Raw genomic sequence first — 54,273 nt, 5'->3', positions numbered from 1 at the left:
TCACGCCCTTCATGCTGGCGACTTCGACCGGGCCGACGAAATCGGCCAAGCGCTGCTAGAAGTTCAAGCCGCCGGCGAACGCCTACGGAAGTTGCAGGCATGACTAGCTACGCCGCCGCCGTTGAACGCCAAGCCCTTGCCGATGGCCTGCTAAAGTGCGGGCCGTGGCACTGCCACGATGATGACGAAGCGCTGACCGACCACGCCAACGCCCAAGCGCGGGCGGTGGCGTTAGACGCTGCTGAGTTAGATCACGCCAAGGCGCTCGCACTGGCGATACACCGCGCCCAAGCGCACCACCTGGAAGCCCCAGACGAAAACGAAACGGGTCAGCTTAAACGGCTGGCCTGTCCTGTTTGGTGGCGTCGCCAGCTTCGCCGCCTGACCAGCCGCCGCCGTGAGCAGCGGCAGCGGGTGTTAGGCCGTGTGCATGATCGGGCCGGGATATACGTTAGCCATGAAGGCATGGCCCGCCGTAGCCGCCAGAAGCTACGCAACGCGGCGATGCTGGAAGCGGTGTTAGCCATCAATGAGCTAGACCAGAGCTATACCCTTGCCGAGCTGGCAGAGCTTGGGCTGGCAAACCCGGAAAACCGCCGCGCTGAGCTAATGCTGCGCATTGCCGACACCGAGCGCGAAGCGGTACGCCTGGGGCATGTGGGCCTATTCCTGACCATCACCACGCCTAGCCGCTTTCATGCCGTCCACCGTGGCACGGCGCGGGTCAACCGCAAATGGGAGCAAGGGGGCCATGCTGACCCCCGCGAGGCGCAAGCCTACCTCCAAAACCTGTGGAGCAAGGCGCGGGCCTTCCTGGGCCGTCGCGGCCTGGGCGTGTATGGCATCCGGGTAGTAGAGCCACACCACGATGGGTGCCCGCACTGGCATTTGCTGCTGTGGTGTGAGCCGCAAAACGTAGCTGCAGTATTGGGCGCAATTCGCAGCTATGCGCTAGAAGACTCCCCCGGCGAAGTCGCCAACGATGAAAGCGTAAGGTTCGACGCCAAGCTGATCGACCCCGCCAAGGGCAGTGCCGCCGGGTACGTGTTGAAGTACGTCACCAAAAACATCAACGGCGCGCAGAGCGTCCGGGGCCACGTCACGGGCGACCACCTGGACACCTACGGCCACGATTTAAAGACCAGCGCGCCACGCATTGAAGCATGGGCCGCGTGTTGGGGTATCCGACAGTTTCAGTTCTACGGGCTGCCTAGCGTCACGGTATGGCGGCAAACGCGCAAGATACGCGAAGCCACCGACCTTCTGGAGTGGATGGAGAGCTATGACCCTGACCCGGCCACTGTGGAGCTTATGGGCAAGCTGTGGCGCGCCTGCGATGCGGGCGAGTGGGCCGAGTTCCTGCGCATCATGGGCGGGCCGATGACCCGACGCGATGACCAGCCAGTAAAGCCGTGGACTATCGAGCGCCTGCGTTCTGCTGACGAATTGCAGGTGGGCGCTTATGGCGACGTTAAGCAAAGCATTATCGGCGTGGTGGTCAACGGTACTGAGTGCATGACCCAGCAGCATTTCTGGCATGTGGAACAGACGCCGAAGGATGCCGCTTTTGACCTGGAGTCTTTGACCTTCGACGGCTCCGCCGTCGCTTGGACTCGTGTAAATAACTGTACGCAGGGTGCACGAAACCCTGACCAGTTGGAGCGGTTGAAGCGCTGGAACGACAACATGACCGCCATTTTCCGCCACACCTACCCAGCAGCCGACCCGGCCACCGTGGCCGCGCTGCGTGAGCAAGTACGCATCGACGTATCGAAGGCCGAAACCAGCCGCGTGATGCGTGAAGAAAACGAGCGTGAAGAAGCCGAACGAAAAGCCCGGATTGAAGAAGGGCAACACCTACTTATAGCGATGCTTGCCAAGGGCGAGCTATCACCCAACGACATAGACCCAAGGGCACTAACCGCATGACCAACGAAGAACTAGCGCAACGACGCGCACAGCTAAACCAAAAGGCCTACCGGGTGGCGGGCCTGCATCCGATGGTAGCCGCCGGGGAGATCAAAGCCGCCGCGCTGTTGGCCGCTGAGATCACCAGCGAGCTAGCACGCCGGGAGATTGAGCGATCAGAGAAAGGGTGCGAACACCCCTGGATAGAAATCCTACAAAAGGGGCTAACCGATGAAGCTAGGGAGCGCATAAAAAGGGAGAACGAGGAAGATAAAACAAATAATCCGTTGCATGAATTATATGAAAGAAACGGAAAGCCAAAAGATGAGTAACCCAACACTAGGCACGGTGCAGTGCCCAACCTGCAACACCGAAGGGGCCGAAGTACGCCAGACCAAGCGGCGCGGGGCGCGGCTTTACTGGCAGTGCAGCGAATGCGGTCTAAACCAACCGACCGGGGCCAAGATTCAGGAAAAGCTGTGGCGCGACACCGCTTGGAATACCGGGGCCGAACCGACCCGACCGGGCAACGTGGCAAGCGAGCTAGAGCGCTCGACCCCTGCCGAGTTTGACCCAACGGAAGCGGAACCCGAAGCGACACCGCAACCGACCAAACCGACACACCAACCAAGCACGGGCCGTGGCCTGGGCGTTTTGCTCCTGGGCGCGTTGGGCCTGGGCGTATTCTTATCGACAAAGTAAGAGGATTTATGACCGTTGACGCAGTAGCGCAAACCCAAGACGCCGCCGAACTGGTGGAAGCGATGGCCGAAGAAGCCCAACGCGAGGAGGGCTACGAGCAGCAAGAGCAGGCCGCAGAAGGTGACTGGTCAAGCGCTGAACAGGATGAACAGCAGGTTCAAGCGCTGGCAAAAATGGCCGTGCAAGGCGTTGAAATGGCCGCCGAGCTAATCAAGCCAGGTCACAAGCTGGACGCCGAAAGCCGTGCGCAAGGTGAAGCGGCCATGATGCCCGTAGCGCAAGACTTCGCCGGGGAGTTGCCAGAGTGGCTAAAGCCCTACGTGCATTACTTAGCCGCGGGCTTGTGGATGGGTGGCGTGATGGTGGGCGCGTACAAGGCGAAACGGGAAGAAGAAGCCGAGCAGGAAAAACAAGCGAAGGCAAAGCAGAAAGAGAGCGAAGGGGGCGCGGATGGCCTGCAACCCTGATACCAGCCTGAAAAACCGCCATAGGCTAGTTTTGGGGGCCACCGGGGCCGGTAAATCGCAGCTTATCCGGGCGCTGATACCAGACAAGGGCATCAGGCTATTAGGCTGGGATACCGACGAAGATCACCCCGGCCACCACTTTGAAACGCGGGCGGCATACGCCGGGGCGGTGGCAAAGGCGCTCAAATCAGGGCGACCGTTTCGCCTTATGTGGGCCGGGGCCAACGACATTAAAACCTTTGAATGGTGGTGTTCACTGGTGTTTGTCGCCTTGGATGGCCGAACGCCAACCGAAATCTTAATAGAGGAGTTGGCCGACGTGTCGCCTAGTTCGGGCAAAGCGTCGCCTAAATTTGGCGAGCTAATCCGCAGGGCGCGCAAGTACAACGGCGGGCTAACGATGGCGTCACAACGGGGCACCGAGATTAGCAAAACGGTCTACACGCAGGCCGCAGAGTTTTGGATAGGCCGACAGGAAGCCACCGACCTACCGCGTATGGCACGGCTAGCGGCAGTGAGCGAGGCACGGCTAGGCGCGGTGCAGAACCTCGACTATATCCGCAAGCAAGGCGCGGAGATCGCCTTTCACCGCCTGCAATTCAAGGGAAACCGCCGCGTTTTAACCGAACTGAGCGAAAACCGCTAGACGTTTGAGCGAAGCGGCCACCACCGTTAGACCCGGCACTTACGCCGGGTTTTTACGTTTAAAGGATAAAGAAATGCGAATTTGGCGCGACATCGAACGCAACATTGATTGGTCAATCGTGGTTAGCGGCATCGCTACCGCCGTGATCGTGGGCGGCAGCGTGTACGCGATGCGAAAAGTGGGCCTGACCACGCCCGCTAAAATCATCAGCGCTGGCAAGTAAGGGGAGTAGACCATGCGAATGACTGTCCGTATGCCGTCACTGTCCAACGTGGCCGCTGGTGGTACTGCCACGCTGAACATGCCCGTTGGCCGTACTTACGACAAGCTGACGCTCGACTATTCAGGCATTGAACGCTCACAGATGCAGAACATTAAGCTCTTAATCGACGGCAAACCCGTGATGGAGTTTAGCGACGGTGCCGAGCTGGCAAGCCTAAATAAATACTATGGCCGACACGACCAAGCCGGGTTTTTAACCCTGTGGTTCGTGCGCCCCGAAATGCAGAGCTTAGAGCATCAGCGCGTAACCGCGTTGGGCACGGGTAACGCAGCGGGTGAAGGCCGTATTCAGACGCTACAGCTTGAAATCGACATTCACCCCGACGCGGCAGACCCCAAGATCAAGGCCAAGGCGGTGCAGTCTGACCCCAAACGCCTGGGGCAAATGACCAAGGTGAAGCGCTTTAGCTACTCAAGTGCCACCAGCGGCGCGTATGAGATCGACAACATACCGAAGGGCCCACGTATTCAGGCTATCCATTTTATTAAGGAAGCTGACGATATTAACCACGTGGAAGTAGAGCAGAACAGCCGCAAAGTGGTAGAGGGCGAAGCGACATTATTGCGCTACATGCAGAAGGAGTCGGGCCGCACACCGCAAAGCAAAATCTTGTCGGTCGACTTCACCCAAGAGGGTGACATTTTCCAAACGCTGACCACCAACCCCAACCGGGTACAAGATCAGCGTTTCCGCCTGGACTTGGCAACCGCCGGGGCCGTCACTGTTCTGGTGGAGTACATCGACACCTTTGCAGGTATCTAAGGGGGCCAAATGGCAGCAGTTGACACCAGTTTTTTGGATGCCTGGAACCCCCTGAACAGCACGCAAGGGGGCACGGGTGGAGGCCAAACAGTGAACGGATTTTTCGACATTCTCGACAACGGGCTTGGCGCGTGGGTAGAGCTAGAAAAGGTCAAGGCAGGCGCGGCGAACGGTGCCTATGGGCAAAGCGCTACCCGCGATGCCGTGACCAGCAACGGCCAACCCATTGTTGATACAAGCTACTTGCCCCAATTCACGGCGGGGCTAAATCAGGGCAAGCCTAGTGCATGGCTGATCGTGGGCGGCTTAGCCGTTGCGGCCTACCTGATTCTGAAATAAGGGGGCCGGGATGGTAGCTCAACCACTATCGCGCATGATGCCCATGCCCATCAGCGGGGGCCATGCAGGGCCAAGCACAAGCGGGGAAGGCGGCTCGTCCGATGGCATGGGGTCGCTGACCGTTGGCGACTACTACGCCAGCGGTTCCCGTGTGCGCAAAAGCGAAGGCATCAGCGCCTTTCACCTAGCCGCTATTGTCGGCGCGGTGGCCCTGGTGGTGTACCTATGGCGGAAATGACCCCAGAAGATGCCGCCATTTTGGCGGCAGCTATGGGCGACGACGCCGAGGAGATCAAGGCGCAAGTCGCCAGCGGCGCGGCTTCGCTACTGCGCTATGCCGATGGTTCCCGCATCGTGCTACGCCTGGAAGCCAGCGCAGTAGGGCAAGAGCTGGTGATCGTGGCCGGGGCCGGGGCCGGGGCACGCGAAAAAGTGGCCGAGCTGTGCGACATGGCAACCGGGCGCGGGTGGTCGGTACGCTTCCACACCAAGCGGCCAGCCTTGGGCCGCATGTTAGAGGGGCTGGGCTTCACCGAAAAAGAGAGGGTTTTTATTTATGGGGGGTAGCTCATCAAGTAGCACGTCTCGCAACTACAACACCAGCAACACCAGCCAGCAGGGCGAGGCGGTCGCCTACGGCACAAATAACGTTATCAACGTAGAGCAGGCCGACGCGGTAGCGCTGGATAACATCGCGCAAACGCTAGGACGTGGCATTGAAGAAATATCACGGTCCAGCGCTGACCAGTCGCGAGACAACAGCAACGCGCTACGCGACCTCATGCGAGAAACCAGCTTCATTAACGCCGATAGCCTGGACTTTGCCGAGGGGGCCAACCGCGACAGCCTGGACTTTGCCGAAGGGGCCAACCGCGACAGTTTGGACTTTGCCGAAGGGGCCAACCGCGACGCGCTCGGTTTCGGCTGGGACATGGCAAAAGAGGCGTTCTACAGCGTAGACGGTGCAACCCGCGAAGCGCTACGCGGTATGCAGGACACGCAGCGGGATACCCTGGACTGGGCAGACGGCATTAACAGCGATTCGCTGCGCATCGTGGAAGATACCAACCGCGACAGCCTGGACTTTGCCGAGGACGTAATAGGCGACGCGCTAAAGGCCAGTGATGACGCGCTTTATTTTGCACAAGACACCAACCGCGACAGCCTGGACTTTGCCGACCGGGTAAACCGGGACAGCATGACGCTGGCCGAGCAGGTCACGCAGAGCTTAACCACCGCCAACCGTGACAGCATGGACTTTGCCGACCGTATGAACGCGGAGTCATTAGCGATGGCTGACGGCGTGGCGGCGACCTTGGCAGAGAGCAACCGCGATAGCCTGGAATTTACCGACCGAGCCAACCGCGACAGCCTGGACTTTGCAGGCGACGCACTGGCGGGCGTGGTAGGGCTGGCACGGGAAGCGCAAGCCGCTGGCGAAACGGGCACACAGCAGGCAATGGATTTTGTCAGCGGGTACACCGAGCGCGCACAGATCGGCAGCGAAGGCGAAGGGCTGCGCACACTGGCTTGGGTATCGGGTGCCGTGGCGTTGGGCTTAATCGGCATGGCATGGGCCGCAAGGGGATAGCATGAACGGAGCTTTAAGAGATCATCGGTTGACGCTGGCAGGCGGCGAACAGATCGACGTAAACACGGTAGGCAATTACTTTCGCGTGATCGACGCCGAAGGCGGCACCGTAAAAGTAAATACCGACGCGGGCGACGCCTTCACAGTGCGCGAAGGTGAAGGGGCGCGGGTGCGCTCGTTTCAAGTGCTACGGGTGCAGAATACCGACGATGTAACGCGCCGGGTAACGATGATTATCGGCAGCGGTGAGTTTGAGAGTAGCCGCACCGTGGGGGCCGTGACGCTCAACCCAGCGGGCACCATTCAGGAAGTGGGCGAGATCGCCGCAGGCGACACGGTGCCCGCCAACGCAGCGCGGCAAGAGCTGGTAATGCGGGCCGGGGCCAATAACGGCCAAGCCGTCACGGTGGCGGGAATCCCGCTACAACCGGGCGACGTGTTCAGTCTGGGGGTAACCGGGCCTGTGGCGGTGGGCGGCGAAGCGGGCGACGTGCTACACGTCGCGGAGGTGGTTTAAATGGCTAGCATCGTACCAGCAGGGGCCAGCGTGCCAGCCGGGGCACTGGTCTATATGCCCTTTGAAGCCAAAAGGGGCTATGTAAGAGCAAGCGGCCAAAAGTTAGACGCGAATGAGGCACCCGGTCTAAGGGGGGTTTTTGCTAAAAGAGGCTCCAAAATTGGCGACAGCCAGGTATTAAAAACGTTTAGCTTTGGTAATGGCAGCGTGCTTGCAGTCTCGAAAAGCGGCCAATACGCCGCGTTAGGTGGGCGCACAACGGGAGCCTTAGAGCTAATCGACTTAAACACGGGAAGCATTGACGAATTAACAAGCGTACCGCTTGGAGATTTTGAATCAGCTAGAGCGTTGGCGTTTAGTGATGATGAAACGTTGTTAGCCGTGTCGGGTGATAACGGGGTTCATATTGTCAATGTTGAAACCAGAGCCTTAGAGCAAGAGATAACGCTAACGCAGGGGGACGCCTGCGCATTTAACAAAACCGGGGATAAGCTCGCTGTTTCGTATGGGGTAGGGATTGAAATTTACGAAACAGCTACATGGGCAAAAATCCATGACATGCCTTTGCAACAGGCGATAGCGCTTACCTTTTCAAATAATGGCGAATACGTCGCCATAGTTCACAAACGGGACACCGTGCCCGATACGCCTAACAATATGCTGACCGTGGCAAAAATGGTCGGGGGTAGCGTAGAGCTATCAAACGTATTTGAAGGCTTAGAGCATGAAGAGCATACAGCAGGCGGCTTTGTCAGTTTTGATAGCAATGACCAACAAGTAATTGCCGGGGTTTATAGAACAAGCCTAAACGACCCTGCAACGGGTAAGAGCGTCAAGGTAGACGTTGGCGAATGGTCGGAGGTGGAAATAACGGGCGAAAAGCTGGCTTATGCCGAGTTTTTAAGCGTGGCCGGGCAAGAGTTCGTTTTAACCTCGAATGTAAACGGCAAGCTCGAAATGCGAGATAGTCAGGGGTTCACCGTTTTCGATGAGCAGCAAGTGTTAGACGGGCTGATAAAGCCGTCTCATGGCAAAGAGGCGAGGTTTTATTATGTGGATGGCTCCAAAATTCAGGCCGTCAGCATTGAGGCAGCAGACTATTATGCGTTGCCTAACGTGCCTTCAAATGAGTTTGGCGGCCTAGAGTTCAACGCCTTTATCAAGGTGTAACGATGAATCAGCGCGGCTTACTACTACTCGCCACGCTGGCGGGCCTGGGCTACCTCGCCAGCCAAAAAAAGGGCGGCATTGCCCCCGATATGCAGCTAGGCAAGTACCTGGGGCAAGCCGCCGATACCGTAGCCGACACCGTTAAGGGGCTGGGCATTCCCTATAAACCGGGCGCGGTGGGAGAGGGCAGCGGCCTAGAGTTGGGGTGGCTCAAAGATTGGGCCATGCCGGACACCACACCAATTTGGGAATCTTGGGATATGACGACACGGCAGCCGCGAGGCATCCGCAACAACAACCCCGGCAACATTGAATACACGGGCACGCAGTGGCAAGGGCTGGACGACCCGCCGACCGATGGCCGCTTTATGCGCTTTGTGTCGCCTGCGTATGGCATCCGGGCGCTAACGCGGGTACTCAACACGTACCAGAGCCGCCACGGGCTGAATACCATCCGGGGCATTATCGACCGCTGGGCACCGAGCTTTGAAAACAACACCAGCGCATACGTCAACAGCGTAGCCGCACAAACGGGCATTGGTGCCGATGCACCGCTTAACACGTTCGACCCCGGCACGGCGGTAGCGCTGGCAGCGGCGATTATTAAGCACGAGAACGGCCAACAGCCGTACAGCGTGGCGCAACTGCGGCAAGGGGTATCAATGGCATGAACGTAGACCGTTTAGCGCTGCTGGCCCTGGTGGGCGGCGGTGCGTATGTGGTCTGGCAGATCGGGCAGCGCGGCCAGAAAGCCTACGATGGGTACATACAGACCGCAGGCCGACCCGTGACGCCAGACGTTCTAAAACTCTTCCCGCGTACCAGCATTGGCCAACTGGTCAACATGATAGCGGGGCAATTCACCACCGACTTAGTGACGGAAGGCATGAGCGCAGAGCAAACCGAGCTATTAGCACTGAAAGCCGTCAAGGACTTTCAAGCCTACGAGAATCGGCAGCGCATGTTAGAACAAATCGGAACATCAGGGGCATTTTAATGAAGCTATCACCAAAGCAGACACGCGGCGCGGCCTTCGCCATTACGGGCCTATTGGGTTTTTTCACGGGCAGCTTTTTGCCGCCTGAGATCGTAGCGGAGATTATTGGGGCTTTTTAAATGGAAGGTACACAACTAATTGAAGCCATCAACGCGGGTGGCAATCTAGGCTTACTAATGATGGGCCTTTATATGATGCGGCTAACAAGCCGGGTAAACCGCCTGGAAATTATGGGAGAGCTACAGCGGAAACAGTACGGCCACTAGCACGCCGCCATGATCGACGGCGCGCAATACTAGACGTTAAAAGGCACCGCTAACCGGATGAAAACGCCTAAGATCATCAGGCACCCAGCGACGGCCATCCGGGGCCACCATCGCCGCATAGCGGGCTTTATTGGGCTTTGGCCCTTCCTGAATGATGAACCTGAAACCTTCCCAGCGTGGGAAAGGCACCACCTGACCCGATAGGATAGCGAGCAGCTTGGCCCGTTCTGGGCTGATACGCTGCTGACCCGTGGCCCAACGGTACGCGGTTTTAGGATGCACCCCTAAAAGCTCCACCGCCTGCGCTTGCGTCACGTAAGCCCAACCCCAAGGCGTTTCTAGCTCAATTGCTACATGGTATTTTTTCACGTTATTGGCTCCCTACGATTAATAAAAATCATCAACCCGTTGTGCAAACGGGAGGGGGCGCATGGGGGGTAAAATGCTGTATAAAAGGTGCCATTATCTGAGCCGACATTAAGGAAGAAATGAGGACAAACAGCAGGCACAAAAAAAGCGCCTACTAGCGCCTATCTATTCTTCGGGTTCGCATAATATATATTATGTTAAATCAAACAATCTAAACAGATGAAAAACCGCTGCCATGTTGGACAAGCGGTCTCCCTTCTCCTTATCATTCGTGCTCTTATTGTCCAAGGATATCCCTCGTTATGCGCTCAGGTGTTTTATGGCTAATGGCCGGTTTGTCGATGTCGTTTGCAGGCTGCGCAGTGACACAGCCAGAGTCAAATGAGCCGCCGCCGTTAAGCGAGGCGTCATTTAATAGTCGCATCCTTGAGCTTGAGACGGCTCTGTCTCAGCAGTGCGAAGCCTCCACTGTGTTTAATGAGCAGCAGCTTAGCCAGCAACAGGCACTGACCGCCGATGTCCGTGAGGTGGGCAGCCTACTGCGTCACTTGCGTCAAGAAGTGGCAAGCTTAGAAGCCCGTAGCGAGGAGCCCGTTATTGTTCGCGAAGAGTGTCGCGTGGAAACAGCGGTAGATAATAAAACGCTGCTTGGCCGTAGCGAATGGGTTGGCTTGCCCAGCATTGGCACTTACCTAAAAGCGCGTGTTGATTCAGGAGCTAACACGTCCTCCTTATCGGCTGCTGACATCACTCGCTTTGAGCGCGACGGTGAGGACTGGGTGCGTTTTAAACTAGCACTCAATGAAGATGACGTGGTTGTCGACCAAGTCCGCGACGAGTGGATCGAAGCGCCCATTGAGCGTCGTGTGAAAATTGTCCAGGCGTCTGGTGAAGAGTCACGTCCAGTCATTTCACTGCTCATGACGTTAGGCCCCATTCGTGAAAATGTTGAGTTTACGCTTAACGACCGTACTCACCTGGATTACCCGGTGTTACTTGGCCGTCGTTTTATGCTCGATATTGCCACCATTGACGTCGCTGAAACCTACTTGCATGAACGCCCTGAGTTTCCGGGTGGCGCGCCCTCTGAAGAAGCGGCTGATGATGAAGCGGCCGATCAAGACGATACCGAAGAGTAATACCAACTCCCCTGCCGCTTTACGCTGAAAGGAATCACCATGTCACGGTTGCCGTTTTATTTTATCGTTGGATTGCTGCTGCTGGTGGGCATCGTCGCCAGCGTGCATCGTCATTTGCAGTTTGAGATCCCCTGGTTCCCCGGCGAGCAGCGCCAAGTATGGGAAATTGAAGCCGTTATTAACTTCAATGCCCAAAATGGCCCGGTACAAGTGGATTTAGCGCTGCCTTCTCATCAGGCAGGTTTTCGGGTACTCACCGAAAACACCGCGTCTTCAGGCTATGGATTAGCTTACCAAGCCGATGAGCTGGGCCGTCAGGCGCAGTGGACTATCCGTGATGCGGCGGGCAGCCAGCAGCTTTACTACTCGGTTCAAATGTTAGTATCGCCTGACTCACGCTCGCCAGTGCAAACGCCGCCAGCCATCCCATCGGTTACTCCCTGGGATAGCCCTTACGATACCGCTGCCAACCAGCTTATCGATCGCGCGTGGGACCGCAGCGCCAATAACGCGACGTTTGCCCGCGAGCTGATTCTAGATATTAACGGCGAGCGGCAAGGTGAAAATGCGCGCCTGCTGCTGACGCAAATGCAGCCGTCGCCCCTCATCGTGCGCTTGCTCAATCAAGCAGGCGTGCAAGCTAGAGAAGTCAGCGGATTGCTGCTGGAAGATGGTCGCCGCCGCCAAACGCTGAGCAGTTGGATTCAGGTATTTGATCAAACAGCAGAGCAGTGGGCGCTATTCAACCCTGCTACCGGCGAACAAGGGCAGCCTGAAAACTTGCTGCTTTGGGAAACGGGTAGTCGCGCGGTGTTAGAGGTACAAGGTGGTACTAACTCACGCGTCTCCTTCTCGATGCTGACTCACTATCAGCCCGCTTCTGCTGCCGTGCGCAATCACTACTCCGACGACACGCTGCTGAATTTCTCGATTCATAGCTTGCCGTTAGAAGAGCAGGCACTGTTTCAGACGATTCTGCTGATCCCCATCGGTGCACTGGTGGTTGTGTTCCTGCGAGTGCTCGTTGGTGTGAAAACGTCGGGTACCTTTATGCCCGTCCTTATTGCCCTGGCGTTTATTCAAACCACCCTACTCACCGGTTTGATTGGCTTCCTGCTCATCGTGGCGGTTGGCTTAATTATCCGTAACTACCTCTCGTACCTCAATTTGCTCTTAGTGGCGAGGGTCTCGGCGGTCATTATTACGGTTATCGCCATCATCTCGATCTTTACCGTACTGGCCTACCGCATGGGTCTAAGCGCCGGCTTAACCGTCACTTTCTTCCCGATGATCATCTTGGCCTGGACCATCGAGCGGATGTCGATTCTATGGGAAGAGGAAGGCCCGAAACAGGTATTGATCCAGGGCGGTGGTAGCCTACTTACGGCGGTGCTGGCGTTCCTCGCGATGAATAACCCGTGGGTGCGTCATATCACCTTCAACTTCCTGGGTGTGCAGCTTATTTTGATGGCCTTTATTCTGTTACTGGGTAACTACACAGGCTACCGCCTGCTGGAACTTCGCCGTTTCAAACCCATTACTGAAGATGAGAAGCCTTCATGAGCTGGTTAAAGAATTGGACCTGGCCAACCCGCCTTCGGGATAAAGGCATTGTGGGCATGAACCGACGTAATATCCGCTACATTGGTCGGTACAATGCCCGTCGGTTATACCCGCTGGTGGACGATAAGCTCAAAACGAAGCTGCTCGCTCAGCAATACGGTATTACCACGCCAGAACTTATTGGTACGGTGACCACACAGTTTGGCGTCAAGCATATGAGTGACATGCTTGAAGGCCATCAAGGCTTTGTTGTCAAACCGGCGAAAGGGAGTGGCGGTAAGGGTATTCTTGTGATTGAAAAGGTCGAAAACGGCCTTTTCTACAAACCTAGTGGTGCTAGCCTAACAATGGAAGATATTGAGCGGCACGTCTCAAATCTTCTATCCGGCCTTTATTCGTTAGGTGGCTCTCCCGATGTGGCGGTCATTGAAACGCTGATTAATTTCGATGAAAGCCTGCTGGAGTACACCTACGAGGGCGTTCCTGACATTCGCGTTATCGTCTTCAAGGGCTACCCCGTGATGGCTATGATGCGTCTTTCTACGGCGGCATCGGATGGTAAGGCCAACCTTCACCAAGGCGCTGTAGGGGTTGGCTTAAACATCGCTACTGGGGCGGCGCTCCGTGGTGTTCAATTCGATCGCCCATGCTACAGCCATCCGGATACCGGCCATGATTTGGCTAGCCTTGTCGTCCCCCAATGGGAAACGCTGCTCCACCTGGCGGCTGGTTGCTATGAAATGACGGGGCTGGGCTATCTGGGTACCGACATGGTGCTGGATCGCAAGCATGGCCCTATGCTGCTGGAGCTAAACGCCCGCCCCGGCTTGGCGATCCAAATGACCAATGGTGAGGGGCTGCGGCGTCGGCTTGATTTGATTGAGCGTCAACCTGACAACGTCCCGGTGGCGAAACGCGTTGCCTTTGCCCAGCATCACTTTGCGCGCAAGAGTGAGCTGACCGAGACGCCTGACACCCCTTCGGCAACAGCGTAGACTACACGCGAGACGTTCAACGAGTAATCTAATGACTGAAGCGAATGCGCTATTGCAGCAAGCAGAATCTCAGTGCCACACGCGCGGTGTACGGTTTACTCCGATACGCCGCCGTGTGTTAGAGCTTATCGCTGAAAACGGCGGCGGGCTGAAGGCGTATGACCTGCTGGATCAGCTCTCAACTGAGCATGCGGCGGCGCGCCCACCTACTGTTTATCGCGCGTTAGAATTTCTGATTGAGCAGGGTTTGGTGCACCGTATTGAGTCACAAAATGCTTATGTGGCCTGCGCCTGCCCTGAGCATACCCACGGTTTTCAGCTCTTAATCTGTCGTCACTGCGGTTACGTTGAAGAGCTGCATCTCGATGAAATTAGCGACCAGCTTGCTGCTCTGGCACAGCGCCAAGGCTTCAACGTTGAACGTCAAACTATTGAGCTTCAGGGCCTGTGCCAAGCGTGCCGACCAGCGAGTAATGCGTAATGTCTTCTTTTGATCAACTAGCCCCAAAGGCACTATTTAAAGCACTGGAGTCGGCATCTACCAATGATGCACTGCCAGAGCTGAATGTGCTACTGGATGCCGTACGCTTTAATGCCGATGGGCTTCTTCCCGCGATTGCACAGCAACACGACACCGGCGAAGTGCTGATGATGGCGTGGATGAATCGTGAGGCGCTGGAAGAAACCCTAACTACGCAGCGAGTTTGCTATTTCTCTCGTTCGCGCCAGGCGTTATGGCGTAAAGGCGAAACCTCTGGCCAGCAGCAGCGGCTTGTCAGCGCTGCGCTAGACTGCGATGGTGATACGCTCTTGCTGCAGGTAGAGCAAACCGGCCCAGCTTGTCATACCGGACGGCGTAGCTGTTTTTATGTATCGCTGAGCCGTGATAAGGCGACTATTACCAGTGAGCCGTTGATTGACCCGACCACACTTTACGGTAAGAAAACGCCGTGAAGCCTAGGCTGATGGCAGTGAAGCAGTGGTTTCGCAAGCTGCTGACCGTCATCATGGTGGGCTGCATACGTGTGTACCAATACACCATCAGCCCGCTGCTAGGCCCGCGATGCCGGTTTTGGCCTAGCTGTTCTGCTTATACCATCGAAGCTATTCAGGTGCATGGCCCGTTGAGAGGCGGATGGATGGCTGCTAAGCGCATTGTTAAATGCCACCCGGGCAACCCTGGCGGCATGGACCCAGTGCCAGGAGGTAGAAGCGAGCAGCTATGCCGAGAGGATGATGCCTCCCCTTCTGAACGCTGCCGCTCCTCCTGCCACCATTAAATCTAGCTGTCTATCTACCTATCTATATCTACTTACTGAACTACTTACCTACCACGCTGACTACCCCTGTTTAGCAACCTGATAAATACGCTCCAGCATGGCATGTAAGCCATTGCTGCGGGTAGGCGATAGGTGTTTATCCAGCCCCAGGTCTTGTAAAAAGTGCGGCTCAGTTTGGTTGATTTCTTCTGCCGTCCGTTCGCTGTAAATGCGCAGCAATACAGCAATCAAGCCTGACACAATCGCGGCATCCGATTTCGCTTTAAACACCAAACGTCCGGCCTGCTCCTCGTGGCACATCCAGACATTGGACTGACACCCTTGGATCTTATAGTCGTCAGTCAGCCGCTCAGCGGGAAAGTCAGGCAGCTGCTTACCCATATCGATAATGTATTGATAGCGATCCATCCAGTTATCAAACATTTCAAACTCTTCGACCAGCTCCTGTTGGGCTAGCTCTGCGCCTGAAGTTGCCATGGCGTATCCTTTGGGTTGGTGAGTCACTGTACTGGGCATTATAACGTTTCGGACACCCTTTTTGGGGGTGTTTTCAGTCGATGACGCTGTTGCTCTTGATGCCACTCTTCAGCTTCTGTGTGCAAGTAACGGTTAGTGGTATCCAGCTTGGCATGGCGAGCGCTTTCGGCTAAGTAGCGCAGGCTAACGCCAGATTGGGCCTGATGCGTTATCGCCGTATGTCTTAGCCAGTGAGGCGTTGCGCGGCGCAGGGCGTCCACATAGGCAGGCTTTCCACCCTCCTCTTCTAGCGCATCCGCTGCCTTGGCAAAGGTCTCCTTGATGAGCCGATAAAGCTGGTTATCGCTAATTCCGCGTCGCTTATCCAGCGCTCGAATCACGGGTATAGGCTCGCTGTACGCCGGTAAAGGCTGCAAGCTCAATATGCTTCGCCAGGCTTTCAGCCCTAGCAGCATATCGTCGGGTACTGGAATGCGCGCTTGCTTGCTGCCTTTACCCACCACGCTCCACCACCAACGCCCCTCCTGCTCGTGAAAATCGTCCATTTGAGCGTTGGCCATTTCGCTTATACGGGGAGCCAGCAGGTACGCAAAGCTGAAAATAAAACGTCGACGGGCACTTTCATACACGTGGCGCTCATCATGACTGCTCAGGGGTTGGTTCAGCCACTGCCAAAACCACTGCCACAGTGGCTGCTCCAGATACCGTTCGATCGTCTGCGACTGATTATTAAGGCGTCGCGCTTTGTCGCGCATCAGCATAAAGGGGTTGTGCCCTACCCAGCCCGCCTCGACCAACCAACTGAAAAGCCCCTGCAGAATAATCAGGCTCTGCCGCCGGCTAGCGGGTGAAAGTCCGCTTCTAAAGGGTCGCCAATCAGGATGCTCTCTCGGTTTTGACGGCCCCACCCACTGCGAACGCGGCTGTGGGTCCTGCAGAAACGCCTCAAACTGGCGTAATGCCTCGCGGTTCATATCCTGTAAGCCGAGCCCTTGACTGCCCAGCCACAGCAGCAGTCGCTCTGCCTCCCGCCGATAGCTCTTAAGCGTTTGTGGGCTATCGCGATACTCCACAAGCCACAGCGATACCGCTTGATGATCACTGTTTGCTTCAATGCGCGCCATTTGGCTGCGCATCTCCAAGCCAACCTCCTCCTTGCCAGCCGCTTTGTTGTAAAGCGCAGCCTCTTCTGTAGGCATCTCTATGTGACGCTCGGTGTTTAGGGTGTCATCCCGATGCATGGTTAACGCATACAAAGCCGGGATAGATGATTTATCTGACATAGCAGTGCCCTATTGCTTCTTTTTAATTCAATGGCTTAAGTGTGACGCTACAGCTTTTAAAATTCAAGATAATAGGGGTAATCTTGAATTTTATGCCTATTTGATAAATATTATTACGTTTTACATATTACGTAATTATTGTATTTTCCAAGCATAACGTCGACAATACCGCTCTTCATTAAGTCAGGATGGTGATCATGGCTCGCAGTGGGATTCAGTACAGTGACGTTCAGCAAGCAATCGATACGCTGCTTGCTCGTGGAGACACGCCCAGCGTGCAGCGCATTCGTGAAGTGCTGGGCACGGGAAGCTTTACAACGATCAGCGAGCACTTTCGCTTATGGCGTACCGAGCGTGAGCAGAACCGGGATGTACCGCCCCCCAAAGGCGTGCCTGAAGTAGTCGTTAATGTCGCCAGCGAGCTATGGCGCGAGGCCCAAGACGTCGCTAACCAAGCGCTGGTTCACTACCGTGAAGATGCCAATCGCCAAGTAGAAAGCGCTCAACAGGCAGCTGCCGAGGCGCTACAGCAGGCGGCAAACGCCGAGCAGCGTGAAAGCGCACTGGCGGCTCACTTTCGCCAGACCGAAGAGCGCCTTGAAACGCTTAATCGAGAGCTGGCAGAGAGCCAAGCCAATGAGCGCCACTGGCAGCAACAAGCAGAAAATCTCCACCAGGAGGCTGCCCAACACCGCCATCAGCTAGACCAAACCCAGCAAGCGTTAAAAGAAGCGCAAACGCATTACAGTGAAAAGCTCGAAGAGCAGCAGAAGAGTTGGGAGCAGCGCTTAGCCCAAGAAGAGCAGCGCAACGAGGCATCAGAAGGAAAGTTGATGGCGCTATTGGATACGTTACGACAAGAGCGCGCCCAGGAAGAAAAAGCGTTGCAGAAGCGCCTACAGCAGTGGGAGCAACGAGCAGATGCGCTGAGCCATGAGCTGAAGCAAAAAAATGACGCTCTTCAGGGTTATCAGCAAGAGTGTAGCTCGCTCAAGCAGCGCACCACCGAGCTTGAGCGCCAAAACGGTGAGCTGCATACCCATCGCAGCACGCTCGAAGAGTCGCTAGAGAAAGCGCACAAAGCGCTGGAAACTCAGCAGCAGCAAACGCGAGACGGTGAGCACTGGCAAGAGCAGCTATGGCAGCGCATGGCTTCCTTGCAAGCGCAGCTGGCAGAGCTACCTAATACACTGGCTAGCAACAGCGATGAAACAGCTGACACAAAAAAGCCATCCCAATAGTGGGATGGCTACTCAGTATGAAGGAGTCAGGAGCTATACAGGCAGGCTATGTGTATAGGCTATGATTTGCTGGGTTCGCTACTCTGCTCATCGGGTAGCTCCCACGAACCCTTTTCGGTCCATGGGTCGTTTTCCGGGAACTCTTCGATATTGATTTCTGGCTCATCGTAGTCAGGTTGGTAGCGCAAATCGTAGTGCGCCGCCCTCACCATCGACACCATGAGCAGCACTGAAATCAGCAGCAGCGGCACACCGCTCACAATGCTGGCGGTCTGTAGTGTTTGCAGCCCTCCTAAGAACAGCAGAGACATTGGCAGCAGTGACAGCGTGAAGGCCCAAAAAAGGCGGTGCCACCGCGCAGGCTCTTTATCGAGCTTCTTCTCCGCGGCAGAAGAGAGAATGTAGGCAATCGAATCAAAGGTTGTCGCAGTGAAAATAGACAGCAGAATCACCACCGCTAACGTCACCAGCCAAGAGAGCGGCAGTTGGCTCAGAACTGCATAGAAGGCCGCATTAGCTGACTGATCGTTCATCACTTGGATGACGTCTAACGTGCCTGAAAGTTGTAAATAAAGACCGTAGTTGCCAAGAATGATAAAAAACAGCGCGCAGCCCAGTGAGCCAAAGAAGATCGACCCGGCCACCATAGTTTTAATACGGCGTCCTTTAGAAATACGCGCAATGAACAGACCCACCGTTGGGGCAAACACTAGCCACCACGCCCAGTAAAAAATCGTCCATGACTGGTGAAAGCCCGTGTCTTCAAAGCCGCTTAAGTCGCCAAAGGGTTCGGTCCAGGTCGCCATTTGAACGAGGTTACTGAGCATTAGGCCAATAGAATTTAGTCCGATATCTAGAATAAATACCGTAGGGCCCATCACTAGAACAAACAGCAGTACAGCCAAACCAAGCCACATGTTGATGTCAGACAGCATCTCGATGCCGCCCTTCAAACCGCGCCACGCGCTCACGGCAAAAATGGCCGTGGTTCCTATCAATACGGCAATTTGGCTGGTGGCATTAGGGTTGAAAGAGAACAGGTTACCCAGCCCTTCATTGATCAACGGCACCAAAATACCCAGCGACGTTGCGCCGCCGCCCAGCATGCCGAAAATAAACAGAATATCGATAATGTTACCCAGCCAGCTTCTGGCCAGTTTTTCACCCAGCACGGGGCGTATAGCTTCACTGATGCGCAGCACTTTATGTTTACGAACGTGAAGGAAGTACGCCATGGGCAGTGCGGGTACGAGGTAGATCGACCAGGCAATAGGGCCCCAGTGGAACATACCGTACGTCGCCGCCCATGCGGTTGCCTCTTCAGAGAAAGGCTCGACATGGAAGGGAGGGTTTTGCAGGTAGTACATCCACTCGACCATGCCCCAGAACACAACCGCCCCGCCGATGCCTGCTGCAAACAGCATCGCGCCCCAGGAGAGCAGCGAAAACTCCGGCTCGGCGTCTACATCACCCAGCTTGATTTGCCCTATATCGCTAAACACGATGTAGAACATAAAGCCCAGCGAAGCGACACCCATGGCAAGATAGAGCACGCCGAAATTGGTTGTGACAAAGCTTTGCGCTGCCATCACCCAAACACGCCCCATCTCTGGAAACAGTATGAGCGGTAGCGTCACCGCAAGTAGCAGGCCCAACGACCCGAAAAAGATAGGTTTATGGATATTAGAAAACACAGATGAGCGTTTAATGGCCGTCTCTCCATGGCACTTTGTAGGGAACTCTCTCGCCATGACGGCTTAGAGAATAGCTTTACAATAGTGTTACATGGAATAAACGTTGACCGCTAGCAACGGCTTCTATCGCCTATCGTTTTTGCATATCAGAGCGCACACAAAAAAAGCCCAGCAGTGGCCTGCTGGGCTTTTGCGACGCTAGCAAAGTATCTGAAGGATGCTCTAGCGGTAATAAGCGTTCGTTGTATCAGTATGGTCAGTCACGTCGCGAATGCCTGCCAATTCAGGGATGCGATCCATCAGCGTTTTCTCTACGCCATCTTTAAGCGTGAGATCCACCGCTGCACACCCTTGGCAACCGCCGCCAAACGCTAGAATCGCCACGCGGTCTTCTGTCAGCTCGACAAGCTTAATCTCGCCGCCGTGAGCCGCTAGTCCAGGATTGATTTCACTGTAGAGCGTATAGTTGATACGGTCTTCCAGCGGGCTGTCGGCATTCACCTTGGGCATTTTAGCGTTGGGTGCTTTAATCGTCAGCTGTCCGCCCATACGGTCAGCGTTAAAGTCGACAACCGCTTCTTCTAAAAACGCTAGGCTGTTTTTATCGAGAAATACGCCGATCTTCTCAAGTTCCAGCTTCACGTCGGTAGGCTCTTCTTCTCCAGGACGGCAATAGGCTAAGCAGGTTTCTGCATAGGGCGTGCCGGGCTGAGTGATGAAGATGCGTACAGCGATGCCTTCAACGTTCTGCTTTTCCAGCAGTTCCGCTAAGTAGTCTTGTGCACTGTCGGTAATGTTAATGCCGGGCGCTTCGATAGTCGTGGTCATAAGGGATGTTATCCTCCCGTGGTAGTGGCAAGGCCACATCACATGTCATTTGTCCCTATGGTAAGCAAAACCGCGTGCCGACACAATCCCGAGTGTTTTAGTCGGCTATTGCTCTCGCCTATGAGTGCGGCTAATAAGGATGCTGCAATAACTTCACGCCCGCGCTTGCTGCCCTATGGGGCGCCCTTTGGTATGATAGCCGCCGCTCACCTAATGACGACGACTATAAAAATATCCTTTTCGACTGAGACGCTGGAGATTTTCCCCTGCCATGGCCGCTAGTGATTTGAATGCATCCCTCACCCAACGCCTTGCCCAACGCATCCTGATTCTGGATGGCGGCATGGGCACCATGCTGCAGAATGCCCAGCTCAGCGAAGACGATTTTCGCGGTGAACGCTTTCGCGACTGGCCGTCTGATCTAAAAGGCAATAACGATTTATTGGCGCTTACCTGCCCAGATGTTGTTGCGCGTATTCATCGCGACTACTTATTAGCAGGCGCAGATATTCTAGAAACCAACACGTTCAACAGCACCCGGTTATCGCAAGCTGATTATGGCATGGAAGATTTAGTGCCAGAACTCAACCGAGAATCAGCACGGCTGGCGCGGGAAGTGTGTGATGCTGTCGCGGCAGAAACCGACATCCCACGCTACGTGGCCGGGGTACTCGGCCCCACGTCCCGCACGGCGTCTCTTTCCCCTGATGTGAACGACCCCTCTAAACGCAATGTGACGTTTGATGAGCTGCGGGAAAACTATTACGAAGCCGCTAATGCGCTGATCGAAGGCGGTGCCGATCTCATCATGATCGAAACCATCTTTGACACACTCAATGCCAAAGCCGCGATTTATGCGCTTGAAGAGCTGTTTGAGGATCTAGGCCGCCGCCTGCCGGTGATGATTTCTGGCACGATTACCGATGCCTCCGGACGTACGCTCTCCGGGCAAACCACGGAAGCCTTCTGGAACTCCGTGCGCCACGCTCAGCCGCTCTCGGTTGGCCTGAACTGTGCACTGGGCGCGGAAGAACTTCGCCCCTATCTAGAAGAGCTATCGACCAAAGCCGATACGTTTGTCTCTGCCCACCCCAATGCGGGCCTGCCCAATGAGTTTGGTGAGTACGACCAAACGCCCGAAGAGATGGCAGCCATTGTGGGTGAGTTTGCGCAAAGCGGCTTAGTCAACATCATCGGTGGCTGCTGTGGGTCAACGCCGGAACATATTCGCGCCATTGCCGATGCCGTGCGTCCTATGGCGCCTCGCCAAATACCAGAGCGCAGCAAAGCGTGCCGCCTGTCGGGTCTTGAACCCTACAATATTGAAGCCGACTCCCTGTTTGTGAACGTGGGTGAGCGTACCAATGTCACTGGCTCCGCGCGCTTTAAGCGTTTAATCGTTGAAGAGGACTTCACCACCGCACTCGAGGTTGCCCTTGAGCAAGTTGAGAGCGGCGCACAGATTATCGACATCAACATGGATGAAGGCATGTTGGAGTCGAAGGAAGCCATGGTGCGCTTCCTGAACCTGATTGCGGGCGAGCCCGACATTGCCCGCGTGCCGATCATGATCGACTCCTCGAAATGGGACATCATTGAAGCAGGCCTGAAGTGCGTTCAAGGCAAGGCGGTTGTTAACTCAATCTCTCTAAAAGAAGGCGAAGCCGCCTTCCGCGAGCAGGCAACTAAATGCCGCCGCTTCGGTGCGGCGATTGTCGTCATGGCGTTTGATGAAGAGGGTCAGGCCGACACCTTTGCCCGCAAAACCGAAATTTGTGAGCGGGCCTACCGCCTGCTGGTCGATGAAATCGGCTTTCCTGCAGAAGATATTATTTTTGATCCCAACATCTTTGCGATTGCTACCGGTATTGAAGAGCACAATAACTACGCGGTCGATTTCATTGAAGCGGCTCAGTGGATTCGTGAGAACCTGCCCCACGCGATGATCTCGGGCGGTGTCTCCAACGTTTCGTTCTCGTTCCGGGGTAACAACCCGGTACGCGAAGCGATCCACTCGGTGTTTCTCTACCACGCCATTCGCGCCGGGCTCAGCATGGGTATTGTGAACGCTGGTCAGCTAGCGGTTTACGATGACCTGCCTGCCGAGCTGCGCGATGCAGTGGAAGACGTGGTACTGAATCGTCGCGCTGACGGCACTGAACGCCTGCTGGACCTCGCCGACAAATACAAAGGGGATGGCAGCGGCCCTGCTAAAAAAGAAGATTTAGAGTGGCGCAGCTGGCCCGTCAACAAGCGTATTGAACACGCGCTGGTGAAAGGTGTGACTGCCTTTATCGAGGAAGATACCGAAAAGGCTCGTGCGCAGGCCGCTCGCCCCATTGAGGTGATCGAAGGCCCGCTCATGGACGGCATGAACGTGGTGGGCGACCTGTTTGGCGCGGGCAAAATGTTCCTGCCCCAGGTGGTCAAGTCGGCTCGCGTCATGAAGCAAGCGGTCGCTTATCTGATCCCTTATATTGAAGCGGAAAAAAGCGAAGACACCCAAGCTAAGGGCAAGATCGTTATGGCCACGGTGAAGGGTGACGTACACGATATCGGTAAAAATATTGTCGGCGTCGTGCTGCAGTGTAATAACTACGAAGTGATTGACCTGGGTGTGATGGTACCCACCGAGAAAATCCTGCAGGCCGCCATCGACCACAATGCCGATATCATCGGCCTCTCTGGCCTGATTACGCCCTCGCTGGATGAAATGGTGCATGTGGCCAAAGAGATGCAGCGCCGTGGTATGAACCTACCGCTGCTGATTGGCGGTGCCACCACCTCAAAAGCGCACACGGCGGTGAAAATCGAGCCGCAGTACGAGCACCCCGTTATTTATGTGACGGATGCTTCCCGTGCGGTCGGCGTGGCTGGCAAGCTGCTGGCACCCAATTTGAAATCTGCTTACGTGGCCGAAATTCGCGAAGAGTACGAAAAAGTGCGCGAGCGTAACGCCAAACGTCGCCCGAAAGCGGCTGACCTGGATTACACCCAAGCCCGTAAACGCCGCTTCCGCACCGATTGGGCGAATCACACCCCTGCCAAGCCGAACACGCTGGGTCTGATGACCTTTGACGATTACGACCTGGAAGAGTTGGTTGAGCGTATCGACTGGACGCCCTTCTTCATGAGCTGGCAGCTCGCCGGGAAGTACCCCAAGATTCTCAACGATGACGTGGTGGGTGAAGCCGCCCAAAACCTGTTTGCCGATGCCAAAGTAATGCTAAGCAAGCTGATTGACGAAAAGCGCGTACAGGCGCGGGGCGTGATTGGCTTATGGCCCGCTAACAGCGTGGATGACGACGTGATTGAAGTCTACGCCGATGAGAGCCGCACCGAAGTAGTCGAGCGCTTACACCACATTCGCCAGCAAACCACCAAAGGCCGCGACGGCATCTGCTACAGCCTAGCCGACTTCATCGCTCCTAAAGAGAGTGGCAAGCCGGACTGGATTGGCGGCTTCGCCGTCACTACTGGCCACGGTGTTGACGAGCTTTCCAAGGCCTATGAAGCGGCAGGTGATGACTACAACGCTATTATGGTGCAGGCACTCACCGACCGTTTGGCAGAAGCCTTTGCCGAACGCATGCACGAAAGAGTGCGTAAAGAGTTCTGGGGCTACGTGCCCGAAGAAACGCTGGATAACGAAGCACTGATTGCAGAAAAGTACCAAGGTATTCGTCCTGCACCGGGCTACCCCGCCTGCCCCGACCATACCGAGAAGGCAACGCTTTTCCGCTTGCTCAACGCGCCTGATAACACAGGCCTTACGCTGACGGAAAATTTCGCTATGTGGCCGGCAGCGGCGGTATCGGGCTGGTACTTTGCTCACCCACAGTCGAAGTACTTCTCTACCGGCAAAATTACCCGCGACCAAGTCGAAGCGCTGGCTGAGCGTAAGCAGATGCCGTTGGAGGAGATGGAGCGCTGGCTGTCGCCGGTACTCTCTTACGACCCTAGCTAATAGCCTCAGCGTATGTCGCCGGTGGTTCGTCGTCAGGGAAAGGTCATGCGCTTGGCCTTCCCCATTATGTTGGGCATGCTCTCCCAGAGCGTGCTCAACCTTATTGATGCCGCCATGGTCGGCCATTTAGGCCACGAAGCACTGGCGGGCGTCGGTATCGGTGGCTATGCCATGTTTATGATGACGGCACTGGTCTTCGGGCTCTCCTCCAGCGTGCAGTCGCAAACCGCCCATGCTTCAGGTGCTGAAAAAGCCTGCACTGACCAGCCGCTCACTACCCAGCCGCTTCGAGCTGGCTTAATGATTGGCTTAGCCATTGGCGTGCCGCTCTCTTGCCTTGCTTGGTGGCAAGCGCCTGCCCTCATTCAACTGATGGCACCCTCAGATGCAGTTACGCAGATCGCCATTGAGTACTTCCGCTGGCGCGTTGTAGCGCTCACGGTGATTGCGCTGACTCTTTGCCTGCGCGGCTACTGGAATGGATTGCAGCAGACGCACCTTTATCTACGTATTATCGTGTTCGTGCATGTTGTGAACGTCGCCCTCAGCGCGGCGCTGATTTACGGTATTGGGGGGTTACCAGCATTCGGCGTAAACGGCGCCGCTATCGGCACTACTCTTTCGTTGCTGCTTGGGCTGTTCATCTGGGCTGTCATTACGTGGCGGCAATGCTCCCCGCTAACTCGCCTCTTGCCTTCATGGCATGGCGTGAAGGTCGCTCTGAAGCTCGCGTTTCCCCACTCACTACAGCAGCTATGGTTTGCCGCAGGCTACGTGGTGCTGTTTTGGCTGCTGGGCCAGTTGGGTACATCCAGCGTAGCCGTAGGCCATGTGCTGGTGAATTTATCCCTCTTACTGATTTTGCCGGGAGTTGGCGTTGGCGTGGCCGCCATGAGCCTTGTAGGCGAAGCGCTAGGCCGCGACGATCAGCAGGCCGCCCACCGCTGGGGCATTGACGCCTTAAGTGTTGCCGGTATGCTGCTGACTGTTTTAGCGTTACCCATGCTCGTTATGCCCGAGCCCATTTTGAGCATCTTTTTTACCGATGAGGCGCTGGTGCAGCTAGGGAGACTGCCGCTGAAAATCACCGGCTTGATGATCGTGCTTGACGCTGCAGCACTGGTGCTGGCGCAGGCATTGATGGGCGCAGGTGCGCAGCGCACCGTCATGCTGCTGACGCTGGGCATGCAGTGGCTCCTCTTTTTGCCGCTGGCCTGGTGGGTGGGTATTTGGCTTGGCTACGGCCTTGTCGGTGTATGGTTGACGCAGCTCTTTTACCGGTTGCTCAACTCCAGCAGTTTTTTGTGGGTATGGCAGCGACGCCGCTGGCTGGCCCACGGTTTTAAAATAGACGTTTCTAAATAGCATTTAACGATAAAAAGATAATTATATATTCTTTTGTAGAATATGACGCCCGCGTTAAGGTGACGGCACATTACCGTCCGTCTCGACGTGACCATTTCGCTTTTAGCAGGATCGTGCCCCATGTACCGTTATGATATTCACGACCAAACGCTGGTTGACGAGCGCGTAGCTCAGTTCCGCGATCAGATGGAACGCTACCAGGCCGGACGTTTGGGAGAAGAAGAGTTTCGCCCGCTACGGCTTCAAAACGGCCTGTATATTCAAAAGCACGCACCCATGCTGCGCATTGCCATCCCTTACGGGATGCTAGCAGGCGCTCAACTGCGTGCACTGGCTGACATTACCCGCCGCTACGACCGCGGCTACGGTCACTTCACGACGCGCCAAAACCTGCAGCTCAACTGGCCCGCGCTAGAAGACGTGCCGGATATCCTGGGCGAACTTGCAAAAGTACAGATGCACGCCATCCAAACCAGCGGCAACTGCATCCGTAACACCACCAGTGACCAATTTGCCGGTATTGCCAACGATGAAGTGGAAGACCCACGCCCCTGGTGCGAGCTTATTCGTCAGTGGTCGACACTACATCCGGAATTCGCTTACCTGCCGCGCAAATTCAAAATTGCCGTCAGCGGTGCAGCACAAGATCGCGCAGCTATTCAAGTGCACGACATTGGCCTGCGTCTGTGGCGCAACGAGGAAGGCGAGCTGCGCATTAAAGTGCTGGCCGGTGGTGGCCTGGGCCGCACGCCCATGATTGGCGATGTGGTGCGCGAAGACCTGCCCTGGCAGCACCTGCTGACGTATCTTGAAGCCTGCGTACGGGTTTACAACCAGTTCGGCCGCCGGGACAACAAGTTCAAGGCACGCATTAAGATCTTGGTGAAAGCGCTAGGCATTGAAGAGTTTCGCCGCCGGGTTGATGAAGAGTGGGCGCACCTGAAAGATGGCCCGCAAACGTTGAACCAAGCAGCGGTCGATGCCGCCAAGGTGCACTTCCCTGAGCCTGATCGTCGCCCGGTAGCAGCGAGCGCCACGGAAGATTTCGACAAGCTACGCAGTGAAAACCGCAGCTTTGCGCGCTTTGTGACCAATAACGTGACCGACCACAAAGTGCCGGGCTACAAAGCCGTCACGCTGTCGCTGAAGCGCCGCGAGCACGCACCGGGGGATGTCACCGCCGACCAGATGGAAGCCGTTGCTGATTTGGCTGACCGCTACAGCTTTGGTGAAGTGCGTGTTACTCACGAGCAGAACCTAGTGCTATCGGATGTGCCGGTTGACGAGCTAGAAGCGCTGTGGAGAGAGCTGGACGCGCTCGGCATGGCCAATCCTACTGTTGGCACGCTGAACGACATTATCTGCTGCCCCGGTGGCGACTATTGCGGCCTTGCCAATGCGGTCTCTATTCCGATTGCCCAGGCGCTTCAAGAGCGGTTTGAAGACTTAGACTTCCTCTACGACCTTGGCCCGCTGGATCTGAACATTTCAGGCTGCATGAACGCCTGTGGTCACCACCACGTCGGCCACATCGGTATTTTGGGTGTCGATAAGAAAGGCGAAGAGTACTACCAGATTTCTATTGGCGGTAACTCCACCGATGATGCCTCACTGGGCAAAATTCTGGGCCCCTCTTTCTTCCGTGAAGACGTGCCGGGCGTGGTTGAGAAAGTGCTGGAAGTCTATGTGGCCGAGCGTCACGAAGACGAGCGTTTCCTGGATACTTATCGCCGCATTGGCCTAAAACCCTTTAAGGAGCGTGTTTATGCCCAGCAATGACACCCAAACCGAAGCGGTTGAACAAACCCCGGTTCATGTAGATCATTTAATTGAAAACGGTGAGCTGGCTGCAGAGAATGCGTGGTGTGTCTCCTACGATGCCAACGAATTGCCAGAACAACGCCCTGCGTTTGTTCCATTGGCTCTCTGGCAGGCGAACCAGGACGATAACGAGCTCGCCCCTCTGCTCACGAGTGACACTGAACTCACTACCGAGCTTGGCGGCACTTTGAAAGGCGCCTCTGCCATTGCCGTAGACTTTCCTGCATTCACTGATGGTCGCGGCTACACCATCGCCCGACTGCTGCGCGAGCGTTATGGCTACACAGGTGAAATTCGCGCGGTTGGCGATGTGCTGGTGGATCAGTTGGATTACATGCGCCGCTGTGGTTTCTCCACCATGGCACTGCGTGATGACCAGCACCCTGAAGATGCACTTCGCGCTCTGAACGCCTTTAGCGTTCGTTACCAAACTGATGTGGAAGAGCGCCAAGCGCTGTTTGAAAAGCGTTTAGCGGCTAGCCACTAAACCGCTCTACTGCACTGCAAACGCCGACAGGGCCAGCCCTTGTCGGCGTTTTTGCGTTTAACCACGCCGTTTCTGCTGGCGCTCTCGGTTATTGGCTTTGGCGCGATCGCTTTTACGCAGCATCACCCACGTAGCACCTAGCCCACCTTCAGATGGCTGAGCAGATACGTAGGCCTGCACTTCGTCAAACTGGGTGAGCCACTTGGCAATATAAGAACGCAGTACGTTGGCAGGGCTATCGAGCTCTCGCCCTCTTCCGTGAACAATTAACACCGAGCGTAGATCGTGGGTATAGGCTTCTTGGATAAAGGGAAACAGCATCCTGCGGCATTCGGCGAGTGGTCGTCTTAATAGATGTAGCTGCGCCTGAACGCTGTAACCACCGTGCTTTAATTTATCGACAACGCCCTGCTGAATCCCTTCACGACGAAACTCGATAGGATCGAACGGTGGCAGCAGGTCAACAAAGTCGTCAGATAAAAAGTTACGCTCATCTAAGCGCTCGGCAGCGCTTTCACGCCTAGCCAGCTGGGCTTCTGAGGGCCGCTGACGTTGGGGGCCTGTGTCTGCGCGATTACGTTGGGGAAGTGGCTTCACATCGCCCACTAGCGCGCGGAAATCCATCTCATCACGAAGTGTCTGGCTCATAACAGGCTCCTCCGATAGGGTCTGATGCTTAGTCTAATGCCTAAGCGACGATGCTTATCGTAGCAAAATCAACGACACTGCTTAAGACTTGTCTTGTGATCGACAGTTCTTCACTCTAAAACGTCACACTTTGCGTAGGATATTGGCATGATTTGGTTAAAGCGGTTAGTGGTGGTCTCGCTATTCTGCGTAATGGGAGTGGCCGTCTGGCTATGGCTGACCATGCTAAGCCCCTGGTTCTACGATCGACCAGAAGCGCTACCGGCTATTGAGCAGCGCACCCATCAGGTGTTTGTCTACGGTACGCTGCGCTACCTGCCCGTACGCTGGGTTGTGATGGGTTCTTCTGGCTCTCCGCAGCCTGCCCGTCTTGATGGATTCAAGCGCAAAGGGCTGGACCTTGCCGCGAGCGAAGACAATCATGTTGATGGCCTGCTACTCACGGTAACGCCCGAAGCGCTGGCTCGGCTGGATCGCTATGAGCGGCTGGGCATTCGCTATGAGCGCGTTGAGCAGACGCTTTCCGACGGGACTTCTGCCTGGGTCTACGTGCGTCTCCCCGCGCTGGGGCAGCACGACATCTACTCTCCTGCCCAGGGAATAGCTCTGGTAACATACGACTAGTTTTTCGTGACCGTACAGCATCGCATACGGTCGCCACCCCTACTGCTTAGGACACGCCATGAGTGAAGCCACGCCGTATGTACTGATTCTGTATTACTCCCGCTCAGGAGCCACTGCAGACATGGCCCGCCAAATAGCGGCTGGCGTAGAGAGCATCTCCGGCATTGAAGCCCGCTTGCGCACAGTACCTGCCGTATCACCGACCTGTGAGGCCGTTGCTCCTGAAATCCCCGAGGAAGGTGCCGTATATGCTGACCTGGACGATTTACGCCACTGCAGTGCCCTTGCCTTAGGCAGCCCCACTCGCTTTGGCAACATGGCCGCACCGATGAAATATTTTCTCGATACTACCAGCAGCTTATGGATGAACGGGGCACTCATCGACAAACCTGCCTGCGCGTTTACCTCTAGCTCCAGTTTACACGGTGGCCAGGAAAGCACCCTGTTGACCATGCTAGTGCCGCTGCTTCATCACGGCATGGTGTATGCGGGTATTCCCTATAATGAAACGGAGCTGCTAAGCACCCAGCAGGGTGGCACACCGTATGGAGCCAGCCACGTTGCCGGTGCACGTAGCGACCGCCCGGTTGACGAGCACGAACGCGCACTGTGTCAGGCACAAGGAAAGCGGTTAGCACGATTAGCACTGGCACTCCAAAAAATGCGTCAGGAGGAATCGTCATGAAGCAGTGGCTTGAAGGGCTTGAGGCTGAGCATGGTATTGATAAGCTCACCCGGCTGACGCGGCAACTGGTGATCGGTAGCTTCATTGTCTTGCTGCTACTGGTCATCTATCGCGGCTTTTTTGTACAAGGCGAGACGTTTAATTGGCGCCCTGTTGTAGCCTTCGTGCTGCCACTGGTGCTGTTTCTACCGTCTATTATTGGCCAACGGGCGCGCGGGCACGCCTGGCTTGCCTTTGTCAGCCTGCTCTATTTCACTCAAGGGGTGATGTTGGCTACGCTGCCAGGGCAAGGCACCCGCGGTGTGTTAGAAGCCATCGTATCGCTGGTACTGTTCACCGCCTGCATGGGGTATGCCCGTTTTCGCAGCCGTCAGCAGCGCCTTAACGGTTAATAAAACCAGAGCCAACCACTTACGCCTGCTGCAACCAATAGCGCACCAATCGCATAGCGCTTTTGCGCACGGTTAGCAGCAGGCTTTGCATCGGCTGGCGCGTTTGAAAAACGCTTGATGCCCGTCAGCATAGCGGGGACTAAGCGCTCGCCCTGCAGAGTATGCCAAACCAGCCCCGCCAGATGTAAACCAATCAATATCAGCAGCAGGTCGCTATTCAACGAATGCAGCCGTGGCAGCACATCGCCCAATGCTGGGCCAAACAGCCCGTAAAGCGGAGCCTGAAAGAAGATATCATCGCTTAAAAACAGTCCGCTGACGGCTTGAAACCCCAATGACAACAGCAACAAAACTACCATCCACCCGCCTAGCGGGTTGTGGCTGGCATAGTGCGGGGCGCGCCGTGTCATCAGCGCCTTCGAGTAATGTGCGGTCGCTTTAGGCCCATACAGAAAAGTGCTAAAACGAGCATAAGTAGAACCCACTAAGCCCCAAATAAAACGAAAAACAAGCAGGCCAATAATCACGTAGCCGGCCTGGGCGTGTACCTCAATGGGAAATAAAAACGGGGCACCCGTGGTTTTGGTGGTGTAAAACGAAATCACCACCGCCGCTAACAGGGACCAGTGAAACAAACGGATGAACCTATCCCATACAGCTATGCGTGTAGTGCGACTCTGCATCAAGCTATCCTCTATCGTCATACTGGTAGAGTTTCTCATTTATTGCTGTTTTCTCATAGAAGCATTCGGCACGCCTGCCAACGCTTCCACAATGTGCCTTGCGTTTGCCCTGACACACCGAACAACACTTGAGCTTTGCCGGTAGACCAGCGAACATGAGTGTAATGCAACATATAACTGCAAGGGAGCTTCACCAATGACACGTAATATTGCCGACGTCAGGCGTGACTATGAGGGCGGCCGCTTAGACGAGGCGCAAACCCCCGATAATCCGTTTGTCATGTTTGATGAGTGGTTCAACCTTGCGCTAGAGAGCGAGGGTAAAGATGGCAATGCCATGACGCTGGCCACGGTGGATAGCCAGGGCCGCCCACACGCACGGGTGGTGCTCCTTAAGGGGTTTGATGAGCAGGGAATGGTGTTTTTCACCAACTACCACAGCCATAAGGGCAGCGAGTTAAACAACGTTCCATTTGCTGCACTCACGTTCTGGTGGCCATCACTATCCCGCCAAGTGCGCATTGAAGGCCCGGTGGAGCAAGTGCCCGCTAAAGAGTCTGATGAGTACTTCAGCAGCCGCCCACGGGGCAGCCAGCTCGGCGCGTGGATTGCGACCCAAAGTGTGGTTATTCCCGATCGCAATTGGATTGAAGAGCGCCAAAAGCGCTTTGAGCAAGCCTATGAAGGCCAGGATATTCCACGCCCTATTCATTGGGGCGGCTACCGGGTGAATCCAGAAATGATCGAGTTCTGGCAGGGACAGCCCAGCCGTCTGCATGACCGGCTGCGCTATGAGCGCCGTGATGGCGGTGAATGGAGCCGCTTCCGCCTAGCGCCCTAAGCTCTAGGCGCTAAGTTCTAGGCGTCAAGTTCTAGACGTTAAGTTCTAAGCGCTGCCCACATTAACACCAGCACCTGCAGGTAAATATCTGCAGGTGTTTTTTATTCGCAGCGGTGCTAATCCGGCTGGCTTTCCAAACGGTGTCGCTGCCATTCGCTATCGGGCTCATTAAGCCGCAATACTGCGTCAATCACCTGTTCTTCCATGTTGTAACGGCAGCGGAATCCAAGATGCTTCATCAGTGCTCGCATGGGGTGGTTATCCACCATGATTTTGCCGATCATTTCCAGTGTGCCGATACTCGTGCAGTAATCGATCATCTTCTTCATAAGCAGGCTGCCAATCCCAAGCCCCTGCAAGTCGTCACGAATGATGACAGAAAACTCCGTGCGAATATTGTCGGGGTCGTTCCATACTCGTACGACCCCTAACATCTCCTTACTTCCGTCATCGTGCTGATGCTCGGCAATAAAGGCCATTTGGCGGTCATAGTTGATATGCGACAGGATGGAGAGGTCCCGCTGAGTGAGGTTGGATTTGTTATGGAAGTAGCGAAAACGAATACTCTCCTCTGACAGCTGGCGATGAAACGTCGTGATCAACGGCGCATCTTCGGCACGAATTGGCCGCACCTCGACCTGCCAGCCATTCTTCAGCGTCACCCACTCTCGCAACTCCTCTGGGTACGGCATAATCGCAAAGCGAGCCGGATGACCTAAATCCATCGCAAAATCGACGGCCAGCATGCCATCGCGGTTAAGCAGTAACGGATTAAGCTCAAGCCCGCGTAAATCCGTTAGATCAGACGCCATCTGTGAGAGTTTGACCAGTAGCTGGCAAAGGTGCTGAATATCCCGCTCAGGATCCGCTGAATGTTCACGAATCAGGGATGCCGCATGAGTACGCCCGACCACATCCGCCGCAAGGCTCATATTAATTGGTGGCAGCGCCACTTGGCGGTCGGCGAGCACGTTGACTTTATAGCCGCCAATACCAAAAACAATCAGTGGCCCGAATACCGGGTCGCGTGTAATACCTGCACAAATCTGCATCGAGTGCTTGCCGCGCTGCATGGGCTGTAAGCAGTATTCGCGAATGGCATGTTCAGGAAATTTTTCCTGCACTTTATCGCCTAGCTGGCGCACACCGTCGGCCACCTGCTCTGGCGTTTCTAAATCTTGCAGCAGCCCCGCAGAGATTTTATGCGGGTGCTTACGATAACGATAAGGCCGGCAGTTGCCTTCATGAACGACTTTCAGCGCTTTAGGCTCTGGGAAGCGCGCCGCTACGATTAACGCCTCTTCCGGCGAATGAATATACACACTGGTAGCCGTGGGAATGCCGTAGGCTTCTAATACCTGGGCAGTTTCGGAGTGCGTTAGCGTCTGTCGGCCCTGCTCTTTTGCCTGTTTGATCAGCGCCCGACACTCCGCACGTATCTCAGGACTGGTGGAAAACGGCAGGCTCGGTGGGATTTCATGGAGCAGCGCTTGTACGCGCTGATAATCCACCATATGCATAAACGCCTTTACCGCTTTCTCGGGCGAGGTGTAGGTGGGAATACCCGCTAAATTACACACATGCCGGGCATTCAGCGCTTCTTTCAATCCCATCCAACTGGTTAGTAAATTGCGTTTAAAGGTTTTGCGATGATCGATCAGTGCTTGAGCGGTGACTTGAGAAGGCGCTAATCGCGTAGGGGCATGCACCACCAGTACGGCGTCGACGTTAGGGTCAGCGGTGACGATTTGCAGCGCTTCAACAAAGCGTTCAGGCGTGGCATTCCCGCCAAGATCCACGGGGTTTTCGCCTGGTTTGCTCATATCCACTTGGCTTTTATGCAGCGCTGCCTGAGTGTCCTGGTTAAATTCTGCGAGTTTGCCGCCTGCACTGATCAGCTTATCAATGGCTAGCATCGCGGGCCCTAGCCCGTTGGAAACAATTGCTAAGCGGTCGCCGCGCAGAGGTTTCATGCGCGACAGGGTTTCTAGCGCATCGAGCATTTCATCGGAATCGTTGACCCGGACGACCCCAGCTCGAGCAAAAGCGGCATCAAACACCACATCTCGGTTGGCAATACCTGGTGTTGGGGCCATACCCGAAATATCTGACTGAGGTGTACGGCCACTTTTAATCGCCACCACCAGACGATTACGCGACGCATCACGAACCGACGTCATAAAATGCTGGGCGTCGGTCACCCGCTCAAGATGCAATAAAATCGCCTGAGCGGGTGAAAACTGGTTCACATAATCGATCAAATCAGGCAACAGCACATCCACGCTATCGCCTACGGTAATCAAGTGAGAGAACCCCACATCCCGGCCAGCGGCCCAATCAATCATCGCGTTGGCTAACATGCCTGACTGGCCTAGATACGCGACCTTGCCTGCCTTCACCGGCTGACTGGCATAAGAAGCATTGAGTTTTTTACCGGGCACAATCAGCCCCATACACTCTGGCCCAAGCACACGAATGCCTGATTCTAAAGCGGCTTGTAGCATGCGCTGCCGAATAGAGCCCTTATTCCCTTCATCTCGGTCTAGGTAAGCCCCACCAGAGAGCACCAACGCGGCTTTTACGCCGAATTTTCCCAACTTTTTAATGAGCTTTGCCACGCCTTCAATGGGAGTGCAGATGACGGCTAGGTCCGGTACTTCGGGCAGTTCTTCTACTGTGCGCACGCAGTCCATGCCAAATACCGTGTCGTAACCTTTGAGATTGACAGCCCAAAGTTTGCCTCTAAAGCCACCCTCTTGCAGATTTCCCAGTACCAAACCACCCAAAGACTCAGGCTTTTCAGAGGCACCGAACACTGCAATTGAGCGAGGTTCGAAAAAATGATGCAAAAAGCGTGTGCTCACGAGTGCGTCTCCTCTGAAATGAATGACTACTGTGTACGACTTATTGACACTGTCGCGCAAGCCCCTGGGGCGATTAAGGTGGCTCTAACGTTACCGGAGCGCTTGCATGATCACTGCCTACCTTACCCACCCCCACTGCGCATTGCACCACATGGGCCCAGAACATCCTGAAAGCCCGCTGCGGCTGGAGGCGATTCGTGCGCGCCTATCACTGTCTGGGCTGTTGCAGCAAACCATGCAAGCCGACGCCAAAGAGGCTTGCGATGAAGCTCTGGCTCGGGTGCATCCGCTTCGCCACCTAAGCGCGCTGGAAAAATGCCTACCCTCAGAGGGTATTGTCACGCTGGATAGCGACACCATGATGAACCCCGATAGCCTGAAAGCGGCTCGGGTGGCGGCAGGCGCGGTGATTCGCGGAGTGGATCAGGTGTTTAAGCGTCAAGCGGACAACGTATTTTGCGCGGTGCGGCCACCAGGGCATCACGCCGAAGCGGCCGATGCGATGGGGTTTTGTTTTTACAACAACATTGCCGTGGGCGCTGCCCACGCCAAAGCCAAATATGGCGCTAAGCGCATCGCCATTCTTGATTTTGATGTGCACCAGTGTAACGGCACCATCGATATTTTTAAGAACGACCCAGACGTGCTGATTTGCACTAGCTTTCAATACCCCTTCTACCCATGGCGATACCTACGCAGCGAATGGCAAAACGTGGTCAATACGCCGTTAGAGGTGGGTACCCAAAGTAAGGAGTATCGGCGCATCATTGAGCGCCAGTGGCTGCCGGCACTGCACGCCTTCAAACCCGATCTTGTCATGCTTTCGGCAGGCTTTGACGCCCACAAAGATGACCCCATGGGCGATATCTGTCTGGAAGATGAAGACTTCTACTGGGTGACACACCTGGCCATGGAAATTGCAGCGCTGTATGCCGAAAACCGCGTGGTGTCTGTATTGGAAGGCGGCTATAACCCGACATCGCTTGCGAGCGGAGCTGAAGCACATATTAAAGCACTGCTGGGTTTACCTTTTACTAATGCCCCCTAGCACGCCCACCCGCAGGTGGGCAGCTGTGGTACTATGCGCGCCTATGTTGCCTTCCTTCCTACGTGACCGTTATGACCGCAACTTCTGAAGAGCACGCAGCGCTACGCATCGCGTCAGGGCGCAAACCCTTTGTTGAGCCTCTCCGCCTGGGAGAACGGCTCAAGCAGATTCGTTTGGCCAATCAATGGACCCTGGAAGATGTGAGCCAGCGTACGGGTATTGCTCGCTCCACGCTCTCCAAAATCGAAAATGATCAGGTATCACCAACGTTTGGTGTGGTTCAGAAACTCATTAGCGGTCTCAATATCGATTTGCCCCAGCTCTTTACGCCACCCAAACGCGAACGCTACACCATGGGCCGGCGAGATCTCACACGTAAAGGTAAAGGGCAGCTGCACCCTACCCCGACTTACGAGCATGAGCTGTTGGGGCACCAGCTTGCGCAAAAGCGTATGATTCCGTTTAAAACTATCGTGCGAGCGCGCAGTTTTGAAGAGTATCACCAGTGGGTGCGCCACGATGGCGAAGAGTTTCTGATGGTGCTGCATGGCGATATCATGCTCTACACCGAGTTTTATGCCCCACTGGTGTTGGCAGAAGGCGACAGCATCTACTTTGATAGTGATATGGGCCATGCCCTAGTCTCTACCAGCCAAGACGATGCTGTCGTGCTCTCGGTGTGTACGCGGGGAGATTTGGTCTAACGCTGCAGAGTGTGTGAGCAGGGTGTGCAGCAAAGCTTGCCGCTATAGACAGTTAGTCGGCTTCGGCAGACCCGCAATGCGCGCCAGGCGTTTGGGAGGGCTGCCGGGGAACAGCGTCATTAAATAGACGGAACGCCCCTTTTCGTCGCCAAGTGCTTGCTGAGTGGCTTTAACCAAAGGCCGCATCGCCGGTGCCATTTCATAGCGGGCATAGAAGTCACGCACTACACGAATAAGCTCCCAGTGATGTTCTGTAAGAGATAGCCCTTCATCTTCTGCCAACAGCACAGCCACCTCATCGTTCCAATCCCCCTGCTCTACTAAATAGCCTTCTGGGTCGAGTTTTATGGTCTGAGACGAATCAAGATAACGGTATAAACTTTCTTCACTCATTATTCAGTACCAAGATATGATGTTTGCGTTATGCTCGGTCAACTCGACAAAGCCGTCCATAGTGACCCAGCTAGCCTTAGCAATGAGTGCACCTGGGAGTAACCCACGAGACGCCGCATCTTCTTCTAACACCCGCACCTGAACACCACCAGCATTCCAGCCTGACCACTCTGGGTGAAGCACTGCCCGCACGGCATCTTCAATCAGCAAAATAGTATCGCCTTCCACAGCAGTCGAGAGCATCTGCTGCGCCGCCTCGCTATGCGGGGGCTTATTCAGAATATGTAACATGTCACTCTGCCCCGTTTAAAAATTAAGCACGTGTGAATGGCGGCCTATCAACTCGGGTAGCGCATGATCGGCAATGACGGTTACCCCATCAACCAGCTGTTCAGCGTTCACATTCAGGGCTTCTAATGCCTGCTGGGGCACCAGCAGCTGGTCAATATCATACATCGCGAGCATATCAATAGTGGGTAGCGTCGCCTTCTGCCCTGGTGCCCCTACTCCCTGCTCTTTGATCAGCGCCAGCACGCCCTGGCCTAGAAACAGCAGGCTGACCGCCTCACCAAACGCCGCTGCTACCAAAGCCACATCTAGCCCTTCTCGCAACGCATTAGAGCTAAACGGCGCATGGCGAAGAATCACCAACCTATTATTTGCACTACTCATTCACTGCTCCCTAGGCAAAGGTGATTAAACGATCACAGCGCTGCTGCAGCGTTAGCAGTTGCCCCAAACCGGTCAACTCAAACGGTGCAGCCAAGTTGAAATGCGCCTGGCCATGCCGCTTTGCCTCGGCTTCACTCATGATGCCGCGGCGCAGCGCCGCTGCAATGCACACATCCAGTGCAACACCATGCTCTTGATGCAGCGCTATCCACGCATCACGCAGATTCAGCTCATCCTGGGGAGGCGTCATAAGCAAGGAGGCATTATGAACACCGTCTTGGTAGAAAAACACACCCGTTAACCGGTGCCCTTTGCTAATCAGCGTCTTAGCAAAGCGCAGCGCCGAATGGGGTGCCGCACTGGTATAGGGCGCACCCATCACCAACAAGCCATAATCCATTGCGTCGTCTCATGCCAAATTAACGAAAAAAAACAGACCCTACAAAGTAGGGTCTGTCATGGGTATCACTCACATCAAGTGATCGCTATCTTACCATCGATCAGTCGTTGCTCATGATGCCTAGAATAGACAGCAGGCTGACGAACAGATTGTAGATAGACACGTACAGCGTCACGGTAGCAAGAATGTAGTTAGTCTCGCCCGCGCGGTGTACGATTTCGCTGGTCTGATAAAGAATCGCTGCAGAGGCGAACAGCACAAAGCCAGCGGAAACCATCAGCGACAGCGCCGGGATGTTGAAGAAGATACCGGCGACCATAGCCAAAATCAGCACGATGGCACCCGCCATCAGGAAGTTACTGAGGAAGCTGAAGTCTTTCTTAGTGGTCAGTGCCACTGCAGAAAGACCAATAAACGTCAGACCCGTCATGGCCAGTGCGTTCATAATCAACGCACCGCCGTTAGGCAGCGTTAAGTAGGCAGAAATGATCGGTCCTAGGGTGAAGCCCATGAACCCTGTGAATGCAAACGTTGCCAATAGGCCAGCCGCAGAGTTGGCCGTTTTGTGTACCAGGAACATCAGGCCGTAGGCACCGATCAGGAACACAAAGATGTTCAGTTGCTGGATACCCATTGCGACAGAGGCACCCGCCGTGACGGCAGAGAACAGCAGGGTCATTGCCAGCAGCGCGTAGGTGTTGCGTAGCACCTTGTTGGCGCTCGCACTACTCACCGAACTGTGGGTTTGCGTTCTTGCCATGTTCGAATCGTTAAAAGCCATGTATCTATGCTCCCTAGTAGTCATACTATCAACGGACAAGCATGCCGTTACCTAGTTCCAGACGCAAGTCTTTGTCTTCCACGCTAAGCGTAAGCTTTTACAGTTCTCCTTTCGGTAAGGTTGACTATGCTTTAACTCCCACACCGACTTGGACACAACAATGCGCTATAAAATCCCTACCGCACTTCCAACAGCGGGTATTTTGTCACTTTCCGCCTTCACTCTTTCTACCTTATTACTCTCTACAACGGCTTACGCTTTCACGCCTAGTGGCGAAGATGTCACTTATGAGGTGAATGGCGAACGTTTTGAAGGTTATTTCGTCTCTGCCGGCGAAAACGCCAAAGGCAGTGTGCTCATTGTGCACGACTGGGACGGTGTAGATGACTATGAGCGCCAGCGGGCCGACATGCTGGCAGAACAAGGCTACGATGCCTTTGCCGTCGACCTCTTTGGTGCAGGCAACCGCCCACAGGCAACGGAAGATAAACAGGCGGCCACTCGCGCGCTGTACGAGGATCGTGAGCGGATGCGCGAGCTTACCCTAGCAGGCTTGGCTCAGGCCAGAGAAGCAGGAGCAGAGAGCAATACGGTGATTATGGGTTACTGCTTTGGTGGCGCAGTGGCGTTAGAAATCGCGCGTTCTGGTGAAGCCAGCGATGTAGCGGCATACACCAGTTTCCATGGCGGGCTAGACACACCCGAAGGCCAAGCCTACGCAAGCGACACGCCCCCGATTTTTATCGCTCATGGCGGAGCCGATGATGCGGTAAGCCTGGAAGACGTAGCTACGCTGGCCGGTGAACTGGAAGCCGCAGGTGTCACCTACGAAGTCGGTATCTACTCCGGCGCCCCACACGCGTTTAGCGTGTTTGGGAGCGACCGCTACCATCAACGTGCCGATGAACAGTCTTGGGCCACGTTTCATCAGTGGCTGGAAGAAATGCTGTAAAGTGATACAAAAATGGGTAGCCAAAGCTACCCATTTTCCTAGTGACGGCTAGCGCATTCGCATTGATGGCCTATAGCACCTGCGTTTCACTGTCGTCCTCTTCATCTTCTTTATGGGGCGTTGCCACGTTAGAGGTTACTTGACGAGCATCTTGAGCATTATACAGACGCGCATCAATCGCATTCAGCACCGCTAGCTGCGCAAACAGTACCGCGAAACAGATAATTAAACCTTTCAACATGGTGGTGACCCTTAATAAGGCGAAAAGCTCGCCTGAATTCACCGAATAGTAGCGCAGGGTAAACAGAAAGCAACGGGCCATAGAAAATAAAACTGGCCGCTTAGCTATCTCCTGGTGATATCCCAGTTGCGCACTAATTCTACTCCTATTATGCAAACTCTTCGGTATCAATATCCGCCTGCTGGGCGTCATTGTAACGGCTGCCCGCCACCTCTCCAGGAAGCATCATTTGATTCAGCGTCACTCTATCCGCATCGCTTAATACGACCTGCTCCGCTGTTAGATTTTCCTGCATGTGCGGAACAGAGTGAGAGCCAGGAATAGGAATCACATAACTGCCCTGCGCGTTTACCCAAGCCAGCGCCAGCTGGGCAGGCGTAATTTCCAAACGTTCCGCGATGCCATTAAAGCGCGCTAGCAGCCCCAAGTTGTGGGTCAGGTTGTCGCCGTTAAAACGGGGCATTCCGGCACGCATATCGCCTTCCGCATAAGCGGTATGGGCGTGAATAGCGCCAGAGAGAAACCCGCGACCTAGCGGGCTGAAAGCCACAAGCGCGGTACCCAGCTCGTTGCACGCTTGGCTAAGGGCAATCTCGGGGTTACGCGTCCACAGCGAGTACTCTGACTGCACCGCCGCTACCGGGTATTCAGCGTGTGCCTTGCGTAGCGTATCAGCAGATATTTCCGAAAGGCCCACAGCGCGCAGCTTGCCCTGCTCCACCAGTCGGCCTAGCGCTCCCACACTCTCCTCAATCGGTACCTGGCGATCCATGCGGTGGAGGTAATAGAGGTCTAGGTGATCGGTTTTCAGGCGAGTCAGGCTTTCTTCACATTGGCGGCGGAGCGTATCGGGGCGGCCATCAATCACCCGTTTACCGCTCACAGGGTCCATGGCCATGCCACACTTGCTGGCCAGCAATAGCTCACGCCGCTTAGAAGCAAGCGCCTTTCCTAACAGGCTTTCATTAGCCGTGCCGCCGTAGAGCGTCGCCGTATCAAAATGGCGGTAGCCCATCTCAAAAGCATCATTGAGCACCCGAATGCCCTGCTCTTCCGGCACATAGTGCCCGTAGCCATGCGAGAGGTTCATACAGCCAAGCCCGATACGTGGCGATGCGACTTCCTTTAACCGGTTATAAAATTCAGACATATCCAACCTCGATAGATGGTGTATGCGGCACCTGCGTGTCTAGCCACGTAGGCAAACGATGCTCGAGATAGTAGCGCGGCCGCCAAGGGCTACCTTCAATAAAACCAACGTGCCCACCGCTGGGGAAGAGTTCTAGTGCCACGCAGTCAGGCAGCGCGTGGGCTTCCGGTACGCTATGGGGGTAAATAAACGGGTCATCTTCAGCGTGAACCATCAGGGTAGGCACTTGAATAGCGTTAACAAAATAGGCGCTGCTGCTGCGCTGGTAATACTCATCGGCGCTATTAAAACCGTGTAAAGGGGCCGTCACTCGACCATCAAAATCCCAAAACGTTTTCATGCCTTCTAACGTTTCAAGGGACATAAGCCGCGCCAGTTCATCGGTGCGCCCCTGCTGGCGAAATGCGTGCTGCTTAGATTCCACGTAATGGCGCAGGGCACGCAGAAAGCGCGCTTGATACACCTTGGAGAAGCCCTGACTAATCCGATCCGCGCAGTGGTCCAAACGAAAAGGTACAGAAACAGCCACCGCCGCACGCAAAGGGCACTGGCTGCCCGTCTCGCCTAAATACTTTAAGAGTACGTTGCCACCGAGTGAGTAACCTACGGCCACCAGCGGCTTACCGGGATAGCGCGCCACCAGCTGCGTCACAATATCGGCCAAATCTTCACTGGCACCGGAGTGATAGCCTCGGGCACGGTGGTTAGGCTCGCCGGAACACCCCCGCCAGTTCACCGCCACACTCTGCCAACCCTGCGCGGCCAGCGCCTTTTGCTGGCCTAAGATATACAGCGATGACGAGCTACCCGTTAAACCATGAAGCAGAATGGCGCAGCGGGTCTGTTCGCCTTGCGGGCCGTACCAATCCAGATCAATAAAATCGCCATCTTGCAGCGTCATGCGCTCGCGTTGGCGCTGAAGCCTGGGGTTCGCGCGGAATAACGGGCTATACAGGGTCTGCAAATGCCCGCCGGGCAGCCAGCGCGTGGGGCGAAAGAGGGAGTGAAGCGAACTCATACCATTGCGTACCCGCTAAGAAAACCGCTGGCTAGCTTAGCAAACTTTTAACAAAACGCAGTGGCCGCGCCGAATGGCTTTCTCGTTACGCCTCAATTCCCGCTACTCTTCGACATCCACCTTGCGCAGGTCATCAATGCCTACTCCCTCGGGCAGGTCTTCCGGCTGGGCAGGCAGCCACACCGGGGAAAGGTCGCTATCTTCTCGGCCATTTTTGTGGGTATGCCCAGGAATGCGATACACCACTCGCTCGTGCTTGTGATCCCACGCGTAGATTCTATCCATGTTTTCTCCTTAATTTGCACTTCGTGATGAGCACTGTTCGATTTGAGACTAGACCAACATGGCACCACCAGCCGCCCTCACCCAGAGCTATCCAGCAAACACAAACCGCAAAAGATGCGTATAAGTTACCGCCTTTTTGGTGAGCGCTTTGCTATAGTGACGACGATTAGTCACCCAGGAGACGCGCATGCTTGCCCTGCATCAGCTTAGTAAAACCTTCAGTACCCCTCAGGGCGAACTGCATGTGCTCCATCACGTAAACCTCACGCTTAAACAAGGCGAAAGCCTAGCGCTGATGGGCGAGTCAGGTAGCGGTAAATCTACCCTGCTGCACTTAGCCGCCGGGCTGGATACTCCTGACCAGGGCAGCGTGGTCATCAATGGCCACACGCTTTCCGCGCTGAATGAAACCGAACGTGCAAAGCTCCGTCGCCAACAGCTCGGCCTGGTGTTTCAGCAGTTTCATCTAGTGCCCAGCTTGAACGTGGCCGATAACCTGCGCCTCCAAGCACGGCTTGCAGGCCGAGAAGACCCAGCGTGGAGCGCCTATTTGCTGGAGCGGCTGGGGTTAGCCGGCCGAGAAGCGACTTACCCTGAACAGCTTTCTGGGGGCCAGCAACAGCGTCTTGCGATTGGTCGCGCCCTGGCCGTTCGCCCTGCGCTGCTGCTGGCCGATGAACCCACCGGCAACCTAGATGAGCACACCGCCGATAGCGTACTAAGCCTGCTGCTATCGCTGGTGAAAGAGACCCAGTGTGCGCTGTTAATGGTCACCCACAGTGCGCGAGTAGCCGCGCCGCTGAACCGCGCCTTTCGACTGCATCACGGCCAGCTACAGGACGCACGCTGATGATGAAGCGCGTCCTCATCACGCTCTTTAGCCACTACAAGCGCCACCCTGGGCAGCTGGCGATGCTGCTGGGGGGCTATGGGTTGCCAGCGCCCTGTGGAGCAGCGTGCAAGCCATTAATGCCACGGCGAAAGAGAGCTACGCCCGAGCCAACGCGCTGTTCAGCGCCGACACCGACCAGCTAGACCGCCTAGACAACGCGCCACTCAGCATGGACGACTACATCGCGCTGCGGCGAGCGGGGCTTCCGGTTTCGCCGCTGCTGGAAGCGAGGCTCAGCCATGAAGACCAACCGCTAACGCTGTTAGGCATTGACCCCTTTACGCTGCCTTCAGGAGAGGGCAGCGGCTCACTCACTGAATTCATCACACCCCCATGGCAAACTCAGCTCGCCCCGGACACTCTGCCCACTCTAGGGCTGACTCGCAGCGATGCCCCAGGCGCGACGCCGCTACTGAGTAGGCAACCGCTACCGCCCCTGCAACTGCGTAACGACCTGCCGCCAGACACGCTGGTGATGGATATCGGCGCGCTCTCTGCACTCTACAGTGACCAGGCCACACTCAGTGTGGTGAGCGCACCAGATGCCATTGAACAGCCGCCCAGCGGCTACCGAATCACCCGAGCGGCCAGCATTGCCTCTCCTGAACAACTCACCGACAGCTTCCACCTCAATTTAACCGCGCTAGCGTTTCTCTCCCTGGTGGTGGGGCTATTTATTGTGCAGGCCGCGCTAGGCTTAGCTATGGAGCAACGGCTAACGACGCTGCGCACTCTTCGCGCCCTGGGCGTGCCCGCAGCCACTATTACACTGGCGATATTGATTGAGTTACTGGTATTGGGTGGCATAGGCGCAGCCGCCGGGTTACTCAGCGGGCTGTGGCTTGCCGGAAAACTGCTGCCGGATGTGGCCAGTACGCTGACATCGCTCTACCGGGTAGATGTTCAACAGTCACTCGCCCTGCCCTGGCATTACTGGCTGGGGAGCATTGCGATCACGCTGGGCGGCCTACTGCTGGCCGGTAGCGGTACGCTGTGGAGAGCGGCAAGACTTAACGTGCTCGCCCTTGGGCACGCCTATGCCTGGCGCAGCGGCTACCAGCGCCAGCTAAGGCGGATGCTGACAGCAGGCGGTTTAGCGGCCCTGCTTACCTTTGGGCTGGCCTTTTGGCTGAGCAGGCTACCTAGCGGCAGCGGCTTGATGCTGAGTTTCGCACTGGTCGCGGCACTACTGCTCACCAGTGCGCTCTGCTTGCCGCCGCTACTTAATGCCATATTGAACGGCTTACAAGCCGCTGTTCGTCGCGTTGCTCTGCTGCAGTGGGCCGTGGCGGATATGCAGCTACAGCTTCCCCGCTTATCGCTGGCCATGATGGCGCTATTGATTGCGCTGGCCACTAACCTGGGGGTAAGCAGCATGGTGGGCGGCTTTCGGCTGACGTTTTTAGACTGGCTGGACCAGCGCTTAAGCGCACCGCTGTATATCAATGCCGCGCCCTCTACCCTAGCCCCGCTTAACGACTGGCTGCGCGACCAAGAGAGCGTGCTGGAAATTCTGCCTACGGCCAGGGGAAATACAGATTTACTGGGTATTCGCTCTATTTCAGGCAGTGAACAACCCACGCTAGGCAACATTTCACTGTTTGGCATTCACCCCGTACCGCTACTCACTGACCACTGGCCGCTACTAGAAACGCAGCACAGCAGCACCGCCGCGTGGCAGGCGCTCAGCCAAGGCAGCGTGTTCATCAACGAGCAAATGGCGTTCGCGCAAGGCCTAGCCCCCGGCGATACGCTGACGCTGGCAAGCCGCCATGGCCGTAGCGATGTCACCATTGCCGCTATTTACCCGGATTACGGCAACCCCCAGCCGCAAATGGTGATGACCGTCGAGATATTAACCCGGCGTTTTGAGGGAGAGCTGGCCACTGTAGGCGTCGCCTTGCGGGATGGCGCTGACGAGGCGAACTTTCGCCAAGCGCTGATGGAGGAGTTCAACCTTTCCAGTGACGCATTGGTCAATCAGCAGGAAGTGAAACAGCTGGCCACACAGATTTTTGAGCGCACTTTCAGCATTACCCGCGCTTTGAATGGCCTCACCCTCGGCGTGGCCGCTTTGGCATTGCTCGCCACGCTGTTGGCCCAAGCGCATCAGCGCCAGCGCCAACTGGCCGCCTTATGGGCGCTGGGCGTGCCACGACGAACGCTGGTCTACCGTTGATGCAGCTAGGTGGCCTTGCCCTGCTCACAGGTCTGTTTGCCCTGCCACTCGGTATCGCGATTACCTGGCTGCTGGTCGCGGTCATCAACGTAGCGGCTTTTGGCTGGCGGCTACCGCTGCAGCTGTTCCCAAGTGAAATAGTCATGATGCTGCTCACGGCTCTAGCGGTGGCGCTACTGGCCGCCGCGTTACCTTGCTGGAAACTATGGCGCAGCTCGCCTCGCGCACTGCTAAACGAGGGGGATGCATGAAACCACGTATGCGACGCATCTTATTAACAACATGGATGGCAGCGGCGGCTGGCGTTAGTGCAGGGCTTGCGGGGTGCAGCGAAGAAGACGCCAACACGCCCACTGAGGGTTTTGCTGGACTGGGCGCACAGGCAGAAGGCTATGCCCAAGCCAGTGCCGAAGCGCCGCTCGCGTTTCCGGAAGACCACGGCCCCCACCCGGATTACCGTATTGAATGGTGGTATCTCACCGCTAACTTAGAAGATGAATCTGGCCAGCCGCTAGGGCTTCAATGGACGCTATTTCGCCAAGCGCTAGTGCCCCCGGAAGAGCGCCCAGCCTCTACCCCGTGGGCCAGCGACCAAGTGTGGATGGCGCATATGGGGCTTTCTCAAGGGGAGACCCACCTTGCGGCGGAACGCTTCGCCCGCAGCCACAGCCAGCAGCCCCAAGGGCAGGCAGGGGTGATAGCGGCTCCATTTCAAGCGTGGATTGACGACTGGCTGTATCAAAGCCCCGCCACGGCCAACTTTGAGCAATTTACGCTTAGCGCCTACAGCGGTGAAGGCAACGAGCGCTTTGGCTACGAGCTAACGCTTTCAGCAGAAGGCCCGCTGGTATGGCACGGCGAGAACGGTTTTAACGCCAAAACCGTTCAAGGCCAGGGCTCGCACTACTACAGCCAGCCGTTTTTACGCATTGAAGGCAGCGTCACGCTCAATGGCCAGCAAAAAGCCGTCACGGGTAATGGCTGGCTAGATCGGGAGTGGAGCAGCCAGCTATTAACGGCAGAACAAACCGGCTGGGACTGGTTTTCGCTGCATTTGAACGATGGCCGTAAGCTCATGGCGTACCGCTTACGTGGCGGTGGCGAGAACGGCGGTGACTATCTGTTTACCCACTTGTTTGACGCTGAAGGCACGACTCAACAGATGAGCACTGACCACATCACGCTGACGCCACTCGCCACCAGCCGAGTGGCCCAACGCGATATACCCACGACTTGGCAGCTAACGCTGCCCAGCGCGGGGCTAGACCTCACCATTGAAGCCCGCGACCCCAACCGCTGGATGCCCACCACCGTGCCCTACTGGGAGGGCGATGTGACGGTGCGCGACACCGCCACAAATGCAGCGCTCGGGGTGGGCTATTTAGAGATGACCGGCTATGAAGATCTAAGCGCTGAGTAGCTCGCCTCTCAAACGACAACCAACTGCCAGCCTTCTGGCGAGTAGCGCTCTAGGCCACCTTCTCCCATACGAGTGAGCCACAGCCAGCGGTGGTTGATTAAATCCGCCACCACCGGCTGGCGTTCAATAATCGCTTCGATGCGCTCTCTGGGCGCGTCGATCACCACGGTTAAGCGCAGCGGCTCGTGATGAAGCTTCTCGCCATCGCTCAGCGACTGCTCCGGCAAGCCAATGCGCAGTTGGGGCGAATTACCCTCAATAACCCCCACATGGCCACCCACCACTGAGTGCAGCAGCTTATTACCCGCGCCGTACAGCCCAGGCACCACGGTAGACGCGTAGTACTGCAGGTTGATCCAACTGGCCACCAGCATCGGTGCCATCATCAGCCCTTCTAACACCTTGCCTTCCGGATCTTGCTCTGGGCAGTAGTCGTGCAAGAACGCGCGCCCGTCCAGCGCTTTCCCTTGGGTACGCGCCCGTGGCGCTAAAATAAGCGCGGCATTATTTACCAGCCCCCACTCAGGCCGTGGTTGCGACCAGTCGGCACCGCGCATAGCGAAGGTTTTCAGTCGCTCAATAGGGTCGGCGTCATCCACCCCCAGGTCAGGTGACCGCTCAAGACGCGTAGCCTCACCCGCCACGTGTACACCGCTTTCAAATGCGGCCAGCGCGTCTTCTAGCGCTTCGGGCATCTGCTCATCCCGGTAGACATGCACGCGGTCGGTGAGCGTGCAGTGGGTGGCGGCCAATACATAAAACGGGCTGGGCAACGTCATACCTGCGTGTTGTACGGCCTGCTGTACTTCCGGGTCGTTCAGCAGCGCAGCGGCTACTCGCGCATTCATGCCACCGCCCTGCCCGCCACAGGCACCGCAGGTAAGCCCGGCGTGGTGAGGGTTGTTTTCGCTTTGGGAGTCGTGGCCCACCAGTACCAGCAGCGACGCCGTGGGGGTTCCCAGCAGCGTTAGCAGGTTTTTCGCCAGCGCTATTTTTTCATGGCGGGCAATTGGCTCGCCGTCGTAGGTATGGAAAAGCCCGGCGGGCGCTTCGCACTGGGGCACGGTTGCCTGTTTGCGCAGGCTGTCTTTGATCAGCTTCCAGCCCCAGGCAATGCCGGTTGTCTCCACCAGGGTGAAGGTTGAAAGCGGCGCGTACTTCGCGTGGCGCACGCTTTGGCGCTGGCTCTCTTTTTGATAGCGCTGAACGCCTCGCTGCTGCGGCTGCAACGAGCCCACCCGATAAGCAGGTTTTAACAACCCCGGCACACGGGGCTGGGCACGCTCGGGCCCTGTAGCCGCATCAGCCACCGGCATAGCGAAGAACCCCGCCACCCCTAACGTGGCCACGGTAGGGGTGGCCTGTTCTAAATGGCGACGAAACCGCTCAGAGCGCACGTCGATACAGAACGCAGCCTGCACCTTAGGGGCGGAGAAGAGCTCGGCAGCCGGCGCGGCTAACGTTGTGGCTAGCGCCCGCTGGTAGCCCAGCTCATAGGCGTGCTGCCAGCACCATAGCGCCTCGTGCGCAGAAGCAATGGCGTAATCGGTTTGCCACTGGGCTAACCAATCGCGCTGCTGAATGCTGGTGAGCTGGTTAACCCCTAACCACTCCCACGCCATTACCATGGCCGCCAGCTGGGTAATGCCCGCCTCTGCCTGCTGGTGGGCGGTATGCCAACCAATGCCTTGGCACCAGGAAGCCCAACCGTTAACGCGTAACAACAGGGTGTGGGCCAGCACCTCAAACGCTTCTGGGGTGAGCGCCCAGTCTGCGGCTATTTGCGCAACCGCTGCGGCGGGGTCATCTGGCAGAGTTTGTAGCACCTGGCGCTGCGCTTTAGGCCAGCGCAGATCGTGCTGTGCCGCCGTTTTCCAGAAGTGATAAAGCGAAGGCACAGAACGGCTTGCCCAGCGCTGTTGATGGTGATCAAAGTAGCTCGCACAGCTCTCCGCCAGCGGTTCAAACCCGTCATGCCCTGCCAGGGAATCCCAGGCGCTGCGTATCGGCGTTACCGGCTTCGGCGGTGTTGCCAAGTAGCTCACTAGGCTCTGCTCGCTATAGGCGTAGCCGCTTTGGCGCAACGCCTGCTGTAGGTCTTGCGGAGTAATCCGACCCAATTCCCAAGCGTTACGATAAAACTCGGCTTGCATGGTCATCGGCTGCCCGGCTCGGCGGCTGAGCGCTTGGCTCACCTGCTCAATGGGCTGATGCTTCAGGCCCCACCAAGGGTTGACCGCAATCCACTGGTCCAGCGGCCACACTGGGGCAATGGCGTCGGTCGCACGCTTTAGCGCATCGCTATACTGCTCTGGCGACGGCGCTGATGAATGGCGTGAGGATGTGTCTACGGCAACAGGCTGACTCATGACCACTCTCCTTTTAAACCAGGGGCAAGCGATGAAGGATGCGACCAGGCACGAATGGGGGCTACCGCATCCACCGCACGCTGAAACGGCAGTGCTAGGTATAGCCCTTGGCTAAAGTGAACGCGCCAGCGGGCTACCCAGGCAGCCTGAGGAAACAGCGTCACGGCCCCTGCGGCCAGCACTAGGCTTACCAGCATCAGTGCCCCTAAAAGGCCTGCCGTGAGTGTTAAAGGCGTGTAGGCGCTGGGCAGCGCCGGTGCCAGCACGCTGTGTAGCAAGGCATACAGCGGCACCAGGGCAAGCGCCATTACTACCAACGCTAAGCGCTTGGGTTTGGCGGTGCCCACCGGCATGCCCAACAGCATGCTGCCCACCGCCAAACTAAGCAGTGCACCCAGCAGCGGATTATGGCTAACCAACGAGGGCCACATCATCAGTACCGTTGCTGCGACAGCGGCCGCAGGCAACGCAAGAGAAAGACGCTGACGCAGCGGCGCAAGCGGCAGGCGCTCACAGCGCGAGGCCCGCACGGTACGGCCAGACGCCAAGAAGGAGTGGGCTTTATAAAGTGAGTGCGCCAACAGGTGAGCTAGCGCCAGGGTGTACGCCCCTACGCCAATTTCAAACAGCATAAAGCCCATTTGCGCGCAGGTAGACCACGCCAGAGCATGCTTGACGGAGGTTTGGGTCAGCATCGTCATCACCGCGACCAGCGCGGTAAAACCACCCACCGCAATCAGCAGGTAATGCCCAAGCGTTAGGCCATCAAACACCGGGAACAGGCGCAGCCACACAAAGCCCCCCAGGTTAATGACCCCCGCATGCAGCAGCGCGGAGACCGGCGTGGGCGCTTCCATGACTTTGATCAACCAACCATGCATCGGCACCTGGGCGCATTTGCACAGCGCCGCGATAGCCAACGCCACCGAGGCGGCCTCCACCTGCCAGCCGCCAGAAGTTGCCGCGGCGGCCGCAAACAGCTCAGGTAGCTGAAAGGTACCGAAGCGTGCGTACAAAAGCGCTACCGCTACAATCAGCGCGGCATCGCCTAAGCGGCTTACCACAAATTTTTGCCATGCCGCCCGCTGGGCTTCCACCCGCTCAGGGTAGAGCGTTAGCAAGTGGTGCAGCGCCACACTCACTCCCACCCAGGCAATCAGCATTACGACCAAGTGATGGGTAAAGACCAACAGCATCACGCTTGCCAGCACCACCAAACACCAGGGCAAAAACCGACGCTCGCCACGGTCGCCCTTTAGGTAGTTCTCTGCAAAACGCAGCAGCACCGTGCCTAACAAGCTGATGAGTAGCGCCATCCACACGGCCAAACCATCGGGGTACAAGCCCAGGGGCTGAGCGGCTTCGGGCAGGCCAGTGGGTACACCCAGCGCATCCAGCACCAGCAGCCCGCCCACCGCTAGGCTCGCGACCAGCGCGCTTGCCGTTAACCAGCGGCCTGTTTTCCAAGCGCGCTGGAGCGATGCGGGCGTGCTGGCCCGTGCGCTGACGCCCGCCATCACTAACAGCGAAACCGGGACCAATAACCACAGCGCCAGTAGTGATAGCACCGTTATGTCGACGAAATTTGGCATAGCCTTCCCCCTTAGTCGTATGCCACCGACTATGCCCAGCTCGTCACCATATAAAAAATAGTTTATTTTTGATAAATCGTTCTTTAAAACAGAACGAATAGCCAACACGCAGCCTGAGGCCCCTCTGCCATGAAGCTTAACTACCATCATCTTTACTATTTTTGGCAAGTGGCGAAATCGGGCCACCTGACCCGCACGGCCGAAGCGCTGCACGTGTCACAGTCGTCGCTTTCCCAGCAAATTCGCCAGTTAGAGGAGCGCTTGGGCCAAGCACTGTTTATTCGCGAAGGGCGACAGCTGCATCTTTCCGAAGCAGGCAGGCTGGCATTTGATTACGCGGAAACCATCTTCACCCAAGGCGAAGAGCTGAGCGCGCTGTTTGCTGAAGGCGGCCATGCCCACCGCGAGGTGGTGCGCGTAGGGGCAGTGGCCACGCTATCACGCAACTTTCAGGAGGGGTTTGTGCGGCCGCTGCTAGGCCGAGACGACCTGGATTTGATACTGCAAAGCGGTGGCATGGATGACCTATTGCGGCGGCTTTCGGCCCACAAGCTAGACGTGGTGCTCTCTAACCAGCCCGTACGCGGTGATAGTGAACACCCCTGGCGCTCCCAGCGATTAGCGCGCCAACCGGTAAGTTTAATTGCAGCGCCCCACCTCTCGCCGCCACCCGCTTTTCCCAAAGGCTTAAGCGGCCACGCGTTTATTCTGCCTGGTGTTGAAAACGCCACTCGCCACGCCTTCGACCAGCTGTGCAGCCACTACCGGCTAACGCCCAAAATTGCTGCCGAGGTAGATGACATGGCGATGATGCGCCTACTAGCCCGGGACACTCAGCACATTGCCGTTATGCCCCCCGTGGTGGTGCGCGACGAGCTGCACAATGGCACGCTCAAAGATTACGGCGCGCTGCCCGGCGTATGGGAGGAGTTTTACGCCATTACCATTCAGCGCCGGTTTGAATCTCCCAGCCTAAAAGCGCTGCTTACGCGCTCGGGCGAATCGCTACTGGATTAGTGCTTGGCACAAGCGCCCTACTTCGCCAACACATCTGCCACGCCGCGCTCGGCGGCTTCAATGGCACCTGCCAAGTAACCGGCATACTGCTCGCCCCACTCGCTGCCAATGCCGGTTAAGCAAGGCTGCCAAGGCCCATCAGCAGCGCGAACGGGCGGTGCCATGCCATGATGCTCGCTAGGTTGTTGATCGGCGTGGGTAGCGGTGAACGGCTCCTGCGCCCAATCTTTAATCACATCCCGCGTTGGGTTAGCCGCTTCAGGGCCAAACAGCCTGGCTAGCTGTGCGCGGCAGTGTTGGCGCAGCGCCTCGTCGTCAATCTGTGCCCGTGCGCTTGCAGGTAAGCTAAAAAATCCAAACAGCGCTGCGTGGCCATCCGGGTGAGACGCATCATGAATTTCACCCAGCGGGCCGATCAAGCTACGTGCCTCTCCTGAGAGCTGTACTTCTCGCCAAAAAGGCGTGGCATACAGCGCCACGTATTTACCGTGGGGTGCCATCCAGGTAGCGGTATTGGCCCACTGGTGGGCAAGCCGCTCCGGCAGCGGCGGCGTAAAGGCTATCGCCTGCGCCGCCAACCTGGGCGGCACTGCCAGCAGCACGTGCTGCGCGCTGTAACGCTGCCCGCTCGCACATGCCAGTACCACGCCAGCATCGGCGGTGAGCGACATAGCCTGAACCGCCTGCCCAATGTGAAGTCGAGAAGGTTCAACACGCTGGCGCAAAGCATCTATCAATGCCTGCATGCCGCCTTGCAGCCGCATCGAAGGCGGCTGATTCGCAAAGCCCTGCATACGCACAGGCGGCATCTGGTGAGAGCGCTCCACCACCATATCGCCGGTTTCATGCTGGGCAAACGACGACAGCCCCAGCGATTCCACCAGCGCCCCCAGCGCGTGCTGAAACCCCGGCCAAAACCACGAAGGCCCCAGATCAAACGCCTCAGAAGCACGGGCCGCCTCCGGCACCAGCGACGCAATACGACCACCCACCCGCTCCCGCGCTTCCAGCACCATGTAATCGGTGATGCCCCGCTGTTCCAACAAATAAGCGGCATACAGCCCCGCCAAACCAGCGCCCACGATGGCGATGCGTGTTGTGTGCATGAAGAGGTCTCGGTGGTGGGTTAGGGTTGGGAGGATAGCTTAGTTGGGCGGGTTTTGGGGTGGTTGGATAAAGGGAGTGCCGTTAGCTGCTGTATTTGAGTCAGCTAACGGCCAAGAGCGGTCTTTTAAGTGTCACTGATGCAGTGCTTTAACGCCGCGCGTAGCGGCGCGAACGAAGTGAGTGTACGAGCACCGAAGGTGCGAACTGCTACGCTTGGATATGCACTTCACACTTGAGTTTTCCCAAAACACCTCCTCCCCCGTTGCGCACTAAAGTCGTTAGCATGGCCGTGGAGTCAATAAAGACGCCAACAAATGTGAACATCCTAAGGAGAAAACCATGTCGAACAATACATCTCAAAATATCGCCTTGACCTGCAATAATAGCGGCGCTGGGTGGCCCAGCACCACTGGGAACCCTTCTGGCGGTGGCAGGGACAATGCGCCGCCGAAAGGTAAGTAACCATTTCGACCTAGGCAGTATCCAAGGCGATTTCGGATACTGCCTAGATCAATGAAGCTTGCCTCTTATAACAAGCAGAGAAATCAGAGAAGTTAAATAATCCACTGCATACATCGTGCTTGAGTGCATCCATAACCATATACACTCTGAAAACTTTATATAGATATCTGGCTGTAACCTCAGATTGATTTTTTCTTGTGTAACCGAGGCCTTGCAACCAATGCATTGCGTTTAATAGAAAGCGAACCAAGCTTTCATCTTTAGGCATGTTCTTCCCGGAAGTCCACGCTCTTAGTTGACGAGATTTCTCGTCGATGTCACTTTCTCCTGGCATGAAACTTGCGATTTCTCGCCGACTAATATCCTTGTTCGACAGCTCACTTAGCTCTTGTTGCCAAGTAGAAACCAAGAGATCCATCGCAGCTCTACTCTCGCATTGATTCTCAAAGTAAAGAGAGAGATATCTATTCTTTGAATGAATCCGGCTTGGGCAATATTCAACCTCAATATCCAACTCATATCTAAGCAAAAAGGCCATTATTGATGAAACGACCACCTCCGTTACAAAAAGTCGTCCCATCTCAGATCTTAAAAAATCTGATTGTAAGCGAGCATTCATATTGAATCGCCCTGGGTTTCGTAGACACCTCCAGGCCTTATACTAAAGGTATCTAGGAGGATCCATGAGCCGTCCCCG

Annotated in this window: 61 protein-coding genes (1 of these 61 only partly in view); 40 read left to right on the top strand and 21 right to left on the bottom strand. The window is 56.1% G+C overall.

The genetic code is table 11. The annotated features are described in order from the left end of the window. The 17 genes from R0J87_RS13590 to R0J87_RS13510 all read left to right on the top strand — a co-directional run. Nucleotides 1-103: the 3' portion of a hypothetical protein gene (locus R0J87_RS13590; RefSeq protein ID WP_498886785.1), read on the top strand. Its footprint begins 143 nt before the window's first position; 103 of the gene's 246 nt are visible here — the last part of the coding sequence; its start codon lies off the left edge, out of view; the stop codon is at nt 101-103. After that, nucleotides 100-1,929 carry a replication endonuclease gene (locus R0J87_RS13585; protein WP_498886783.1) on the top strand — a complete coding sequence of 610 codons (1,830 nt, stop codon included), beginning with the start codon at nt 100-102 and terminating at the stop codon, nt 1,927-1,929. The genes R0J87_RS13590 and R0J87_RS13585 overlap by 4 nt, the downstream gene beginning before the upstream one ends. Next, nucleotides 1,926-2,240 (top strand): hypothetical protein, encoded by a 315-nt coding sequence (locus R0J87_RS13580; RefSeq protein ID WP_498886781.1) that lies wholly within the window; start codon nt 1,926-1,928, stop codon nt 2,238-2,240. The genes R0J87_RS13585 and R0J87_RS13580 overlap by 4 nt, the downstream gene beginning before the upstream one ends. After that, nucleotides 2,233-2,610, top strand: a complete 378-nt coding sequence (locus R0J87_RS13575) for a hypothetical protein (RefSeq protein ID WP_498886779.1) — start codon at nt 2,233-2,235, stop codon at nt 2,608-2,610. Before R0J87_RS13580 ends, R0J87_RS13575 begins: the two co-directional genes overlap by 8 nt. Nucleotides 2,611-2,618: 8 nt before the next feature. Beyond that, nucleotides 2,619-3,077 carry a hypothetical protein gene (locus tag R0J87_RS13570; RefSeq protein WP_498886778.1) on the top strand — a complete coding sequence of 153 codons (459 nt, stop codon included), beginning with the start codon at nt 2,619-2,621 and terminating at the stop codon, nt 3,075-3,077. Continuing rightward, entirely contained in the window at nt 3,061-3,723 is a 663-nt protein-coding gene (locus R0J87_RS13565) for a hypothetical protein (protein WP_498886776.1), read from the top strand. The genes R0J87_RS13570 and R0J87_RS13565 overlap by 17 nt, the downstream gene beginning before the upstream one ends. Before the next feature lie 73 nt (nt 3,724-3,796). Continuing rightward, a complete protein-coding gene (locus R0J87_RS13560; RefSeq protein ID WP_498886774.1) occupies nt 3,797-3,946 on the top strand; it encodes a hypothetical protein in 150 nt (49 codons plus the stop codon). 12 nt (nt 3,947-3,958) lie between these two features. Beyond that, nucleotides 3,959-4,768 carry a major capsid protein P2 gene (locus R0J87_RS13555; RefSeq protein ID WP_498886772.1) on the top strand — a complete coding sequence of 270 codons (810 nt, stop codon included), beginning with the start codon at nt 3,959-3,961 and terminating at the stop codon, nt 4,766-4,768. A gap of 9 nt (nt 4,769-4,777) precedes the next feature. Further along, the gene (locus R0J87_RS13550; protein ID WP_498886770.1) at nt 4,778-5,107 is read left to right on the top strand and encodes a hypothetical protein; all 330 of its coding nucleotides are present in this window, start codon (nt 4,778-4,780) and stop codon (nt 5,105-5,107) included. 10 nt (nt 5,108-5,117) lie between these two features. Beyond that, the gene (locus R0J87_RS13545; protein WP_498886768.1) at nt 5,118-5,345 is read left to right on the top strand and encodes a hypothetical protein; all 228 of its coding nucleotides are present in this window, start codon (nt 5,118-5,120) and stop codon (nt 5,343-5,345) included. Beyond that, nucleotides 5,333-5,674, top strand: a complete 342-nt coding sequence (locus R0J87_RS13540; protein WP_498886766.1) for a hypothetical protein — start codon at nt 5,333-5,335, stop codon at nt 5,672-5,674. Before R0J87_RS13545 ends, R0J87_RS13540 begins: the two co-directional genes overlap by 13 nt. Further along, on the top strand, nt 5,664-6,698 hold the full coding sequence (locus R0J87_RS13535) for a hypothetical protein (RefSeq protein ID WP_498886765.1): 1,035 nt from the start codon (nt 5,664-5,666) through the stop codon (nt 6,696-6,698). Before R0J87_RS13540 ends, R0J87_RS13535 begins: the two co-directional genes overlap by 11 nt. Nucleotide 6,699: 1 nt before the next feature. After that, nucleotides 6,700-7,215 (top strand): hypothetical protein, encoded by a 516-nt coding sequence (locus R0J87_RS13530; RefSeq protein WP_498886763.1) that lies wholly within the window; start codon nt 6,700-6,702, stop codon nt 7,213-7,215. Beyond that, nucleotides 7,216-8,385 carry a WD40 repeat domain-containing protein gene (locus tag R0J87_RS13525; RefSeq protein WP_498886761.1) on the top strand — a complete coding sequence of 390 codons (1,170 nt, stop codon included), beginning with the start codon at nt 7,216-7,218 and terminating at the stop codon, nt 8,383-8,385. Nucleotides 8,386-8,387: 2 nt separating this feature from the next. Further along, on the top strand, nt 8,388-9,056 hold the full coding sequence (locus R0J87_RS13520; RefSeq protein WP_498886759.1) for a hypothetical protein: 669 nt from the start codon (nt 8,388-8,390) through the stop codon (nt 9,054-9,056). Then, complete coding sequence (locus R0J87_RS13515; RefSeq protein ID WP_498886757.1) at nt 9,053-9,382, top strand: hypothetical protein; 330 nt, start codon at nt 9,053-9,055, stop codon at nt 9,380-9,382. Before R0J87_RS13520 ends, R0J87_RS13515 begins: the two co-directional genes overlap by 4 nt. 119 nt (nt 9,383-9,501) lie before the next feature. Further along, nucleotides 9,502-9,648, top strand: a complete 147-nt coding sequence (locus tag R0J87_RS13510) for a hypothetical protein (RefSeq protein WP_498886755.1) — start codon at nt 9,502-9,504, stop codon at nt 9,646-9,648. Nucleotides 9,649-9,684: 36 nt separating this feature from the next. Here the strand turns inward: R0J87_RS13510 and R0J87_RS13505 are convergent, their stop codons facing one another. Then, nucleotides 9,685-10,017 (bottom strand): helix-turn-helix domain-containing protein, encoded by a 333-nt coding sequence (locus R0J87_RS13505; RefSeq protein WP_498886754.1) that lies wholly within the window; start codon nt 10,015-10,017, stop codon nt 9,685-9,687. 302 nt (nt 10,018-10,319) lie between these two features. Here R0J87_RS13505 and R0J87_RS13500 point away from each other — a divergent pair, with 302 nt between their 5' ends. The 6 genes from R0J87_RS13500 to yidD are packed head-to-tail and all read left to right on the top strand — an operon-like array spanning nt 10,320 to nt 14,994. Continuing rightward, nucleotides 10,320-11,156: an ATP-dependent zinc protease family protein gene (locus R0J87_RS13500; RefSeq protein ID WP_404466318.1), complete on the top strand. Its 837-nt coding sequence runs from the start codon at nt 10,320-10,322 to the stop codon at nt 11,154-11,156. Nucleotides 11,157-11,195: 39 nt separating this feature from the next. Further along, nucleotides 11,196-12,719, top strand: coding sequence for an inactive transglutaminase family protein (locus tag R0J87_RS13495; protein WP_498886751.1), 1,524 nt, complete (start codon nt 11,196-11,198; stop codon nt 12,717-12,719). After that, the gene (locus tag R0J87_RS13490) at nt 12,716-13,714 is read left to right on the top strand and encodes an alpha-L-glutamate ligase-like protein (protein WP_404345889.1); all 999 of its coding nucleotides are present in this window, start codon (nt 12,716-12,718) and stop codon (nt 13,712-13,714) included. Before R0J87_RS13495 ends, R0J87_RS13490 begins: the two co-directional genes overlap by 4 nt. Nucleotides 13,715-13,745: 31 nt before the next feature. Beyond that, a complete protein-coding gene (locus R0J87_RS13485; RefSeq protein WP_404345887.1) occupies nt 13,746-14,195 on the top strand; it encodes a transcriptional repressor in 450 nt (149 codons plus the stop codon). Next, a complete protein-coding gene (hisI, locus tag R0J87_RS13480) occupies nt 14,195-14,668 on the top strand; it encodes a phosphoribosyl-AMP cyclohydrolase (protein WP_404345885.1) in 474 nt (157 codons plus the stop codon). The genes R0J87_RS13485 and hisI overlap by 1 nt, the downstream gene beginning before the upstream one ends. A gap of 11 nt (nt 14,669-14,679) precedes the next feature. Then, nucleotides 14,680-14,994 carry a membrane protein insertion efficiency factor YidD gene (gene yidD, locus R0J87_RS13475; RefSeq protein WP_498886833.1) on the top strand — a complete coding sequence of 105 codons (315 nt, stop codon included), beginning with the start codon at nt 14,680-14,682 and terminating at the stop codon, nt 14,992-14,994. A 60-nt stretch (nt 14,995-15,054) separates the two neighbouring features. Here yidD and R0J87_RS13470 read toward each other — a convergent pair whose 3' ends face one another. Both R0J87_RS13470 and R0J87_RS13465 read right to left on the bottom strand, forming a co-directional pair. Further along, complete coding sequence (locus tag R0J87_RS13470) at nt 15,055-15,471, bottom strand: SufE family protein (RefSeq protein WP_498886749.1); 417 nt, start codon at nt 15,469-15,471, stop codon at nt 15,055-15,057. A gap of 38 nt (nt 15,472-15,509) precedes the next feature. Beyond that, nucleotides 15,510-16,607: a tyrosine-type recombinase/integrase gene (locus R0J87_RS13465; protein ID WP_498886832.1), complete on the bottom strand. Its 1,098-nt coding sequence runs from the start codon at nt 16,605-16,607 to the stop codon at nt 15,510-15,512. A 344-nt stretch (nt 16,608-16,951) separates the two neighbouring features. Here R0J87_RS13465 and R0J87_RS13460 point away from each other — a divergent pair, with 344 nt between their 5' ends. Further along, on the top strand, nt 16,952-17,995 hold the full coding sequence (locus tag R0J87_RS13460; protein WP_498886747.1) for a DNA-binding protein: 1,044 nt from the start codon (nt 16,952-16,954) through the stop codon (nt 17,993-17,995). 59 nt (nt 17,996-18,054) lie between these two features. On the opposite strand, the gene R0J87_RS13455 is transcribed toward R0J87_RS13460, so the two are convergent. Beyond that, entirely contained in the window at nt 18,055-19,689 is a 1,635-nt protein-coding gene (locus tag R0J87_RS13455) for a BCCT family transporter (RefSeq protein ID WP_498886745.1), read from the bottom strand. Between the two features lie 222 nt (nt 19,690-19,911). Further along, on the bottom strand, nt 19,912-20,517 hold the full coding sequence (gene nfuA / locus R0J87_RS13450) for a Fe-S biogenesis protein NfuA (protein WP_054645091.1): 606 nt from the start codon (nt 20,515-20,517) through the stop codon (nt 19,912-19,914). A 271-nt stretch (nt 20,518-20,788) separates the two neighbouring features. Between nfuA and metH the strand changes: the two genes are divergently transcribed. The 4 genes from metH to R0J87_RS13430 all read left to right on the top strand — a co-directional run bounded on the left by metH (nt 20,789) and on the right by R0J87_RS13430 (nt 28,157). Further along, nucleotides 20,789-24,484: a methionine synthase gene (gene metH / locus R0J87_RS13445; RefSeq protein ID WP_498886742.1), complete on the top strand. Its 3,696-nt coding sequence runs from the start codon at nt 20,789-20,791 to the stop codon at nt 24,482-24,484. A 12-nt stretch (nt 24,485-24,496) separates the two neighbouring features. Further along, the gene (locus R0J87_RS13440) at nt 24,497-25,849 is read left to right on the top strand and encodes an MATE family efflux transporter (protein WP_498886740.1); all 1,353 of its coding nucleotides are present in this window, start codon (nt 24,497-24,499) and stop codon (nt 25,847-25,849) included. Nucleotides 25,850-25,969: 120 nt separating this feature from the next. Beyond that, nucleotides 25,970-27,628 (top strand): nitrite/sulfite reductase, encoded by a 1,659-nt coding sequence (locus R0J87_RS13435; RefSeq protein ID WP_498886738.1) that lies wholly within the window; start codon nt 25,970-25,972, stop codon nt 27,626-27,628. Next, the gene (locus tag R0J87_RS13430) at nt 27,615-28,157 is read left to right on the top strand and encodes a DUF934 domain-containing protein (RefSeq protein ID WP_498886736.1); all 543 of its coding nucleotides are present in this window, start codon (nt 27,615-27,617) and stop codon (nt 28,155-28,157) included. Before R0J87_RS13435 ends, R0J87_RS13430 begins: the two co-directional genes overlap by 14 nt. Before the next feature lie 57 nt (nt 28,158-28,214). Here the strand turns inward: R0J87_RS13430 and smrA are convergent, their stop codons facing one another. Then, a complete protein-coding gene (gene smrA / locus R0J87_RS13425) occupies nt 28,215-28,805 on the bottom strand; it encodes a DNA endonuclease SmrA (protein ID WP_404345870.1) in 591 nt (196 codons plus the stop codon). Between the two features lie 147 nt (nt 28,806-28,952). On the opposite strand from smrA, the gene R0J87_RS13420 reads away from it, so the two are divergent. From R0J87_RS13420 to R0J87_RS13410, 3 genes are read left to right on the top strand one after another with little or no spacing between them, the layout of a single operon-like run. Then, nucleotides 28,953-29,429: a gamma-glutamylcyclotransferase family protein gene (locus R0J87_RS13420; RefSeq protein WP_498886734.1), complete on the top strand. Its 477-nt coding sequence runs from the start codon at nt 28,953-28,955 to the stop codon at nt 29,427-29,429. Between the two features lie 58 nt (nt 29,430-29,487). Next, entirely contained in the window at nt 29,488-30,114 is a 627-nt protein-coding gene (gene wrbA / locus R0J87_RS13415; protein ID WP_498886732.1) for an NAD(P)H:quinone oxidoreductase, read from the top strand. Beyond that, complete coding sequence (locus R0J87_RS13410; protein WP_404466309.1) at nt 30,111-30,506, top strand: DUF2069 domain-containing protein; 396 nt, start codon at nt 30,111-30,113, stop codon at nt 30,504-30,506. Before wrbA ends, R0J87_RS13410 begins: the two co-directional genes overlap by 4 nt. Here the strand turns inward: R0J87_RS13410 and R0J87_RS13405 are convergent. Next, complete coding sequence (locus tag R0J87_RS13405; RefSeq protein WP_498886730.1) at nt 30,503-31,189, bottom strand: cytochrome b/b6 domain-containing protein; 687 nt, start codon at nt 31,187-31,189, stop codon at nt 30,503-30,505. The two genes, R0J87_RS13410 and R0J87_RS13405, sit on opposite strands and share 4 nt — an antisense overlap. 196 nt (nt 31,190-31,385) lie before the next feature. On the opposite strand from R0J87_RS13405, the gene pdxH reads away from it, so the two are divergent. Beyond that, entirely contained in the window at nt 31,386-32,030 is a 645-nt protein-coding gene (gene pdxH, locus R0J87_RS13400) for a pyridoxamine 5'-phosphate oxidase (RefSeq protein WP_404345860.1), read from the top strand. A 116-nt stretch (nt 32,031-32,146) separates the two neighbouring features. Here pdxH and R0J87_RS13395 read toward each other — a convergent pair whose 3' ends face one another. Continuing rightward, entirely contained in the window at nt 32,147-34,894 is a 2,748-nt protein-coding gene (locus tag R0J87_RS13395; RefSeq protein ID WP_498886728.1) for a bifunctional acetate--CoA ligase family protein/GNAT family N-acetyltransferase, read from the bottom strand. Between the two features lie 106 nt (nt 34,895-35,000). On the opposite strand from R0J87_RS13395, the gene R0J87_RS13390 reads away from it, so the two are divergent. Both R0J87_RS13390 and R0J87_RS13385 read left to right on the top strand, forming a co-directional pair. Beyond that, nucleotides 35,001-35,942, top strand: a complete 942-nt coding sequence (locus R0J87_RS13390) for a histone deacetylase family protein (RefSeq protein WP_404345856.1) — start codon at nt 35,001-35,003, stop codon at nt 35,940-35,942. Between the two features lie 71 nt (nt 35,943-36,013). Further along, the gene (locus tag R0J87_RS13385) at nt 36,014-36,646 is read left to right on the top strand and encodes a helix-turn-helix domain-containing protein (protein WP_404345855.1); all 633 of its coding nucleotides are present in this window, start codon (nt 36,014-36,016) and stop codon (nt 36,644-36,646) included. A gap of 42 nt (nt 36,647-36,688) precedes the next feature. Here R0J87_RS13385 and R0J87_RS13380 read toward each other — a convergent pair whose 3' ends face one another. The 5 genes from R0J87_RS13380 to R0J87_RS13360 form a co-directional block, all read right to left on the bottom strand. Further along, the gene (locus R0J87_RS13380; RefSeq protein ID WP_404466307.1) at nt 36,689-37,039 is read right to left on the bottom strand and encodes a TusE/DsrC/DsvC family sulfur relay protein; all 351 of its coding nucleotides are present in this window, start codon (nt 37,037-37,039) and stop codon (nt 36,689-36,691) included. Between the two features lie 3 nt (nt 37,040-37,042). Further along, a complete protein-coding gene (gene tusB / locus R0J87_RS13375) occupies nt 37,043-37,330 on the bottom strand; it encodes a sulfurtransferase complex subunit TusB (RefSeq protein ID WP_498886725.1) in 288 nt (95 codons plus the stop codon). 15 nt (nt 37,331-37,345) lie between these two features. Then, nucleotides 37,346-37,711, bottom strand: coding sequence for a DsrE family protein (locus R0J87_RS13370; RefSeq protein ID WP_404466305.1), 366 nt, complete (start codon nt 37,709-37,711; stop codon nt 37,346-37,348). A gap of 10 nt (nt 37,712-37,721) precedes the next feature. Further along, entirely contained in the window at nt 37,722-38,111 is a 390-nt protein-coding gene (gene tusD / locus R0J87_RS13365) for a sulfurtransferase complex subunit TusD (protein ID WP_404345848.1), read from the bottom strand. Nucleotides 38,112-38,211: 100 nt separating this feature from the next. Continuing rightward, nucleotides 38,212-38,892: a Bax inhibitor-1/YccA family protein gene (locus R0J87_RS13360; RefSeq protein WP_404466303.1), complete on the bottom strand. Its 681-nt coding sequence runs from the start codon at nt 38,890-38,892 to the stop codon at nt 38,212-38,214. A gap of 160 nt (nt 38,893-39,052) precedes the next feature. On the opposite strand from R0J87_RS13360, the gene R0J87_RS13355 reads away from it, so the two are divergent. After that, on the top strand, nt 39,053-39,844 hold the full coding sequence (locus R0J87_RS13355) for a dienelactone hydrolase family protein (RefSeq protein WP_498886722.1): 792 nt from the start codon (nt 39,053-39,055) through the stop codon (nt 39,842-39,844). Between the two features lie 70 nt (nt 39,845-39,914). Here the strand turns inward: R0J87_RS13355 and R0J87_RS13350 are convergent, their stop codons facing one another. From R0J87_RS13350 to R0J87_RS13335, 4 genes are all read right to left on the bottom strand, one after another. After that, nucleotides 39,915-40,085: a hypothetical protein gene (locus R0J87_RS13350; RefSeq protein ID WP_404345843.1), complete on the bottom strand. Its 171-nt coding sequence runs from the start codon at nt 40,083-40,085 to the stop codon at nt 39,915-39,917. Between the two features lie 148 nt (nt 40,086-40,233). After that, entirely contained in the window at nt 40,234-41,235 is a 1,002-nt protein-coding gene (locus R0J87_RS13345; RefSeq protein ID WP_498886720.1) for an aldo/keto reductase, read from the bottom strand. Continuing rightward, nucleotides 41,228-42,253 (bottom strand): hydrolase, encoded by a 1,026-nt coding sequence (locus tag R0J87_RS13340; protein ID WP_498886718.1) that lies wholly within the window; start codon nt 42,251-42,253, stop codon nt 41,228-41,230. Before R0J87_RS13340 ends, R0J87_RS13345 begins: the two co-directional genes overlap by 8 nt. A gap of 102 nt (nt 42,254-42,355) precedes the next feature. Next, a complete protein-coding gene (locus R0J87_RS13335; RefSeq protein ID WP_083025836.1) occupies nt 42,356-42,538 on the bottom strand; it encodes a hypothetical protein in 183 nt (60 codons plus the stop codon). Nucleotides 42,539-42,725: 187 nt separating this feature from the next. Here R0J87_RS13335 and R0J87_RS13330 point away from each other — a divergent pair, with 187 nt between their 5' ends. The 4 genes from R0J87_RS13330 to R0J87_RS13315 all read left to right on the top strand — a co-directional run bounded on the left by R0J87_RS13330 (nt 42,726) and on the right by R0J87_RS13315 (nt 47,029). Beyond that, nucleotides 42,726-43,388, top strand: a complete 663-nt coding sequence (locus R0J87_RS13330; protein ID WP_404345837.1) for an ABC transporter ATP-binding protein — start codon at nt 42,726-42,728, stop codon at nt 43,386-43,388. Nucleotides 43,389-43,494: 106 nt separating this feature from the next. After that, nucleotides 43,495-45,609: an FtsX-like permease family protein gene (locus R0J87_RS13325; protein WP_498886715.1), complete on the top strand. Its 2,115-nt coding sequence runs from the start codon at nt 43,495-43,497 to the stop codon at nt 45,607-45,609. Next, nucleotides 45,609-45,860 carry an FtsX-like permease family protein gene (locus R0J87_RS13320; RefSeq protein ID WP_498886713.1) on the top strand — a complete coding sequence of 84 codons (252 nt, stop codon included), beginning with the start codon at nt 45,609-45,611 and terminating at the stop codon, nt 45,858-45,860. Before R0J87_RS13325 ends, R0J87_RS13320 begins: the two co-directional genes overlap by 1 nt. Continuing rightward, entirely contained in the window at nt 45,857-47,029 is a 1,173-nt protein-coding gene (locus tag R0J87_RS13315; protein WP_498886711.1) for a lipocalin-like domain-containing protein, read from the top strand. Before R0J87_RS13320 ends, R0J87_RS13315 begins: the two co-directional genes overlap by 4 nt. Nucleotides 47,030-47,037: 8 nt before the next feature. On the opposite strand, the gene R0J87_RS13310 is transcribed toward R0J87_RS13315, so the two are convergent. Further along, on the bottom strand, nt 47,038-49,398 hold the full coding sequence (locus R0J87_RS13310) for a putative inorganic carbon transporter subunit DabA (RefSeq protein WP_498886710.1): 2,361 nt from the start codon (nt 49,396-49,398) through the stop codon (nt 47,038-47,040). Further along, entirely contained in the window at nt 49,395-50,990 is a 1,596-nt protein-coding gene (locus R0J87_RS13305; RefSeq protein WP_498886708.1) for an NADH-quinone oxidoreductase subunit L, read from the bottom strand. The genes R0J87_RS13310 and R0J87_RS13305 overlap by 4 nt, the downstream gene beginning before the upstream one ends. 129 nt (nt 50,991-51,119) lie before the next feature. On the opposite strand from R0J87_RS13305, the gene R0J87_RS13300 reads away from it, so the two are divergent. Next, nucleotides 51,120-52,007, top strand: coding sequence for a LysR family transcriptional regulator (locus R0J87_RS13300; RefSeq protein ID WP_188638758.1), 888 nt, complete (start codon nt 51,120-51,122; stop codon nt 52,005-52,007). 17 nt (nt 52,008-52,024) lie between these two features. Here R0J87_RS13300 and R0J87_RS13295 read toward each other — a convergent pair whose 3' ends face one another. Then, nucleotides 52,025-53,113, bottom strand: a complete 1,089-nt coding sequence (locus R0J87_RS13295; protein WP_498886706.1) for a flavin monoamine oxidase family protein — start codon at nt 53,111-53,113, stop codon at nt 52,025-52,027. A gap of 506 nt (nt 53,114-53,619) precedes the next feature. Beyond that, entirely contained in the window at nt 53,620-54,195 is a 576-nt protein-coding gene (locus R0J87_RS13290) for a hypothetical protein (RefSeq protein ID WP_498886704.1), read from the bottom strand. Nucleotides 54,196-54,273 lie beyond the last annotated feature (78 nt).

Source organism: Halomonas sp. SIMBA_159 (genome assembly GCF_046536035.1).
GTDB classification, from domain to species: domain Bacteria; phylum Pseudomonadota; class Gammaproteobacteria; order Pseudomonadales; family Halomonadaceae; genus Vreelandella; species Vreelandella venusta_A.
This window is presented reverse-complemented; position numbering and strand designations above follow the sequence as displayed.

What these genes read in the sequence shown, in the direction of transcription:
- R0J87_RS13520 (WP_498886759.1), top strand. Translation starts at nt 8,388, where the DNA reads ATGAATCAGCGCGGCTTACTACTACTCGCCACGCTGGCGGGCCTGGGC.
- R0J87_RS13350 (WP_404345843.1), bottom strand. Translation starts at nt 40,085, where the DNA reads ATGTTGAAAGGTTTAATTATCTGTTTCGCGGTACTGTTTGCGCAGCTA.
- R0J87_RS13585 (WP_498886783.1), top strand. Translation starts at nt 100, where the DNA reads ATGACTAGCTACGCCGCCGCCGTTGAACGCCAAGCCCTTGCCGATGGC.
- R0J87_RS13295 (WP_498886706.1), bottom strand. Translation starts at nt 53,113, where the DNA reads ATGCACACAACACGCATCGCCATCGTGGGCGCTGGTTTGGCGGGGCTG.
- R0J87_RS13580 (WP_498886781.1), top strand. Translation starts at nt 1,926, where the DNA reads ATGACCAACGAAGAACTAGCGCAACGACGCGCACAGCTAAACCAAAAG.
- R0J87_RS13465 (WP_498886832.1), bottom strand. Translation starts at nt 16,607, where the DNA reads ATGCGCAGCCAAATGGCGCGCATTGAAGCAAACAGTGATCATCAAGCG.
- R0J87_RS13485 (WP_404345887.1), top strand. Translation starts at nt 13,746, where the DNA reads ATGACTGAAGCGAATGCGCTATTGCAGCAAGCAGAATCTCAGTGCCAC.
- R0J87_RS13555 (WP_498886772.1), top strand. Translation starts at nt 3,959, where the DNA reads ATGCGAATGACTGTCCGTATGCCGTCACTGTCCAACGTGGCCGCTGGT.
- R0J87_RS13440 (WP_498886740.1), top strand. Translation starts at nt 24,497, where the DNA reads ATGTCGCCGGTGGTTCGTCGTCAGGGAAAGGTCATGCGCTTGGCCTTC.
- tusB (WP_498886725.1), bottom strand. Translation starts at nt 37,330, where the DNA reads ATGTTACATATTCTGAATAAGCCCCCGCATAGCGAGGCGGCGCAGCAG.
- R0J87_RS13335 (WP_083025836.1), bottom strand. Translation starts at nt 42,538, where the DNA reads ATGGATAGAATCTACGCGTGGGATCACAAGCACGAGCGAGTGGTGTAT.
- R0J87_RS13315 (WP_498886711.1), top strand. Translation starts at nt 45,857, where the DNA reads ATGAAACCACGTATGCGACGCATCTTATTAACAACATGGATGGCAGCG.
- R0J87_RS13340 (WP_498886718.1), bottom strand. Translation starts at nt 42,253, where the DNA reads ATGAGTTCGCTTCACTCCCTCTTTCGCCCCACGCGCTGGCTGCCCGGC.
- R0J87_RS13500 (WP_404466318.1), top strand. Translation starts at nt 10,320, where the DNA reads ATGCGCTCAGGTGTTTTATGGCTAATGGCCGGTTTGTCGATGTCGTTT.
- R0J87_RS13545 (WP_498886768.1), top strand. Translation starts at nt 5,118, where the DNA reads ATGGTAGCTCAACCACTATCGCGCATGATGCCCATGCCCATCAGCGGG.
- R0J87_RS13345 (WP_498886720.1), bottom strand. Translation starts at nt 41,235, where the DNA reads ATGTCTGAATTTTATAACCGGTTAAAGGAAGTCGCATCGCCACGTATC.
- R0J87_RS13290 (WP_498886704.1), bottom strand. Translation starts at nt 54,195, where the DNA reads ATGAATGCTCGCTTACAATCAGATTTTTTAAGATCTGAGATGGGACGA.
- metH (WP_498886742.1), top strand. Translation starts at nt 20,789, where the DNA reads ATGGCCGCTAGTGATTTGAATGCATCCCTCACCCAACGCCTTGCCCAA.
- R0J87_RS13320 (WP_498886713.1), top strand. Translation starts at nt 45,609, where the DNA reads ATGCAGCTAGGTGGCCTTGCCCTGCTCACAGGTCTGTTTGCCCTGCCA.
- R0J87_RS13525 (WP_498886761.1), top strand. Translation starts at nt 7,216, where the DNA reads ATGGCTAGCATCGTACCAGCAGGGGCCAGCGTGCCAGCCGGGGCACTG.
- tusD (WP_404345848.1), bottom strand. Translation starts at nt 38,111, where the DNA reads ATGGATTATGGCTTGTTGGTGATGGGTGCGCCCTATACCAGTGCGGCA.
- R0J87_RS13575 (WP_498886779.1), top strand. Translation starts at nt 2,233, where the DNA reads ATGAGTAACCCAACACTAGGCACGGTGCAGTGCCCAACCTGCAACACC.
- R0J87_RS13515 (WP_498886757.1), top strand. Translation starts at nt 9,053, where the DNA reads ATGAACGTAGACCGTTTAGCGCTGCTGGCCCTGGTGGGCGGCGGTGCG.
- R0J87_RS13310 (WP_498886710.1), bottom strand. Translation starts at nt 49,398, where the DNA reads ATGAGTCAGCCTGTTGCCGTAGACACATCCTCACGCCATTCATCAGCG.
- R0J87_RS13510 (WP_498886755.1), top strand. Translation starts at nt 9,502, where the DNA reads ATGGAAGGTACACAACTAATTGAAGCCATCAACGCGGGTGGCAATCTA.
- R0J87_RS13300 (WP_188638758.1), top strand. Translation starts at nt 51,120, where the DNA reads ATGAAGCTTAACTACCATCATCTTTACTATTTTTGGCAAGTGGCGAAA.
- R0J87_RS13540 (WP_498886766.1), top strand. Translation starts at nt 5,333, where the DNA reads ATGGCGGAAATGACCCCAGAAGATGCCGCCATTTTGGCGGCAGCTATG.
- R0J87_RS13495 (WP_498886751.1), top strand. Translation starts at nt 11,196, where the DNA reads ATGTCACGGTTGCCGTTTTATTTTATCGTTGGATTGCTGCTGCTGGTG.
- R0J87_RS13330 (WP_404345837.1), top strand. Translation starts at nt 42,726, where the DNA reads ATGCTTGCCCTGCATCAGCTTAGTAAAACCTTCAGTACCCCTCAGGGC.
- R0J87_RS13420 (WP_498886734.1), top strand. Translation starts at nt 28,953, where the DNA reads ATGATTTGGTTAAAGCGGTTAGTGGTGGTCTCGCTATTCTGCGTAATG.
- R0J87_RS13560 (WP_498886774.1), top strand. Translation starts at nt 3,797, where the DNA reads ATGCGAATTTGGCGCGACATCGAACGCAACATTGATTGGTCAATCGTG.
- R0J87_RS13370 (WP_404466305.1), bottom strand. Translation starts at nt 37,711, where the DNA reads ATGAGTAGTGCAAATAATAGGTTGGTGATTCTTCGCCATGCGCCGTTT.
- R0J87_RS13305 (WP_498886708.1), bottom strand. Translation starts at nt 50,990, where the DNA reads ATGCCAAATTTCGTCGACATAACGGTGCTATCACTACTGGCGCTGTGG.
- R0J87_RS13490 (WP_404345889.1), top strand. Translation starts at nt 12,716, where the DNA reads ATGAGCTGGTTAAAGAATTGGACCTGGCCAACCCGCCTTCGGGATAAA.
- R0J87_RS13535 (WP_498886765.1), top strand. Translation starts at nt 5,664, where the DNA reads ATGGGGGGTAGCTCATCAAGTAGCACGTCTCGCAACTACAACACCAGC.
- R0J87_RS13380 (WP_404466307.1), bottom strand. Translation starts at nt 37,039, where the DNA reads ATGAGTGAAGAAAGTTTATACCGTTATCTTGATTCGTCTCAGACCATA.
- R0J87_RS13430 (WP_498886736.1), top strand. Translation starts at nt 27,615, where the DNA reads ATGCCCAGCAATGACACCCAAACCGAAGCGGTTGAACAAACCCCGGTT.
- R0J87_RS13550 (WP_498886770.1), top strand. Translation starts at nt 4,778, where the DNA reads ATGGCAGCAGTTGACACCAGTTTTTTGGATGCCTGGAACCCCCTGAAC.
- yidD (WP_498886833.1), top strand. Translation starts at nt 14,680, where the DNA reads ATGGCAGTGAAGCAGTGGTTTCGCAAGCTGCTGACCGTCATCATGGTG.
- R0J87_RS13390 (WP_404345856.1), top strand. Translation starts at nt 35,001, where the DNA reads ATGATCACTGCCTACCTTACCCACCCCCACTGCGCATTGCACCACATG.
- smrA (WP_404345870.1), bottom strand. Translation starts at nt 28,805, where the DNA reads ATGAGCCAGACACTTCGTGATGAGATGGATTTCCGCGCGCTAGTGGGC.
- R0J87_RS13565 (WP_498886776.1), top strand. Translation starts at nt 3,061, where the DNA reads ATGGCCTGCAACCCTGATACCAGCCTGAAAAACCGCCATAGGCTAGTT.
- R0J87_RS13570 (WP_498886778.1), top strand. Translation starts at nt 2,619, where the DNA reads ATGACCGTTGACGCAGTAGCGCAAACCCAAGACGCCGCCGAACTGGTG.
- R0J87_RS13385 (WP_404345855.1), top strand. Translation starts at nt 36,014, where the DNA reads ATGACCGCAACTTCTGAAGAGCACGCAGCGCTACGCATCGCGTCAGGG.
- R0J87_RS13405 (WP_498886730.1), bottom strand. Translation starts at nt 31,189, where the DNA reads ATGCAGAGTCGCACTACACGCATAGCTGTATGGGATAGGTTCATCCGT.
- R0J87_RS13435 (WP_498886738.1), top strand. Translation starts at nt 25,970, where the DNA reads ATGTACCGTTATGATATTCACGACCAAACGCTGGTTGACGAGCGCGTA.
- R0J87_RS13470 (WP_498886749.1), bottom strand. Translation starts at nt 15,471, where the DNA reads ATGGCAACTTCAGGCGCAGAGCTAGCCCAACAGGAGCTGGTCGAAGAG.
- R0J87_RS13460 (WP_498886747.1), top strand. Translation starts at nt 16,952, where the DNA reads ATGGCTCGCAGTGGGATTCAGTACAGTGACGTTCAGCAAGCAATCGAT.
- R0J87_RS13530 (WP_498886763.1), top strand. Translation starts at nt 6,700, where the DNA reads ATGAACGGAGCTTTAAGAGATCATCGGTTGACGCTGGCAGGCGGCGAA.
- R0J87_RS13360 (WP_404466303.1), bottom strand. Translation starts at nt 38,892, where the DNA reads ATGGCTTTTAACGATTCGAACATGGCAAGAACGCAAACCCACAGTTCG.
- pdxH (WP_404345860.1), top strand. Translation starts at nt 31,386, where the DNA reads ATGACACGTAATATTGCCGACGTCAGGCGTGACTATGAGGGCGGCCGC.
- R0J87_RS13355 (WP_498886722.1), top strand. Translation starts at nt 39,053, where the DNA reads ATGCGCTATAAAATCCCTACCGCACTTCCAACAGCGGGTATTTTGTCA.
- wrbA (WP_498886732.1), top strand. Translation starts at nt 29,488, where the DNA reads ATGAGTGAAGCCACGCCGTATGTACTGATTCTGTATTACTCCCGCTCA.
- hisI (WP_404345885.1), top strand. Translation starts at nt 14,195, where the DNA reads ATGTCTTCTTTTGATCAACTAGCCCCAAAGGCACTATTTAAAGCACTG.
- nfuA (WP_054645091.1), bottom strand. Translation starts at nt 20,517, where the DNA reads ATGACCACGACTATCGAAGCGCCCGGCATTAACATTACCGACAGTGCA.
- R0J87_RS13410 (WP_404466309.1), top strand. Translation starts at nt 30,111, where the DNA reads ATGAAGCAGTGGCTTGAAGGGCTTGAGGCTGAGCATGGTATTGATAAG.